46 protein-coding genes and 1 pseudogene (2 of these 47 cut by a window edge) are annotated in these 57,671 nt (G+C 40.2%); 32 read left to right on the top strand and 15 right to left on the bottom strand.

Annotated elements, in window-relative coordinates; genetic code table 11:
• Together FBD94_RS26380 and FBD94_RS22895 are read left to right on the top strand one after the other, a co-directional pair.
• On the top strand, positions 1–1,204 hold the 3' portion of the coding sequence (locus tag FBD94_RS26380) for a DUF1398 domain-containing protein (RefSeq protein ID WP_235884616.1). 44 nt of this gene lie to the left of the window's left edge; 1,204 of the gene's 1,248 nt are visible here — the last part of the coding sequence; its start codon lies beyond the left edge, outside the window; its stop codon occupies positions 1,202–1,204.
• Between the two features lie 333 nt (positions 1,205–1,537).
• Entirely contained in the window at positions 1,538–1,804 is a 267-nt protein-coding gene (locus FBD94_RS22895; RefSeq protein ID WP_136881942.1) for a hypothetical protein, read from the top strand.
• Between the two features lie 74 nt (positions 1,805–1,878).
• Here the strand turns inward: FBD94_RS22895 and FBD94_RS22890 are convergent, their stop codons facing one another.
• The 3 genes and pseudogenes from FBD94_RS22890 to arr form a co-directional block, all read right to left on the bottom strand.
• On the bottom strand, positions 1,879–3,153 hold the full coding sequence (locus tag FBD94_RS22890) for an exo-beta-N-acetylmuramidase NamZ family protein (RefSeq protein ID WP_136881941.1): 1,275 nt from the start codon (positions 3,151–3,153) through the stop codon (positions 1,879–1,881).
• A 52-nt stretch (positions 3,154–3,205) separates the two neighbouring features.
• A complete protein-coding gene (locus tag FBD94_RS22885) occupies positions 3,206–3,415 on the bottom strand; it encodes a prefoldin domain-containing protein (protein WP_136881940.1) in 210 nt (69 codons plus the stop codon).
• Between the two features lie 125 nt (positions 3,416–3,540).
• Positions 3,541–3,921 (bottom strand): annotated as a pseudogene (gene arr, locus FBD94_RS22880) (NAD(+)--rifampin ADP-ribosyltransferase); the annotation flags it as partial.
• A 72-nt stretch (positions 3,922–3,993) separates the two neighbouring features.
• On the opposite strand from arr, the gene FBD94_RS22875 reads away from it, so the two are divergent.
• From FBD94_RS22875 to FBD94_RS22825, 11 genes are all read left to right on the top strand, one after another.
• Positions 3,994–4,212 carry an Arm DNA-binding domain-containing protein gene (locus FBD94_RS22875; RefSeq protein WP_136881938.1) on the top strand — a complete coding sequence of 73 codons (219 nt, stop codon included), beginning with the start codon at positions 3,994–3,996 and terminating at the stop codon, positions 4,210–4,212.
• Between the two features lie 223 nt (positions 4,213–4,435).
• Positions 4,436–6,031, top strand: coding sequence for a thioredoxin domain-containing protein (locus tag FBD94_RS22870; RefSeq protein WP_136881937.1), 1,596 nt, complete (start codon positions 4,436–4,438; stop codon positions 6,029–6,031).
• Positions 6,032–6,239: 208 nt separating this feature from the next.
• Positions 6,240–6,458 carry a hypothetical protein gene (locus FBD94_RS22865; protein WP_136881936.1) on the top strand — a complete coding sequence of 73 codons (219 nt, stop codon included), beginning with the start codon at positions 6,240–6,242 and terminating at the stop codon, positions 6,456–6,458.
• Between the two features lie 52 nt (positions 6,459–6,510).
• On the top strand, positions 6,511–7,896 hold the full coding sequence (locus FBD94_RS22860) for a TlpA family protein disulfide reductase (RefSeq protein WP_136881935.1): 1,386 nt from the start codon (positions 6,511–6,513) through the stop codon (positions 7,894–7,896).
• 83 nt (positions 7,897–7,979) lie between these two features.
• Positions 7,980–8,624, top strand: a complete 645-nt coding sequence (locus FBD94_RS22855) for a glycosyl transferase (protein ID WP_136881934.1) — start codon at positions 7,980–7,982, stop codon at positions 8,622–8,624.
• A 5-nt stretch (positions 8,625–8,629) separates the two neighbouring features.
• The gene (locus FBD94_RS22850) at positions 8,630–9,259 is read left to right on the top strand and encodes a glycosyl transferase (protein WP_136881933.1); all 630 of its coding nucleotides are present in this window, start codon (positions 8,630–8,632) and stop codon (positions 9,257–9,259) included.
• A 48-nt stretch (positions 9,260–9,307) separates the two neighbouring features.
• Complete coding sequence (locus tag FBD94_RS22845) at positions 9,308–11,509, top strand: peptidase domain-containing ABC transporter (protein ID WP_136881932.1); 2,202 nt, start codon at positions 9,308–9,310, stop codon at positions 11,507–11,509.
• A gap of 4 nt (positions 11,510–11,513) precedes the next feature.
• Entirely contained in the window at positions 11,514–12,830 is a 1,317-nt protein-coding gene (locus tag FBD94_RS22840) for an HlyD family efflux transporter periplasmic adaptor subunit (protein ID WP_136881931.1), read from the top strand.
• Between the two features lie 23 nt (positions 12,831–12,853).
• Positions 12,854–14,155 (top strand): hypothetical protein, encoded by a 1,302-nt coding sequence (locus FBD94_RS22835; RefSeq protein ID WP_136881930.1) that lies wholly within the window; start codon positions 12,854–12,856, stop codon positions 14,153–14,155.
• A gap of 3 nt (positions 14,156–14,158) precedes the next feature.
• Entirely contained in the window at positions 14,159–14,935 is a 777-nt protein-coding gene (locus tag FBD94_RS22830) for a glycosyltransferase family 2 protein (RefSeq protein ID WP_136881929.1), read from the top strand.
• A 443-nt stretch (positions 14,936–15,378) separates the two neighbouring features.
• Positions 15,379–16,599 carry an ABC transporter permease gene (locus FBD94_RS22825; protein WP_131609139.1) on the top strand — a complete coding sequence of 407 codons (1,221 nt, stop codon included), beginning with the start codon at positions 15,379–15,381 and terminating at the stop codon, positions 16,597–16,599.
• Positions 16,600–16,603: 4 nt separating this feature from the next.
• Here the strand turns inward: FBD94_RS22825 and FBD94_RS22820 are convergent, their stop codons facing one another.
• The 3 genes from FBD94_RS22820 to FBD94_RS22810 are packed head-to-tail and all read right to left on the bottom strand — an operon-like array spanning position 16,604 to position 21,068.
• A complete protein-coding gene (locus FBD94_RS22820) occupies positions 16,604–19,012 on the bottom strand; it encodes an alpha/beta hydrolase family protein (RefSeq protein ID WP_169472388.1) in 2,409 nt (802 codons plus the stop codon).
• A 45-nt stretch (positions 19,013–19,057) separates the two neighbouring features.
• Positions 19,058–20,149: a winged helix DNA-binding domain-containing protein gene (locus FBD94_RS22815; RefSeq protein ID WP_136881927.1), complete on the bottom strand. Its 1,092-nt coding sequence runs from the start codon at positions 20,147–20,149 to the stop codon at positions 19,058–19,060.
• A 55-nt stretch (positions 20,150–20,204) separates the two neighbouring features.
• Positions 20,205–21,068, bottom strand: a complete 864-nt coding sequence (locus FBD94_RS22810) for a DUF3575 domain-containing protein (RefSeq protein ID WP_136881926.1) — start codon at positions 21,066–21,068, stop codon at positions 20,205–20,207.
• 166 nt (positions 21,069–21,234) lie between these two features.
• Here FBD94_RS22810 and FBD94_RS22805 point away from each other — a divergent pair, with 166 nt between their 5' ends.
• A complete protein-coding gene (locus FBD94_RS22805) occupies positions 21,235–22,026 on the top strand; it encodes a response regulator transcription factor (RefSeq protein WP_131608996.1) in 792 nt (263 codons plus the stop codon).
• A gap of 54 nt (positions 22,027–22,080) precedes the next feature.
• Here the strand turns inward: FBD94_RS22805 and FBD94_RS22800 are convergent, their stop codons facing one another.
• Positions 22,081–22,509 (bottom strand): VOC family protein, encoded by a 429-nt coding sequence (locus FBD94_RS22800; protein WP_136881925.1) that lies wholly within the window; start codon positions 22,507–22,509, stop codon positions 22,081–22,083.
• Between the two features lie 270 nt (positions 22,510–22,779).
• Between FBD94_RS22800 and FBD94_RS22795 the strand changes: the two genes are divergently transcribed.
• The gene (locus FBD94_RS22795; RefSeq protein WP_136881924.1) at positions 22,780–24,069 is read left to right on the top strand and encodes a DEAD/DEAH box helicase; all 1,290 of its coding nucleotides are present in this window, start codon (positions 22,780–22,782) and stop codon (positions 24,067–24,069) included.
• 7 nt (positions 24,070–24,076) lie between these two features.
• Here the strand turns inward: FBD94_RS22795 and FBD94_RS22790 are convergent, their stop codons facing one another.
• A complete protein-coding gene (locus tag FBD94_RS22790) occupies positions 24,077–25,093 on the bottom strand; it encodes a GntR family transcriptional regulator (protein ID WP_136881923.1) in 1,017 nt (338 codons plus the stop codon).
• A 60-nt stretch (positions 25,094–25,153) separates the two neighbouring features.
• A complete protein-coding gene (locus tag FBD94_RS22785) occupies positions 25,154–26,035 on the bottom strand; it encodes a helix-turn-helix transcriptional regulator (protein WP_136881922.1) in 882 nt (293 codons plus the stop codon).
• Positions 26,036–26,195: 160 nt separating this feature from the next.
• Between FBD94_RS22785 and FBD94_RS22780 the strand changes: the two genes are divergently transcribed.
• From FBD94_RS22780 to FBD94_RS22715, 14 genes are all read left to right on the top strand, one after another.
• On the top strand, positions 26,196–26,969 hold the full coding sequence (locus tag FBD94_RS22780; RefSeq protein ID WP_136881921.1) for a phytanoyl-CoA dioxygenase family protein: 774 nt from the start codon (positions 26,196–26,198) through the stop codon (positions 26,967–26,969).
• A 101-nt stretch (positions 26,970–27,070) separates the two neighbouring features.
• On the top strand, positions 27,071–27,964 hold the full coding sequence (locus FBD94_RS22775) for a phytanoyl-CoA dioxygenase family protein (RefSeq protein ID WP_235884613.1): 894 nt from the start codon (positions 27,071–27,073) through the stop codon (positions 27,962–27,964).
• Entirely contained in the window at positions 27,961–28,761 is an 801-nt protein-coding gene (locus FBD94_RS22770; RefSeq protein WP_235884611.1) for a sugar phosphate isomerase/epimerase family protein, read from the top strand. Before FBD94_RS22775 ends, FBD94_RS22770 begins: the two co-directional genes overlap by 4 nt.
• On the top strand, positions 28,758–30,050 hold the full coding sequence (locus FBD94_RS22765; protein ID WP_136881919.1) for an MFS transporter: 1,293 nt from the start codon (positions 28,758–28,760) through the stop codon (positions 30,048–30,050). Before FBD94_RS22770 ends, FBD94_RS22765 begins: the two co-directional genes overlap by 4 nt.
• 35 nt (positions 30,051–30,085) lie before the next feature.
• Positions 30,086–30,901, top strand: coding sequence for an N-acetylmuramic acid 6-phosphate etherase (gene murQ, locus FBD94_RS22760; RefSeq protein WP_136881918.1), 816 nt, complete (start codon positions 30,086–30,088; stop codon positions 30,899–30,901).
• Between the two features lie 3 nt (positions 30,902–30,904).
• Complete coding sequence (locus tag FBD94_RS22755; protein ID WP_136881917.1) at positions 30,905–32,197, top strand: sugar MFS transporter; 1,293 nt, start codon at positions 30,905–30,907, stop codon at positions 32,195–32,197.
• Positions 32,190–33,764 (top strand): glycoside hydrolase family 28 protein, encoded by a 1,575-nt coding sequence (locus tag FBD94_RS22750; RefSeq protein WP_136881916.1) that lies wholly within the window; start codon positions 32,190–32,192, stop codon positions 33,762–33,764. The genes FBD94_RS22755 and FBD94_RS22750 overlap by 8 nt, the downstream gene beginning before the upstream one ends.
• Positions 33,761–36,280, top strand: coding sequence for a beta-N-acetylhexosaminidase (locus FBD94_RS22745; protein ID WP_136881915.1), 2,520 nt, complete (start codon positions 33,761–33,763; stop codon positions 36,278–36,280). The genes FBD94_RS22750 and FBD94_RS22745 overlap by 4 nt, the downstream gene beginning before the upstream one ends.
• Positions 36,267–37,520, top strand: coding sequence for a hypothetical protein (locus tag FBD94_RS22740; RefSeq protein WP_136881982.1), 1,254 nt, complete (start codon positions 36,267–36,269; stop codon positions 37,518–37,520). Before FBD94_RS22745 ends, FBD94_RS22740 begins: the two co-directional genes overlap by 14 nt.
• Before the next feature lie 50 nt (positions 37,521–37,570).
• A complete protein-coding gene (locus tag FBD94_RS22735) occupies positions 37,571–40,402 on the top strand; it encodes a TonB-dependent receptor (protein ID WP_136881914.1) in 2,832 nt (943 codons plus the stop codon).
• Positions 40,403–41,173, top strand: coding sequence for a 6-phosphogluconolactonase (locus tag FBD94_RS22730; RefSeq protein ID WP_317131574.1), 771 nt, complete (start codon positions 40,403–40,405; stop codon positions 41,171–41,173).
• Between the two features lie 11 nt (positions 41,174–41,184).
• Positions 41,185–42,918, top strand: coding sequence for a glycoside hydrolase family 88/105 protein (locus tag FBD94_RS22725; RefSeq protein ID WP_136881913.1), 1,734 nt, complete (start codon positions 41,185–41,187; stop codon positions 42,916–42,918).
• On the top strand, positions 42,915–45,689 hold the full coding sequence (locus FBD94_RS22720; protein ID WP_136881912.1) for a tetratricopeptide repeat protein: 2,775 nt from the start codon (positions 42,915–42,917) through the stop codon (positions 45,687–45,689). The genes FBD94_RS22725 and FBD94_RS22720 overlap by 4 nt, the downstream gene beginning before the upstream one ends.
• Before the next feature lie 11 nt (positions 45,690–45,700).
• A complete protein-coding gene (locus tag FBD94_RS22715) occupies positions 45,701–47,584 on the top strand; it encodes a hypothetical protein (protein ID WP_136881911.1) in 1,884 nt (627 codons plus the stop codon).
• Between the two features lie 77 nt (positions 47,585–47,661).
• Here the strand turns inward: FBD94_RS22715 and mazG are convergent, their stop codons facing one another.
• The 4 genes from mazG to mnmD form a co-directional block, all read right to left on the bottom strand.
• Positions 47,662–48,471, bottom strand: a complete 810-nt coding sequence (gene mazG, locus FBD94_RS22710; protein ID WP_131608962.1) for a nucleoside triphosphate pyrophosphohydrolase — start codon at positions 48,469–48,471, stop codon at positions 47,662–47,664.
• Positions 48,472–48,480: 9 nt separating this feature from the next.
• Complete coding sequence (locus FBD94_RS22705) at positions 48,481–48,777, bottom strand: hypothetical protein (RefSeq protein WP_131608960.1); 297 nt, start codon at positions 48,775–48,777, stop codon at positions 48,481–48,483.
• An 8-nt stretch (positions 48,778–48,785) separates the two neighbouring features.
• Positions 48,786–49,898, bottom strand: coding sequence for an AI-2E family transporter (locus FBD94_RS22700; protein ID WP_136881910.1), 1,113 nt, complete (start codon positions 49,896–49,898; stop codon positions 48,786–48,788).
• An 89-nt stretch (positions 49,899–49,987) separates the two neighbouring features.
• A complete protein-coding gene (mnmD, locus tag FBD94_RS22695) occupies positions 49,988–50,656 on the bottom strand; it encodes a tRNA (5-methylaminomethyl-2-thiouridine)(34)-methyltransferase MnmD (RefSeq protein ID WP_136881909.1) in 669 nt (222 codons plus the stop codon).
• A gap of 53 nt (positions 50,657–50,709) precedes the next feature.
• Between mnmD and FBD94_RS22690 the strand changes: the two genes are divergently transcribed.
• Positions 50,710–51,045 carry an MmcQ/YjbR family DNA-binding protein gene (locus FBD94_RS22690; RefSeq protein WP_136881908.1) on the top strand — a complete coding sequence of 112 codons (336 nt, stop codon included), beginning with the start codon at positions 50,710–50,712 and terminating at the stop codon, positions 51,043–51,045.
• A gap of 152 nt (positions 51,046–51,197) precedes the next feature.
• Here FBD94_RS22690 and FBD94_RS22685 read toward each other — a convergent pair whose 3' ends face one another.
• A complete protein-coding gene (locus FBD94_RS22685; RefSeq protein WP_136881907.1) occupies positions 51,198–52,070 on the bottom strand; it encodes a DMT family transporter in 873 nt (290 codons plus the stop codon).
• A gap of 77 nt (positions 52,071–52,147) precedes the next feature.
• Between FBD94_RS22685 and FBD94_RS22680 the strand changes: the two genes are divergently transcribed.
• The gene (locus tag FBD94_RS22680) at positions 52,148–54,310 is read left to right on the top strand and encodes a S9 family peptidase (RefSeq protein ID WP_136881906.1); all 2,163 of its coding nucleotides are present in this window, start codon (positions 52,148–52,150) and stop codon (positions 54,308–54,310) included.
• A 259-nt stretch (positions 54,311–54,569) separates the two neighbouring features.
• Positions 54,570–57,233 (top strand): valine--tRNA ligase, encoded by a 2,664-nt coding sequence (locus tag FBD94_RS22675; protein WP_136881905.1) that lies wholly within the window; start codon positions 54,570–54,572, stop codon positions 57,231–57,233.
• A gap of 285 nt (positions 57,234–57,518) precedes the next feature.
• On the opposite strand, the gene FBD94_RS22670 is transcribed toward FBD94_RS22675, so the two are convergent.
• Positions 57,519–57,671 carry the final stretch of a GntR family transcriptional regulator gene (locus tag FBD94_RS22670; protein ID WP_131608947.1) on the bottom strand. Its footprint extends 897 nt past the window's final position, so 153 of the gene's 1,050 nt are visible here — the last part of the coding sequence; the start codon falls outside the window, past its right edge — the gene reads right to left on this strand; the stop codon is at positions 57,519–57,521.

Genomic DNA, 57,671 nt, shown 5'->3' with positions numbered 1-57,671 from the left:
TGCTGTTTTTAAGAAGTATCGCAACATGCAATTGGTTACAGGCAAATCCAGGTTGACAAAGGAGAAGCAAACTGAAAACACACACAAAGCAGCAACTCAATTTGGGATCGCCAGTACGCTGGCAGAACAATTCCGGAGCGTTACAACGGAGATCATCACAGATTTTTATGATGGAACCATGGTTTATCGCTTTAGAACAGACGTACAAAAGGCCTTGAAGCAAGCATTCGACGCTCAATCGGAAACCTATCATTTTACAACCAACAGTTTTGATCGGCTCAATGGTTTTGAATTTAATGCGGATTCACCTGTAATGGATAATTTCTTTGTGCAACCTGAGCAGCGCATCGAGGGGAATATCCTGACCATCAAATTGCCGGAAATGCTTGTTTCAAAGGACATGAAATTTCCAGCAAAAGCGACTTCCTGCTTGCTAAACATCGCTGTGGGGATGTACGACCTTACTTATGGAAATAGGACGATGTGCCCGATTCAGTCGATTGAAATTCCAAATGGTTCAAAAGATAACGTTATTCCTGCGCAGGAACTTAGTTTTGAAATAGAACCAGGCTGTTTATGCATTTCTATGTTTTCATTTCAGTTTATACAAAAGACATTTTCGGGTAACCTGATCATCAATAGTAAAACCTTCAATCCTGTTGCTGTATTCAGAGCAGTAATAGCGGATGGAATAGTAGATCAGGAACAGACAGAAAAATGGGATGAGATGTCAGTTGTGAGGGATTCTAAACATTTTAATAAACCTAAAATTGAACTCAAAGCCATATCCGCCGATTTACAGGATGAATCTTTTACAATTGCGCAGATTGAGCAGGAGCAGGAAAAAGTGAAAAGTGGAGCAGATTTCCCTAAGTACGTTCAAGCGATCAAAAAGTTAGGCGTAGCAGAATTTGTGACCTACGTATCCGATAGCCATACCCAGTATTTTGGGCATAATGGCCATCAGCTAAGCTCCAAGGCACAATATGAACCTTTAGTCGTCGCTGCTGTAAGTCATAAGAAAAAGTTTAGGAAGTATTTGAAAATGCATCAGGCAGGGCAAACGGATTACCTCAGTTTTTGCAGACATTGTGCAGAAACAGGAATCGATAGATGGATAGTGAATTTATCATTGATGACCTGCACTTATTATGATCAGAAAGATCAGCTCATCCTGACAGAATCAATCCCTAATTCCGAATAAAATTGATTTTAAAAGATTTTTTTAGTACTTATTCACTTGATGATAGTCTTGAATATCTTTGGATAATGATCCAACAAAGTTTCTATACTAAGAGATCTATATTACCTAACGATGAACGTGCTAATCTGATCGCTCATTACGTCTTCATATCCTGATTTTGGCAGCTAGTGTCATTAATAATGAATTAAAAGGATAAAATTTTGATTTTCCTTCAATATTTTACGGGTTTTTGTTATTTGTGTAACGATTAAGATAGCAAAGGGGAATACTATGGGGAAGATATTGTTGATTTAAAATTAAATTATAAATTGTGGAGTAAATAAACACACACAAATGAAAAAACACACAAGTATTATTGCAATGGCATTAGTCGTTTGCATTTTATCTAGCTGCGCCACCGTATTTGGCGGTAAAGTAACTACTGCACAGCGTACAAAGCCGAAAGAAGGAGAGCCTTCCCGCGCGATTAGACCGGTGGCCTTAATTGCCGATATCCTCTTGTTTTGGCCCGGCCTTATTGTAGATTTTGCAACAGGTGCAATTTATAAACCTGAACAGAAAAATGTTGTAGAAGATAAAAAGACAGTTGAAGCTAAGTAAAGATTGTTTTTAATTAAAAAGGCCCTGCAAATAGTCAATTGCAGGGCCTTTTGCCATTTTATGTGGATAATATTTTAAGGATACAACAAATATTTTTTGCGCATCTTTTTATACTGACTTAGCCCCGGTTCCCAGCTGGCTCTGATTTCTTGCTCTGATTTTCCTGCAATAATTTGCTTCCTGAAATCAGCAACGCCAATGAGTCGCTCAATCGTCCCCATTTCTTTGCTCAACTTAGAGTTAAAAAAGTCTGCTTTGTTTGGTGAGGCTTTATATAATTCTATCATCCAAGCTAAGTTGATCTGCTTTGTTTTTCTGAAGTTATTGGTGTCATAATTTCTAAGGTCTAAACCATAACAAACCTGGTTCATAAACAGCGGGCTTTCAGACATGCCCTTAAGACTTACGGGCGTAAAAGAAAATTCGTATTTACCTTTTAATGCTGGTGCACCTACAATGGTAAATGGGAACTGTGTACCCCGACCATAGTTCAAATACGTTCCTTCAAATAAGCAAGTCGTTGGATACAGTAAAATAGACTGTGGCGTATTTAAGTTTGGTGAAGGATTAACGGGAAGTTCATATGGTGTGTCGTGGGTGTAATTGGCCACTTTAATGATTTTAATTTTGCATTTCAGCTTATTGTCCAACCAGTTCTCACCATTCAACATTTGAGCATATTCACCAACAGTTAGTCCATGTACTGCCGGGATTGGTTTTAAGCCTATGCCCGATTTAAATTGAGGATCTAGTATTGGTCCGTCAATGTAAAAACCATTAGGATTTGGTCTATCCAAGATCAGAACTTCCTTCTTGTTGGCCGCACAAGCTTCCATTACATGTTGCAAAGTATTGATATAGGTATAAAAACGTACACCTACATCCTGGATGTCAAATACCATCACATCCACATCTGCCAGTTCTGCGTTGGTAGGTGTAGAATGTTTTCCATATAATGAAATGGCCTTTATCCCTGTTTTAGTGTCAATTTCGTCATCAACGTGTGTTCCGTTGCTGGCGTTTCCTCTAAAACCGTGCTCAGGTCCAAATATTTTAACAATGTTGACACCGAGTTTCAACAAACTGTCAACAGTTGTTTCCTTACCGATTATAGAGGTTGGATTAACCACCATACCTACACGTTTGCCTTTTAAATAAGGTACGTAGAGCTCTGTTTGTTCGGCCCCGGTAAGTAGCTTTCCATTTTTAGGCTTATCAACATCTTCCGCCTTTACCTTGTAAGGATTAGGAACGGCCGGATTAAAAGCTACGGTCGTTGATGGACTGCAAGCTTGAAGCAGAAAAGAACATAAGACTGCGTTGAGGAGGAGTTTTAAGGATCGTGTCATTTAATAACCTTTTTCGTTGTGTATAAAGATAAAGGTAATAAAAAATGATTAATCAGTTTTTACCACCACCGTTTCCTTTCTTATTGCTACCTAGATCTGGGGCATTGTGTACAGATAGGATTGATTCGATGGTTTCTCTGTTTGTTTCATAATCGCTCGCGACTTTTTGCCAGTGTACCAAATCATTTTGCAGTTTTTTAATCTGATTTTGGATAGATTTTACTTTGGTGTCTATCTTTTTTTCAATAGTTGATTTTGCCATTATCGTTCTGTTTTTACTTATAAACCTTAAATAAGGTCAGATTGTTTGGGTACTAAACAAACAAGCTTTGAGAACTGGGAATACGGGATGCCGACAATTTCAGTGGAATCACAAAAAGCCTCGTTTTAATTAATAATCTCTCCTTTTTTATTCGCTAGTTTTTCCTGCCATTTTTTGAGTTCCTCAGGTGTTATTCGCACCCAATCTGTTAGTTCGCCAATCACTTTAAGAGGCTCTTGGCTGTGATAAGAACGGGTGGGATTCTCTGTGAATTTTTTGTTAGTAACGTTTGGGTCGTTTTCAAAGTTCCCTGTAGGTTCAACGATATAAACATGTTCAGATCCATCACCTTTAGCCAAGGCAGCGGCGAGTCCTGCTCCGTTCACCAAGGCGGTAAAATAAACATGATTCATGATAAGTTCGGTCTTGTAATTAGACTTGCCTCCTGCTATTAGCAAATCGCCAATCTGTAGATCCGCTTTCGTTCCATGATAAAAGGGGCCTTTATCAGATGGCCTGTCTTCGAAAGTCTTTGCTAATTCCTGATCCTTTTTTGCATTATCTCGGTCACCTAACTTGTGAAAACGAATTTCAGTCTGCTTTTCTATCTAAAAAAGTCAAAGAATTACATTAAAGGTGCTGCTTCCATTTATTTGAGGATTACCGTTGAGGGAAAACGCGCGGAACTTGCAACTCGCCGCGAGTGCGAACCGGAACAATGGAACGCTAAGGCGGGGCATACTAAAATCTTTAACGCCTTTCTGGATAAGATGAAGCGGAAGTTTGTGATTAGCTAACTTTATCAAATATATCATTTAACTAGTAATGCTTAATCCTATTTTAAACAAGCAATCAAATGTATTAATTACTATGCCTTATTAAAACTGTCAGGATTGGACTTGTTATTTTACGTAGATTGCCTCTTGCAATCTATCATTATCAATCAGAATTGGATGTTTAAAAGTTTTTTTTTGAAATTTAATTATATTTTCTATAGATTAGACGTACCAAACGTTTCTTATGCTCTCAATCCTCCAACCGAAAAGGGAAAACTCTATTGCAGTGCTTACTGCGCTTATAAAAAAATTAAATATTCCTGTTAGTGCTTTTACGATTAATGACGATTTACATCAACATCCTGATTATCCTAGTTTACTAGCCTTAACTGATTGTTTAACTTCATGGAATATTCCTAATGAGGCTGTTAAAATAAATAAAGAGAACTGTATAACTGAAGACTTACCTACCCCTTTTATTGCCCACCTAAACTTGCGAGAGGGCCGATTTATCCTTGTAAATGAGATTCTACATGGTGTAGTGAAATTTAATGATGGCCAGAAAACCGAAGGGACTTTTGAAGTGACAGAATTTTTAAAGGACTGGGACGGAATAATATTATATGCAGAAAAAGATCTAGAAAGTGGCGAATCAAATTATAAAGAAGCCCTCATAAAAGGACGATTCAATAAATCTCGTTTACCCTTTTTAATGTTAATTGTTCTTATAGCTATACTGAATACCATTAATTATTCAGGCGCTAACTGGGCATACATTACATTGTTAGGTGTAAAGCTTTCAGGAATTATTATATGCACTTTGTTACTCATCTACAGCATAAATTCCAATAGTTCATTTATTCAAGATGTATGTAGTTTGGGAAAAAAGAATGACTGTAACGCTATTCTGAAGTCTGAAGCTGCTCAATTAACTAGTTGGCTAAGTTGGAGTGAAATTGGAATGTTCTATTTCTTTGGTTCTTTTATTTGCTTAGTGTTAAACATATCGGATATTGAATGCTTGAGCTGGTTAAATTTATTGTGCCTTCCTTATACTTTCTATTCTATCGCTTATCAGATCCGAATCAAAAGGTGGTGTCTTCTTTGTAGTTCGGTTCAGGCTTTATTTTGGTTTGAAGCGATTGTATTTTTTATTGGTGGTAACTCTTTCCAAACAGATGCTTTTAATATTAAACCATCAACTCTATTTTCTCTTTTGCTTTGTTTCTTGCTCCCTGCTGCAATTTGGAAATTTATCAAACCCGTATTGTTAAAAGCAATTGAGGTTGAGCCGTTGAAATATCAACTCAAGAAATTTAAGTATAATAAAACTCTATTTAATCAATTACTGTACGCTCAAGATCAACATACGGTACCTGACGATCTAATGCCTATAATATATGGCAATCCCAAGGCGGAGACTGTGATTACTATGATAAGCAATCCATTCTGCAGCCCTTGCGCCTTTGCTCACAAGGTTTTGGATCAATTGGTTGCACTAAATGACGAAATACAATTAAAGATTATTTTCAATACTCCAAATAATCATGATGATAAAAGGGCTAAAGTTGCTAGACATATTTCTGCTTTGAGTTTGTTAAACGATAAAAATATTGCCAAAAGAGCACTAAACGATTGGTATCTACAAGCTAATAAAAGTTACGAAATCTGGAAAAAAAGATATCCGACAATCTTAAGCGTTGAAATGAATACTATTACCGAAAAGCAAAGCACTTGGTGTAATACGGCAAAAGTGACATCAACTCCAACCATTTTGATAAATGGATATAAGCTAATGGAACCATATAAGTTAGAAGATATAAAATACTTGCTAAATTAATATTGGAAAAATTTTGTACAAAAGGAGTTGCCGGTTGCAACGAAACAACTCTAGTAACGAGCATAAAGGTTGTAAAAAAATGCCGCTTGAAGTAATCCTAGCGCAGAAGGGTACAAATAAAATTACAAATTTTAAAACAAAAAGCATGAAAAAATTAAGCTTAAGTACCTTAAATCTATACAAAGGCGAGGTATTATCAAGAGGTCAAATGAAAAAAATTCTGGGTGGAAGCGAAGAGGAAGATGGCAGTAGTGGTACCGGATGTGGTGTAAATATGTATAATACACATGGCGTTAAAATGGATGAAACAAGAGGATTATCCAAGGCCGAGGCAATGGAAAGTGCGGAGAGGTGGAATGCAGAGGAGAAAGCAAATTGCGAGAGCGAATGTGGAGCATACGCAACATGGTGTTGCTCAAGTTGCTAAACTTATTTTGGGACACTAAGTATTTTAGTGTCCCAATAAAAAATATTAATTCATGAAAAATATTCTTAGCCAATTTGTATTTATAAATATACTACTGTGTGTTTTAATGGATGTAAATGTGTTTGGACAAATACGTTATAAAGAAGATGTAATATCTATAGAAAATGTATCGGAAAATAAGCTGTATTTGAATTATACTGATCTGGTTAGTGATTTTATCAGCATTAGCATCCTTCCTAAAGAAACTAAGAAAATTTATTCAAAACTACCTTTGATTTTATATAGTAGCCTTGGTAATAAAGAACCGCTTTTTGTCTATAATCAATGTTCTTTTAAATTATCGACAAATAAAGAGAACAATTTCGTAGTTACGGGAACCTCAATTGAAAGACGGCATGAATTACACTCGTTAAAGAAAATAAATTCATCTAATTTAAACCAGAGCAAAAAAACTCTTGTAAATACTGAAAAAATAGCATCATTAATTAATATTGCAGAGCGTGATTCAGTATTATCGACTATCTATAAAATAGAATCAAAGTATTTTATTGATTACTGTCATAAATATTCACTTTCGGATTCTCTAAGAAATTTTGGCGATAAGTATTTATTCTACAGGTTATTGAAAGAAAAAGCTGGTTTTTTGCTGTCGAAAAGTTTTATGGAGAATAAAATTCCTCTACCCTACAGGGATAGCCTTATTAATTTAAAAAAATATCTAGATTGCGGACAATGTTTAAACATTGAGACATACCGACAATTTGCACTAAATTACTTATTCTATTTAGAGAAAGTCCCACTTGAAGGTGATATTTATGACATTATTAAGAATGAGTTTAAGGGCGAAACTAAAGACTTTTTATTATTTAGCCTATTGAAAGGTTATGCAAATAGAAAATTAGAATCATTTAATTTTAATTATAGAAGTTTTATAGCAGACTGCAGAAATGATGACTACAAGAAATACATTACAAATCTATATGAATTTAATAATCTTAAACAGAATTCGAAAAACGAATTACTAGGTGCCGACGGTTCGGTGCTCTCTTTATCTGACTTATATAAAAAATACCCCAAAAAGATTTTTTATATTGACTTCCTTGCCAGCTGGTGCAATCCATGCATAGACGAAATTCCTTATTCACTGGTATTAGCTAAAAAGTTCGTAAAATCAGATGTTGTATTCTTATATTTTTCACTTGATAAAAATAAAAATGCATGGGAAAATACAGTCTCACGAATGAAGCTAAATCGAGAAAATTGTTATTTGGTAATAAAAGATTTTGACGCAAGCATTTCGAAACAATTTAAGGTTACTGCGATTCCTCATTACATTCTAATCGGTAAAGATGGCAAGCTTATAAATTCAAATGCGCCAAGACCTAGTGAAAAAAAGCTTTCTATTCTACTAAATAAATTAACGCAGCTTGAACAATGAAATTTACACTTTTAAGGTTTTTTGCTAGTCATTTCTAAAAAAAACATGTGTAAAATACAGATTTAAAAAGTACACAATTCAATATGAAGTCTATTAATGTTTATGTAATTAACTTAAAAAGAAGACCTGAGAGAAAATCTCATTCGATAAAAGAATATTTAAGGAAAGATGAATTCAATTTATTTATAGTCGAAGCTAATGAAAATAGAATTGGCGCTGTTGGTTTGTGGAGTACTATAAAGTATATTATTAGTGAGCTTGTTCCGATTGACGACGAATTCATCATTATATCCGAAGATGATCATAAGTTCACTGAATATTATGATAAAAAGATGTTATTTAATTTAATAGATAAAGCTAAAGAACTTGATGCCGATATTTTGTTAGGAGGAGTAAGTTGGTTTAATACCGCTGTGCAAATTTCTCCTCAATTGTTTTGGGCAGATAAATTTAATGGGCTCCAATTTACTGTAGTTTATCGGAAATTTTTTAATACTATTTTGCAAACCATCCTAGAAGTTGATGATCCATGTGATTATTTAATATCGGAACTCACAGAAAATAAATTGATTATTTATCCTTTTGTATCGACACAAAAAGAATTTGGCTATTCTGATGTTACTTCAAAGAATAGTACTAAAGGTTATGTTGAGAAAATATTTAACGCCTCATCTGAGAGGCTAGATTGTCTAGTTAAAATTGGCTCTTTTTATAATATGAAATATTAATCGATATGAGTGAATTTACAACAAATCCATATGACGATATCTTAATTCCCACATATGTTCTCAATTTAAAGAAAACAAATAAGTTAGATCAAATTCTGAATCCATTTAAAATGAATCCAGAATTTGATGTAAAAATAATTACTGAAAATAGTGAGGGTTCTAAAGAGGCCTGCCTTTGGAAAGGAATTGTTACGGCAACAAAAACTGCAATCACAGAGGAAAGTGATATGTTCATAGTTTGTAATAAAGAACATCGTTTTTCAAATAAATATTCTAAAGAATATTTATTTGAAAATATTGTAAAAGCAAATGATCAGGGGGCGACTCTTCTTTTTGGATATATAGATAACTTCGGACATGCCGTTCCTTTAACGGAAAGCAGATTTTGGATAAGCTCGTTTTTATCTACCCAGTTTATTGTTGTATATAAAAAAATATTTATGGATATATTGAATTATAAATTCAATAAACTAGATATAGTTGATGAAGTGTTTTCTAGCTTGACAAGCCATAAAATGGTACTGTATCCCTTTATATCAAGAAAAAAAAACTTAGTAAACTCTGATTATTTATTAACTAAAACCCGGCTTGAAAGTATTAGAAATACTTATTTAAAGTATATAAAAAAAACTTAATCGTTTGATCTCATATTTAAAATTTAATTCCTCTACATATAAACTATTTTGAAATCCTTCCCCCACTATAAACAAGCCGATCAGATGGACTGCGGCCCTACCTGTTTGCGCATCGTTGCCAAACATTACGGCCGCAATTACAGTTTACAGCGCCTGCGCGAAATCTCCGGCATCAACCGCGAAGGGGTTTCCTTATTGGGGATCAGTGAGGCAGCTGAAAAAATCGGTTTTCGCACTTCAGGGGTGAGGTTAAGCCTTGAAAAATTGCTGGAGATAGACCTGCCTTGCATCGTACACTGGCAACAAAAACACTTTGTGGTGCTGTACAAGATCAATTCAAGATCCTCCTCAAAAAGAACCTACCACATTTCCGACCCGGCCCGTGGACTAATCGAGTATAAAGAAAGTGAGTTTTTGAAATGCTGGCTCAGCACGCAGAACAATGGCCATTCCGAAGGGATTGCTTTAATACTATCAGCTGCACCGGAGTTCTATGCTCAGGGCGGAGATCCTTCTAAGGGATTAGACCTCAGCTATATGCTTAGTTATCTTTACAAGTACAAGAAGCTCATTGTACAATTGTTTGTAGGTTTGGGGGTAGGCAGCTTACTGCAGCTGATCCTTCCTTTTTTAACACAATCAGTGGTCGACATCGGGATTAATACCCGCAACCTGAATTTTGTTTACATCATTCTGATTGCCCAGACCATGCTCTTCCTAGGTAGAATGAGTGTAGATTTTATCCGCTCCTGGATACTGTTGCACATCACCACCAGGATTAACATTTCTATTCTGACAGATTTTCTGATTAAGCTGATGAAACTGCCATTGAGTTTCTTTGAAACCAAAATGACAGGCGACATCATGCAGCGGATGAGCGACCAGGGCCGTATCCAAAGCTTTTTAACTGGTTCTTCTTTAGGTGCCATATTTTCCTTATTTAACCTGGTAGCATTTGCTTTTGTACTGGCCTATTACAACATCAATATTTTCATCATTTTCCTGGTTAGCAGTGTACTTTACAGCTTATGGGTAATCTTCTTCCTTAAAAAACGTCGGGAACTGGATTTCAAACGCTTTGACATTTCTTCCGAGAACCAGAGCAACATTGTACAGCTCATCAGTGGCATGCAGGAAATTAAGCTGAACAACTGCGAACAGCAAAAACGCTGGGAATGGGAAAGGATCCAGGCCAGTTTGTTCAAGTTCAGTATGAAAAGCCTGGCCTTGGGCCAATACCAACAGTTTGGTGCCTTTTTCATCAACGAGGGTAAAAACATCCTGATCACCTTTATGGTGGCCAAATCGGTGATAGACGGGCAGCTTACTTTAGGGGCCATGATGGCCATCCAATATATTGTAGGCCAGCTGAACAGCCCAATAGAGCAATTGCTAGGCTTTCTGCAATCTTTCCAGGATGCCAAGATCAGTCTGGAGCGTTTAAACGAGATCCATGAACTGGAAGATGAGGAGCCTGTTGAAAGACAGTTTTTAAGGGAGCTGCCGTTGAGCAAAAACATTAGTCTGCAAAACATAGTCTTTACCTATCCCGGTGCCGGCAATGAGCCCGTGCTGCAAAACATCAGCTTAAATATCCCCGAAGGGAAAACAACTGCCATAGTAGGAATGAGTGGCAGTGGCAAGACTACTATTTTAAAACTGCTGCTGCGCTTTTACGAGCCTGAAAAAGGCGAGATCAAGGTGGGGAGTACCTATTTGCAGCAGATTGGTTACCGCCATTGGCGCGGTAAATGTGGCATTGTAATGCAGGACGGTTTTATCTTTTCAGATACCATTGCCCGCAACATTGCCGTGGGCGATGAATACCCGGATATGCCCAAGCTGCTGCACGCCACAAAAGTGGCCAATATCCGTGAATTTATAGAGGAGCTCCCTTTAGGCCTGAACACCAAGATCGGTGCAGCAGGAAATGGCATTAGTCAGGGGCAACGGCAGCGGATGCTGATTGCCAGGGCCGTGTACAAAGACCCTGAATATATCTTTTTTGATGAAGCCACAAATGCCCTGGATGCCAACAATGAAAAGGTGATTATGGAAAACCTTGAGACTTTTTTTAAAGGCCGTACCGTAGTGGTGGTAGCCCACAGATTAAGTACCGTGAAACATGCCGACAACATCATTGTATTAGAGAAAGGCGTAATTATTGAGCAGGGCACACACCAAGAACTGGTAAATGCCAATGGTGAATATTATCAGCTGGTAAAAAATCAGTTGGAACTGGGGATATAAGCACATGGAGACAGCAATAGAAAATATAAAAGAAACAGACAAAAGGATCAATAGCTTGGAGGTGAACAGCGAGGAAGTGCAGGAGATCATCACTGCTGTGCCTTCCTGGATTCTTCGCAGGGGCATTACTTTGGTCTTCGGAATCTTGCTAGCCATTGTGCTGGTATCGGCATTTATCCAATACCCCGATGTAGTCAAAACCTCGCTAAAAGTGAATTCGCTAAATGCGCCTAAGGCCGTATTTGTAAAGCAAACAGGCAAGCTGCTTAACCTACTTGCTGCCGAAGGTACTACTGTTAAACAGTATGAACCTTTGGCCTTTATGGAAAGTACGGCCAATCACAAGGATGTATTGAAACTACAGGGCATTCTGACGCATATTATCCAGGAGCTAAGTGTAACCAGTGTTGCTCCTAATTTACTGGTCAAGGGCTTAAATCTGGGCGAACTGCAGGGTGCTTACCAGAACTTTTACCAGCAGTACCTTCAATATGTATCAGCACAAAATGGTGGTTATTACCTGAATAGGAAGCAATACCTAGAGCGGGATTTAAAAGATATTGAAAAGCTGAAGGCCCAGATCATTGGCCAGCAGAAGATCCAAGAAATGGAATTTGCCAATATGGAGCACGAATTTGAGGCCTATAAAAAGCTATACCTGAAAAACATGGTCTCTATCAGCGAGTACAAGCAGCAGGAAAACAAATACCTTGCCGGCAAATACCCCTTGCAGCAAAGTATTACTGCTTTACTGAATAACAATACCAGCTATGCAGCCAAGCAAAAGGAAATACTGGAACTGGAGCATACCATACAAGACGAAAGGGCAAAGTTTGTACAATCGCTCAGCAATATGCTCACCGAAACCGATGCCTGGGTTAACCAGTACATTTTAAGGGCACCGGTAGATGGCAAGATTAGCTATGCCGGGATTGTGCAGGAGAACCAGACCTTGAATGTAGGGCAGGAGGTATTTATGGTCAATCCAGCGAATACAGATTTCTTTGGTGAGGTTTACATCCCGCAGTACAATATGGGTAAGGTAAAAACTGGACAGCGTACGCTGGTAAAAATGAGGAGTTTCCCTTTTGAACAATATGGGCTGATCAGGGGCAGAGTCAATTATATTTCTGATGTGGCTTTTAAGGACAGTGTGTTTATTGCCAAGATAAGCTTTGAGCGCTTTGAAAATAAAGACCCTGAGCATGGGATAGTCCTGAAGAACGGCATGCAGGCCGATGCTGAGATCATTACCGAAGAAAGCTCTTTACTGCAAAGATTTATAAGAAATATTACCAAAATGTTGAATAGCACAAATTAGTGTTATTCAAAATAACAGCTCCGATGAAAATACTCGTAACAACAAATCTTCATGAGGTAAAACATCAAATAAGAAGCAAAATGATGCTAATATTGGATGAACTGTCAAAACTATACAAAGATACGTATATCTATGACCCTCTATCTATAGACCAAGTTAGACCTAATGAACGTTATAAATATTTCTCAAAAGAACAGGGCTTAAATGAAGACGATTGGGATATCGTTATTGTTCAAGGCAATCATCATCTTTTATCTGTAGTAAAATATATCAAAAAAAAACCGTTGATTTTCCTATGTAATTCAAGTGATCTCATCGACCAATATATTGACTTCCCAAATCTATATAAAGTTATTATAACAGATGATGCGTTATCAATGAAATTTGATCTGCCTGTTAGCTTGATTTCCAGAATAAACATAAATGGAATTAATTACTGGAACATAAAAACAAGCAAACAGATTGCTGATCGATCTAAGGTATTATATTTTGCTACGGACGAAACAATAGGGCTAAATGTGACAAGAATAATGGTGAAGGTGTTTAATACAAATCCAGACATCGATTTTACAATAGTTGCCAGTTTGAATGTGCTGTCAATCCTTAAATCCTTAGTAAATGGTAATGTTAAATTAACAAAAACACCAATGTCTTTAAAAGGACTTTTCCAGAATCATTATTTAGTAATCTCATCTAAAGAGATTGCTATTTCAGCACTATTGAGCGGTAAAGCTGTAATAGTTGCTGGTATAAATGGGCTCGGAGGACAGGTAAATAAAGATAACTTAAAAGATTTTATAAGGACAGGATTTAAAGGAAGAATTGGGGGAACTATTGGTGAAGAGATTCCAGAACAATTACTTGATTTCGAAATTACCAAAACTCTTAAAACTGTACGAACATATGATCCCTTCAATGTTGACAAATTGGATGATCTGGTCATAAGGCCTCTTAAAGATGCCATTAATAATAAATGGATAGACCAGCTTTGCCTGCAAATGGAGAATTGCATAAACCTTTATAAATACCTTAAAAGTAAAGCAGGCAGACTACTCTTAAAACCTAAAATTGCTTCTAATATACAATTGAACGAAATTAAGGAAAAAGAAGAGATTTATACTGTTTTAGTAAATGAAATCTCTGGAAAAGTTTTAGGAAAATTAGGTAAAGATGAAATTTCAATCCTTCGGCTATGTAATGGAAGATTATGTATCCACGAAATAAGTAAAATTAAAATTGAGTATTCAGAAAAGGATATTGTTGACTTTGTTTTGATGTTATGGAAGAGTAGGATCCTGATTTTTAATTCTATTACTAATATTTAGAACATGCATTTTCCTGATTATCACCCTATTTTAACAAATTTCAATACCAGTATTATATTGCCATTCTATAAAAAGTTAGTAGATTTTAAACGTATACTTCCTTTAAATGCAAAATATTTTCAACGAAATGGCTTAGAGGTGATTATCGTAATGGATGACCCGGAAGGAGAAAGCAATTTAATGCTTCTAATAAAAGAATATCCACTGATTAACTGGTTGATAATAATCAATAGAGAATTACATAGATGGAGAAATCCGGCAAAAGCAATCAATGTGGGTATTAGAGCATCAACAAAAGACTATATTATGGTGTGTAGCCCTGAAAGTATGTTTCATACTGATGCCATTTTCAGATTAAGGTATATAACTGAAAATTATAAACACAGTTTTGCTATAGGAAAAGTAGCTTTTGGATCATATGAGAGTGCTTTTAATGGATCGCTGAACGCATTTCTCTCATATGGCAGTGTAATGGTAAACAAACAATATTTGGAACAGGTTACTGGCTATTCAGAAAATTTTGAAGAATGGGGAGGTGAAGACGATAACCTTAGGGCCAAATTAGAATATATAGGTTTGCAAAAAATATTGGTTAATGATGCAATATTAATTCATTATGAGGATAAAAGTAGCGGATATACCGATCGATCAAAAAAATCGAAAGCATTACCTCTAGGCACAAAGAGAAAAGCTTTTATCCCGGATATGGATGATTTTCAAAATTTAAACTGGGGAACTGATTTTTCAGAAATTATTTATGATTATCGTAAAAATATTTAGGGGGAAAAGCTATGTTGAGATTATTTGGCATAATTTGAGCATTATGAAATATGTAGAGGGGATGCGTTTTAAATCTGTACAAAATGATAGTATTAATCCACATATTCGATATTTGTAACAGCAGTCTCATAAAAGCCCCAACTAAGGGGCTTTTATGAGACTGCTCAGTTAAAACGCCTACCAAAAAACGGCTGTTCAGCTTTTTCTCCTGTCTCTAATACTATTACAAATATGCATAAATATTTATAGTATTACACTTTATGTATAATTATTGTTTAAATTAATTAATTTAAAACGTAATTTTGGCTTATAAATTACTCTGTTGTTAATTTTTCGGCATGTTTGTCTAGGTTTTTAATTGAGCCTTTATTTTTGATTTAGATTTTTTTTAAAATCTTAATTTAAAAAAATGCACTTTTACACCACAATAGCAGGTGAAAAGATTGAATACGGAATATTTCATAGCAGGGCGGATAGCCATAAAATCAGAGCGTACTTTTTCTAAGTTGATTGTTCGTATCGCTATAGCAGGAGTCATGCTAAGTCTGGCGGTGATGATGCTTTCTGTCGCCATTATAAAGGGGTTTAAAACAGAAATACAGGAGAAGGTAAGAGGCTATATTGGAGATGTAAGGATCTTTAAATACAGTTTAAATAATTCGTTTGAACTTTTGCCTTTTGTGCCCCAAAAGAAAACGATAGATCAGCTAAATAACAATCCTGATGTAGAATTTTACCAGCCTTATGCTACAAAACCAGCAATTATTTCGGCCAATGATGAGGTTGAAGGGATCAATTTTAAAGGGATAGATAAGACTTTTAATTGGGATTATATTCGCAAGCATTTGGTTAGTGGTAAAGTGATTGATTTTGCAGATAGCGCTAAAGCTACAAGGCAAATCATGATTTCTCAATTTACAGCCAACAGATTAAGACTTAAAGTTGGCGACGACTTTATCATGTACTTTGTACAGAATCCACCACGTAAGCGCCCCTTTAAAATCGTAGGTATTTATGACATCGGTGTTGAAGAAATTGATAAGGGTTTTGTAATCGGCGATCTAAACATCATCAGAAGGTTGAATAACTGGAAGCCTAATGAGATTGGTGGTATTGAAATCAGAATTAAAGACTTCTCTAAATTAAAATTAGTATCCGATCATATTTACGAGAACATGGAGCTGAATCTAAAATCAGAGTCTGTTTCCGAGTATTTTCCGGCAATTTTTACCTGGCTGTCCTTACTGGATGTCAATACAAAAGTGTTGTTGGTATTGATGATGGTCGTAGGGGTGATCAATATGATTACCGCTTTATTGATCATGATCCTTGAGCGAACCAATATGATAGGCATATTGAAAGCTTTCGGCATGACGGACTATAGCGTAATGAAAATATTTATGTACAATGCCCTTTACCTCGTAGGTTTTGGGCTATTGCTTGGTAATATATTGGGATTGGGCTTAGGGTTTTTACAGCAATACACACACATTTATAAACTAGACCAGACTTCATATTATTTATCGTACGTCCCGATAGAGATTCATTTCGTTGATGTTTTGATCCTAAACCTGGCCACATTTGTGATTTGCCTCGTGGTATTGATATTACCTTCCATGTTGGTTAGCCGAATTAGTCCACTAAAAGCGATTAGGTTTAAGTAAAAATTTACCTGGCGTTCTTTACATATTTGTTAAGCCAGGTGTTCATTTCCCAAAGCATATGAAGCAAGTTTTCTTTACCGCTATAACTATGTGATTCATAAGGTAAAAATATAAAACGACTGGTGCCACCAAAGCCTTTAATGGCGTTAAATAGACGTTCACTATTGATCGGGAAGGTTCCCGGATTGTTATCCGAATCACCATGTATTAATAGTAATGGTGTTTTAATTTTGTTGGCGTAACTAAACGGACTCATCTCATAATACAGTTGTGGAGCCTCCCAATAGGTGCGTTCTTCATTTTGGAAGCCAAATGGAGTTAATGTTCTGTTGTAGGCACCACTGCGTGCAATACCAGCTTTAAACAAGTTGGTATGCGCAAGTAAGTTGGCCGTCATAAAAGCTCCGTAACTGTGACCACCAACGGCCATACGATTCCTATCGCCAACCTTCGCGTCAACCAGTTTGTTAATTGCTGCTTCCGCATTTAGTTTTAGTTGCTCAATAAAAGTATCATTTGGTTTTTTCCCTTCTACTGATACAATTGGCATCTCTGCATTGTCTAGTACGGCATAGCCCTGTGTAACCCAATAAATAGGAGAAGCCCAGCTAATGGTAGTGAAACGATCCTTAGAACCTCTGATTTGTGCAGCATCGGCGGCAGAGTTAAATTCGCGTGGATAAGCCCAGATCAGTACAGGGAGGGGCCCATCTTTGCTTTTGTCATAACCCTTAGGCAGATATAAGTTGCCAGTTAAGTCAATGCCATCAGCCCGTTTGTAGGTGATTTTTTCTTTACTAACACCATCCAGTTGTGGATAAGGGTTGGTAAAGTTGCTGATTTGGCGGTCGGCTATGCGGAGTGTTAAATTTTTGATGAAATAGTTAGGAACCTCTTTTTGCGATTCTTTTCTGGTTAATAAAACAAGCTTGTTTGCATCCAATACATCAACTACAACTTCGTAAGTTCCTTCTGCGCTACGCCAAATGAGCTCATTCTTTTTTGTTCCCAGATCAAACTTAGCGAGAAAGGGTAAGTCTCCCTTGGGCGAAGAACCAACGGTATTGTTCATCAATAGCTGAGTTCCGTTGTTGAGGAGTTGAATAACTTGTCGGCCATATTTATTTTTAGTAATAACAGGTTCTCCAGGGTCATTATAAGCATCGGTTTCGTTGCGCTCGTACAAAGTCTCTAAGCTGCCAGTTGTGGTATTGTAGCGGCTTACCTTAAGTTTTTGCTTGCTTCGTAGTCCTTCTTGTACCAGTGCCAGGGAAGCATCACCCCAGGCAGTTCCTTGATAGCGCATTTGGGTTTTGAAAAGTTCTTTTGCTTCCCCATTAAAAGGGGCAGTTAAGGCATAAACGGCATCATGAAAGTCTACTTGTTTTTTGATTAATCCGCTATCCAAAGGCTGTGCCCAGATGATGGTGGCAGGTTCGTCATCGCGCCAGTCATAGCCTCGAGGCAGGTTTTGTACATTGTCATAACCCGAAGGTCGGCCCTCGCTTGAAGGTAGCTCTGCAAGTGTTTTAACCAGTTTTCCACTTAAATCTGTTATAGTTAGGGTAGAGGGAAAGCCATTTGCAGAAACGAGGTAAGAGAAAGGTTTTTTTATCGTTCTGATCAGCAAATAATTTTTATCAGGAGAGCTGCTTACGCTCGAATAAATTGCAGGTTTAGCAATAGGTGTTTCTACACCATTTTTATTTTTCACCAACTGGGCGGTAGCAAAGAACTCAAACAATTGCTCGTCGTATGGTGATTTAATTAAATCCTGATAGGTCGCACTTGGGGCGGCTTTGCCTAAGTTTTGTTGTACCGTAGGGCCTTTAGGCATTAAAGGTTTTTTAGGTGCTGCACTGGCAGGCCTCGTAGCCACTTTGTACAATAAGGTGGTTGGATTTAGCCAGGTTACACCTGTGCCAAGCACCATATTAAGGAATTGCTTATTGATTTTTGTCGCTTTTTTGGTTGCAATATCAATGAGGTAAAGATTTATCCCTTTTTGAGTGGTATTGGTGAAAGCTATTTTTTTCTCATCAGGGCTCCAGCTTATATTTCCGGCAAATAATGGAGTTGGAAGGCCTGTAATGGTAAAATTTTTATCAGTCTTAATGTCTTTAAGTGTAAAGCTATTGATATAAGTTTGTCTACTTAGCGAGTAATTGTCCGGGTTGATTCGTAACCCTGCAATGCGGTATTCAGGCATGGCCAGTTCCTCTACCGATGGATAGGAGTTGCGACCACTCAAGAGCATCCATTCTGCCTTGCTATCAATGCTAACCGCAGGTGCTGGTTTGGCTAGTAGCAGGTCGGCCATCTCTGTTGGAGGAATTTGATAATCTACGGCATCTTGCGCGTAAAGGTTAATGGAGCCTGCTAGTAGAAATAGATGAAGTATAAGTCTTTTCATAATCGATATTTAACTTTACAAAGTGTAAACTTAAGATTCTTTCGATTAAGATTCCAATTTGTGCCCAGCGAAATTGGCAAACCTTTCGACTGCCTTTGATAGGGCTGAGGATTGTGTTTTATTTAAAATATGGAATGGAAAGGTCTCCACAACAATGGATTTTCCTTTTAGGGTTCGCTGCCATGTGCCTTCAATTATACCATCAATAATGATCATCCTGTTAAATACTGGATTGTTTCTTTTAAAGTCGGGAGTTATTTTAATCGGGTTAAATATGGCACTGCGGTCTATATAGCCCATGCCATATTCATCATAATCGGGCATGAGGAAGCTTTTGGATAAGCTTGTTGCAGCTCGGTTGAAAATACCGGAAGGATTTTCAAAAGGTAAAATATATGTTTTCCCCTCAAAGGTTTCCTCAAAAAAGGCTGAACTGCTCATTGCTGCTGCTCCTTTTTTTGCTTCGGTGAGTGTTAAACCCGACCATACTGAAAAGTCTTTGATTGTCGCCGGCCCTCGACTACTAAAGTATTTATGCGCCAATAAGGCCAATGCTTCCTCACGTGGCATCGGTTTAGCCGCAGGTACACGTTCATCAAATAGGGCATAGGTAAACTGTTTGCCTTGTCTCGCACCACTGCAAACTATACAGTCAAGTTCTGCCTGCATCATTACATGCCCTATTTGACGTCCATTCAAAGGAATGTCCGAGCGCAGTAGCTCCGCAGCAATCGCTGCTCGCGTAAGGTGTTTGCCACCTTCAAGCGCTTTGGTTATTAGATTATTACATTTGTTAAACAGATTTCTCTCAAGTCCCAATTCGCGGTTATAGAAAGCCATAACTGTTTCAACCCTGGGCGCACTGAGTCCAATTAGCCACCTGATATCTGTCGGAGTTACAAAATGCCAGGTTGGCCGTAACAAATGTGTTCTTAAAATTAGTCCTTCATTAAAAGCTTTTTCAACATCCTGTTCCGTTATACCTTTTAAGCGTAGGGCAATTGCCCATTTCGACATTGCATATTCCTGAGCTTGCATGGCCACCATCCAACTCACAATTTCCTGAGGGGTTTTAAATACAGTTTCCGAGATCTGTTGGTTAACAAGTCTATGATTCAGTAACGCTGCTTTTGTCATCCTGCAAATTAAATAAACTAACTTACAGATCAAAAGAGCCTAAAGCAATCCCCGATTAGAATGCAATTCCTAAACTGAATCCACCTCTTAAACCAATCAGCGGACCTTTTACTTTTGCTGTTACACCTGAATTGGTGACTGTTGCATTTACGTATTGTTTATCCCGGATGGTCGTCGTACTCTCGATATCCTCTCTCAAATTCGTTTTGTCCTGTTGCGACATTGTACTTAAATCAACAGGTCCATCAGCATCGCCTTTTATGGTTCCATAATGGCCGCCAACATAAATGTCAAGTGATATGGTCCTGGAAATGATGAATTGACTTCCCAATAGAATACCGCCCGCATAGCCTTTTAAGTTCGATTTTAAAGGAACGTTATAGGTTCTGGTGTTGGCCTGGAATTCATAATCATAATTAATCTTGGTATTCACGTATCGACCATATAGGGCGAGATAAAAACCTCTTGCTCCGGAGAATTGGCCACCATAAAAGCGAAACTCAGCAGTATAGGCTGTATTTGAAACCCTGATTCTGTCCAGATCATCTTTTATCCTGTCATCATCATCAAATATTTTGTCGGATACTCTTTCTGTAATTGGAAGGTCCGACAGTGTATTTTCTGACATCTTATTGTATCCAAATACAAAACTGACTTTTCGGCCTAGTAAATGCTCGTAACTAAAGTTGTAACTTTTTAACATGGTTAATGCAGCGAGGTTGATCTTTATCAGATTTTTTCGATAAGGCCTAGGATCCTTTTCTACTCTAGGAGTGTCAATTGTTGTTTTTGTGCTATCTGTATTTATGCTGTCTGTTTCAGACTGTGCTTTTGCTCCGGTTGCAGATAGTGCTAACAGGAGTAACGTCCCCCAGAGTATTGAAATCCCAGGAGCCCTTAAGGTTAATAAATGTTTCATGGTGCGAAAAATTTAGTTAAATTTAAGCTTAGTTAACTTCTTAGTATATAGCAATTTGTTGTCATTTTATTTCTCACATTCTATAACAAAACTTTTTTGCTTCCTGAGTGTATTGTAGTATACATCATCCCTTAGATTTAGTCATTCAATAAAATAAAAATGTGCTATGAAAACGAAAAGTAGGCCAACATGGTTTGGCTATTTGGAGAACTTAAGGCAGCGTGTTCATGAGTCCAGCCAATTTAGCCTAACTGCATTTGATGATTTCATCAAAGCCAATGGTTTCGCTTACTCATTTTTTAGATACAATGTCCCATTTATTTACTTGCTGGATTATCGGACGGGGATGTATATCAACATGTCTGATAATTTTGCCGGTTACAGTTCCGAATGTTTTTTAAAAGATGGGATTAATCATACGCTTCAGATTTATGATCCTGATCATTTGAATGTTTTTGATAAAGAGATTTTTCCGGATCGACTGGACATTTTAAAAAAAATCAAGCCAGAAGAGCATAAGAACTATGTTTTCTCTTATACGCAGCGGATGAAGAACAGGGAAGGTATTTATGAAGATTTTCTTCAGCGTAATTGTTTTTTATCGGATAAGGAAGGGAATCCGATCTTTAGTATGGGGATGATCATGAACATCAATCATTTTGGTAACCACAATTCTATCGTACAAACGGTTGATAAAGTTGATGGTATTGGAATCGGTGAGCATGAGTCCATCTATAAAAAGGTGTATTACCTAAACGAGGAAGACAAGTTGTTTTCTAAGCGTGAAAAGGAAGTGCTGTTATGGATGGCAGAGGGGTTGAGTAGTAAAATGATTGCCGATAAGTTGTTTATTAGCGAGCATACGATCAATAATCACCGCAGACATATGCATGATAAAACGCATACAGCAAATGCCATTGCTTTGGTAAGTTTTGCAATTAAAAATGGGGTAATATAAAAAGATGATCTGCACAGTCAGCCATCGCATTACTGTGCAGATCAATTAATTGATTTATTTTGCTTGTGGGTAGGTATAAGTAATCATCCATTGCGTGCCGAACTTGTCTTGGACAATGCCAAAATAGTCTCCCCAAAACATTTTTTCCATTGGCATCTCTACTTTTCCGCCGGGAGATAGCTCCTTAAAAATACGGTCTGCTTCGGCTTCACTTTCTACACCAAGAGATAGGTAGAAGTTGTTTCCCAATATTATTTTCTGTCCCATAGATTCCAACGTGTCTGTTGCCATCAGGATGTTGCCATTAGGAAATTTTAGTGAAATGTGACAGATTTTGTCTTTTTCATTTTCAGGTGTTTTATCATCGGGCATATCCCTGAAACGCATGATCATTGTGATCTCGCCACCAATTACAGTCTTATACAAATTAAAAGCTTCTTCGGTTGTCCCCGGAAAGTTCAAATAAGGATTAAGCGTAGTCATAATTTTGAATTTTAAGTGTAAGTTTTATGTTATTTGATAGGTTGTACTGTTAATAACAAACGTTTTTATTGTCTGTTCTTCCAATTCAAAATTAACCTTAATGGCCTGAAATGGATGGGTGGTAATACGCCAATGTTAGGGGCGGTCTGCGGCATAATTGTGATCAGCATTTCTAACGTAAGTAGATTGATTGACATCTTTTACAGATAGAAAGACGGAGTACATGGTAAAATCCGTAAATTTGCGAATTGATTAATTAATAAAGATACTGTGTCGTTAGATAAATTAAAACTAAGCAAGTCGCTTATAGCCGCAATGAATGATGCGGGATACATCTCTGCAAAAGAAATTCAGGCAAAAACAATGTCGCGGATTATTGGTGGGCAGGATATAATTGCTATTGGTCCCGAAGGCTGTGGTAAAACTACCACTTATGTGCTTGGTGTTTTAATGAAGCTAAAATACAGTACTGATGAAGCACCTAAGGTGTTGATTTTGGTGCCTGGTGGAGAACGCGTAGAGGCTGTAATTGAAGAGTTTATGTTGTTAAGCAAAAACAGGAACTTGCGGATTATAGGTTTGTATGGTACAGGTGGTATGGATGACGACATTAATGACCTTTTAGAGGGTATTGATATTGTTGTAGCAACACCAACAAGGGCGCGTGCTGTTTATCTTAAGTTAGGTTTAAACTTAAATAGACTCCAAACTTTTATTGTTGATGATGCAGAAGTAATTGTAAAGCAAGGGATGCAATTGCCTGTGGCCGAGCTGGCCAGAAGCGCTGGTAAAGTACAACATTTGATATTTACTACTGTAATACATGATAAACTGAGCCTGATGATTGATCAGTTTATGAATTTTCCGACCACAATTGAAGTGGAAGATTTGGGTGATAGTGAAGTGGAAACGCATGAGCTTTTACTGTATCAGGTACCTAATGCTAAGACAAAGATTAACCTGTTGAATCTTTTACTAAGGGACGATGAGGTATTTGATAAGGTTGTTGTGTTTGTAAATACTCGTTTAACTGCTCAAAAGTTGGCTAAAAACTTGCATTCGGCGACACCTGGTGCTGTTACGGTATTAAACCCTTTGTTTTTTGATGAGGATGGTTTTGATCATATAGAGGATTTTAAGGATACTCCTGAAGCGAGAGTTTTAATTGTCGCGAATGAAGGTATGTTGGATCTTGATCTTTCAGGTATCAATTTCATGTTCCATTTTGAGATTCCTGAAGAAAAGGAAACTTTTTTAAGAAGGGTGGTTAAAGGGGATGCGAACGAACTGGTTGCAATTACTTTTGCGACTGACCTTGAACTTGCTGAAGTAAGAAAGATTGAACAATCTATGGGTAAAAAAATCGATGTGATGGATTTGCCTGAAGATTTGGTGATTGATAAAGCTGCCAAAGCAGCCTCGATTAAAACCAAAAAAGTAGTTGTTGAAGGACCTATTGGTGGTGGAGCTTTCCATGAGAAAAAGGAAAGTAACTCAAAAACCCATAACTACGGGATAGGGCAGAAGGCTAAAATGACGATGAAGAAGAAGCACGGCTAAGTGCTTCTTAAAAAGATTTCCTATCTATCATCAGAAAAGGATTCTCTATGCGCGCTGGTTTGTTTTTAATGATCATATCGGCCATTGACTTTCCCATCTGTTCAAAATCTGTGGTAATGGTCGTAATGCCATCGGCAATGATGCTTTTAAGTGGTGTTTCGTTGTAAGAAAGAATGCCAATATCAGTGCCGAGTTTCCACTTGTTCTTCCTTGTGACACGCATCATTTTTACCAGGTCAATGTCGTCCATAATAATACAGCAGTCAAACTGCTGCGGTTCATAATCGCTGGTATTCCTGATCACCTCTGCCGGGAAATCTGTTTTTTTGAATACCGCTGTAAAACCATTTACTACACCTTCAGTTTTAATGTTGTCAGGAAACAATAAAATGATCCTTTTGTATTTTTTAAGCTGCTCAAAATGTGCCTTAAGTATTCCCGAAATATCCTTTTCATAATTCTGGCAAACGCAGGGGTAGTCGTTGCCAAATTCATTTAAGCCCGAATCAAGGATGAAAAGCTTTTTAGCATCCAGCTGTTTTAAAATACCATTTGTTTTTTTGTTGATCTCCGGCATAATTACAAAAGTGTTGTAATAGGCTGCATGATTTCGGATCAGTGTGTCAAAAACACTGATATTATGGTGGTGAAAGTAAAGGTCTACCGTTGCCTGATTTTTGATCTGGTCTATAAAGGCATTGTACAATACTTCCCGATAGGGATTGAATGTACTGAGTAACAAAAAAATGTTTTTCTTGACTTGGACATTGGTGCTCGTTACAAAATAGCCTTTCCCGGGTGTAGAATCAATAATTCCGGCAGTCTTTAATTCGTTATACGCCTTAAATATAGAACCCCGTGCCAGTGAATGTGCTGCGGCAATTGAATTTACAGAAGGTAATATGTCGCCATTTTTTAATGTGCCATTGGATATAGCCTCATGAACAGAAGCAACGATCTGTTTATACAATGGCAGTGATAACGCATTGTCAATTTTTATGATCCCAGCATCATTATAGCTCATTTTTCTTGGTCATGTTTAGTCTTCGCAAAAATAGGTCATAATTCTATTAAAATATAGCAATTAAGTTTTTAGGTGGCGCTGTTTAAATTCCGCCGGACTTACTCCTGTATACTTTTTAAATACGGTCGCGAAGTATTGAGAAGAAGAGAAATTGAGCTTAAAAGCAATGGAGGTTACCGATTCAGCATCTGGTAATTGCAATAGTTTTTTCCCTTCCTCAACCCTGGTACGTAAAATATAATCTACCGGGGGCATTCCAAACTCCTTTTTAAACCAGCTTTTAAAATGGGAATCCGACATACAGAGTTCTTTGGCCAGCAGCTCAATAGGTAGACTTTGGTAAATATTGGTATGGATATAGTTTCTGATTTCCGAGATTCTGTCGGACTGCTCCCTGGCTACATTTTTCTGCGAATATTCAATTACCGTTAATAAAAAATTGCTGATCAGGTTTAAGGTCTGCAATTTATGTAGCGGTTGTTGTACAGGTTCTTCGTGCAGGATAAAGAGCTGGTCCAGCATCTTCTTCATACTATCAGTTCCCTTGAAGTGCCTTTGTCCGATCGACATTAGTTCTTTTATAAATACAGCAGATTCTTCATCATCATAATGTAGGAAACGTTCATTTTTGGGAATCTGAACGATCAGCCAGTATAAAGCTCCCTTTTCTTCAGGGTGCCGGGCTGTTCCATGAGGTTCATTGGGGAAGGTAATAAATACATCGCCACCCCTGATTTGGTACTCTTTGCCATTCACCTCGTATACTTGCATACCTTTATCACAATAACAGATCTCCATCATGCCATCATGCGAATGGGTTTCCAGTTCGCCATGTACATGCTTGTAGGAATACCGGCCTAACCTGATCTTCCCATCAAGATTAAACTTTTTAAAATTTATAATGCTCCTTTCTGTGGTGGAGCGGGTATCAAAATCTGACATGTATAAAATTGTATGTTCCTACTAAATTGAAAGTTTTGCTATTGCTCAAAAGTTAAATTTGATAAAATAATTCAGCAAATCAAATATTGAGTCATTCAGCCAAACGCTTGTGATGATTTATAAACATTGCTTGCAGGATTATAAAACCAAATATGTGCGTATGAACAAGAAGTATTTATCTGATGAACAGATCGCTTTTTTTAATGCTAACGGATATCTGACCGTTAAAGATATCATTACTCCAGATGAGATTGAACACTATAAGGACATTTATAACGATTTCCTGTCTAAGAAGATAGATGTAGGCGCTAACCGCTCGGATCTTGGTGATGGATTGGGAAAAAGTAAAACCAAGGAGAGTATTACCCAGATCATGTGGCCAAGTGATTTTGTGAAGGAGCTGATAGATATGCCATTTCATCAGCGGGCATTGGCCATTAGCAGAGAACTGATCGGCGATGATGCTGAGATGGATTTTGACATGCTGATCAATAAAGCCCCGAATACCAATACCATTACACCTTGGCACCAGGACGAAGCTTACTGGCTAAATGTGCCCGATAAGCGTGCCGCAAGTTGTTGGCTGGCCCTGGATGAAGCAACGGTGGATAATGGTTGTATGTGGTTTGTGCCGGGCTCTAATCTAAAAGAGGTAAGACCACATCGTTTTGCCGGAAAAGAAGGGGGTGCACTAACTTGTGATGCAACAGAAAATGAAGGCGTATATATTGAGCTTAAACCGGGTTCCTGTACTTTCCACCAGGGCCGTACCCTGCATTACAGCAGAGGTAATTCAACCCATACCGAGCGGAGGGCTTTTATCTTAAATTTCAGACCGGCCGAAATGATAAAATATGAAAGGGAGCGGGGTTTTGACCATGGAAGAAACAATGCGGGCGACAGAAAATTGAAGAATGACGATTTCAAAGATTAACATCTTTCAAATGTTAAAATAAAGGTTTGGAACTGAAATATATGTTTTTTATATTTATGTACCAGTCTGTACCAGTTTACATTTTTTATAACATGTTTCAAATGGAATATAAAGACTTATCCAAATTTCATACCCAGGTTTCAGGTTTATTTAAGTGGCCTGAAAGCAGTGAGGAATGGGAACAGTATAAGCTTAATGAGGAGCAGGTGGAGTGTTACAGGGAGCACGGATATGTAAGTGGTATTAAATTTTTGGATGAGGCACAGATCTTAATACTACGGGATGAGCTCGATGCGATTATTAATCCGCAACATCCGGGAAGTGCTTTGTTCCACCAGTTTTATTCCAATGAGTCTTCAGATCCTAATGCGGTTCTATTTCACGCATTAGGGGCATGGCGGGTTACACCTGGTTTTCATGATGTACTGTGGAACCCTGCTTTTGTAATGGCTGCAAGTCAGTTGCTCGGGAATAAGGCTGTGCGTTTCTGGCATGATCAGTTGTTTTATAAACCCGCACAGCATGGTGGTGTAGTGGCTTGGCACCAGGATTATTCATATTGGACACGTACGATACCCATGCACCATTTAACCTGTTGGGTTGGCTTGGATGATGCTACTACAGAGAACGGTTGTTTGTATTATGTGCCCGATAGTCATCGCTGGGGACTGCTGGATAAGCCTGAGCTTGCCGGAGAAATGGATGGCCTGCTGGGCCAGCTTACCGAACAGCAAATGGCGGAGTTTAAGCCTGTGCCTATAGAGCTGAAAAAGGGCTATGGTACTTTTCATCATCCGTTGCTGGTCCACGGTTCTTATGAAAACAAGTCGCTGAACAGAAGACGGGCTTATGTATTGAATGTTTTTGCAGATGGAACCTTATCTGATACCGATAAGGAACTGATGCCTGGAGCTATACCTATTCCTAAAGGAACAAAGATGAGAGGCCAGTTTCACCCTTTATTGTTTGATGAACCACTAAAACTACGCTTATGAGGATACTTTACTTTTGTACAACATGGGGACAAAAAATGAATAGCTGGGATGAATTTTTTAGCGGAATCATTTCGCATGGTTACCAGGGCGTAGAAACAGATCTGCCTGCTGAAGGAGAACAGAATGAGTTTATGGAGGGGCTGGATAAATACGGATTGAAGTTTATAGCCCAGCATTGGGAAACAACGGATGTAAACCTGAAGTCGCATCAGCAGGAGTATGAGGAAAGGCTGCATAAGCTGGCCGCATTAAAACCACTGTTCATCAATTCGCATACGGGCAGGGACTTTTTTAGCTGGGAACAGAATTGCAGCCTATTGGATAGCGCACAAAAAATAGAAAAAGAAACGGGAGTCCGGATTGTACATGAAACCCACCGCAGCAGGTTTGCTTATGCCGCACATGTAACCGCTCCATTCCTTAATCAACGGCCGGAATTGCAGCTTACCCTTGATGTTTCGCACTGGTGTGCTGTAGCAGAGAGCCTGTTGCAGGATCAGCCTGAGGCGGTTAACCTGGCTATAAAGCATACCGCACATATCCATGCAAGGGTAGGCTTCGCACAGGGACCACAGGTAGCAGATCCATCGCTTCCCGAATATGCGGAAGCATTGGCTTTTCATTTGAACTGCTGGGATAAAGTGGTCGAAAATTATAAAGGGGACATATTGACCATCACACCGGAGTTTGGCCCTATTCCTTACATGCCACACCATCTGCCACAGGAGAGGCAATGGCAAAACAACCTGTATATAATGAACCTTTTAAAAAACAGATATCAGCTAAACCAATCATGATAAAAGAAACTAAGATCGGAAATTACAGGTGGTTCATTTGCTTTATGCTATTTGCTGCGACAACTATCAATTACCTGGACAGACAGATTCTCGGTCTGCTGAAACCAAGTCTGGAAAAAACATTTAGCTGGACAGAGACTGATTACAGTCATATCGTAATGGCTTTTACAGCGACTTACGCTTTAGGTCAGCTGTTTTATGGAAAACTAATAGATAAAATAGGCACAAAACTGGGCTATACCATTTCTATCACCGTATGGAGCATTGCAGCCATGCTGCATGCAGCCGTAAGAACAACCTTTGGCTTTGGCGCCATGCGTGCCTTACTCGGAATGGGAGAATCCGGTAATTATCCCGCAGGTGTTAAAACTGTTGCCGAATGGTTTCCTAAAAAAGAAAGGGCGCTTGCCGTAGGTATTTTTGATTCAGGATCTAACATCGGCGCATGTGTGGCACCAATCCTGGTGCCTTGGATCCTGTCGGTATACGGCTGGCAAATGGCATTTATTGTAACCGGGGCCCTGGGCTTTGTCTGGCTCGCCGCCTGGATCTCTTTTTATGAGATCCCTGTTAAGCAAAAGAAATTGAAACCGGCAGAACTGGCTTATATCAATAGTGATGAGGATGCACTTCTGGAAGATAACGATACCAGTACGGTTACCTGGAAAAAGCTGTTGAGCCTTAAACAAACCTGGGCATTTATTGCCGGTAAGTTTTTTACTGATCCGATCTGGTACTTTTTCCTGTTCTGGTTGCCTTCTTATTTCGCCACTTATTTTCACCTCGACCTTAAAAAGCCAAGTCTGCCGCTCGTGATCGTTTATACCGGTACCATGATCGGCAGTATCGGAGGGGGCTACCTTTCTTCCTGGCTCATAAAAAAAGGATGGCCGGTATACAAAGCCCGTAAAGCGGCATTAATGGTTGCCGCCATCTGTGTGATCCCGGTAATGGCAACCCGTTATACGACCAATATGTGGTTTGTAATTGCCCTCATAAGTCTGTCGGTAGCCGCAAACCAGGCCTGGAGTGCCAATATCTTTACTATTGTTTCAGACATGTTCCCTAAAAAGGCGGTGAGCTCTGTAGTCGGTTTAGGCGGCATGGCCGGTGCCATTGGTGGTGTGCTCTTTCCCATGTTTATTGGTTTTATCCTTGATTTTTACAAAAGCACAGGAAATATTGTCGCAGGCTATAACATCATTTTCCTAGTCTGTGGCTGTTCATTTCTGGTCGCATGGCTGGTCATACACCTGCTTGCTCCTAAAATGGAAAAGGTTAAACTTTAATAAAAATGAGAATTTAACATAGCTTCTATATAAAAATGAGTTTTATCAGAACAACCGAAATGCCATCAGTCTACCGTCATCTTGAAAAGATGTCGATAGAAGAACTGCTGAACCACATTAACGATGAAGATGCCTCCATTGCAGCTGTGATACGTGGATTGGTGCCCCGCATTGCAGGACTGGTTGATGCGGCTGCATCACACATGGAACAAGGAGGTCGGCTGTTTTACATCGGCGCAGGTACCAGTGGCAGGTTAGGTGTACTGGATGCCAGCGAATGCCCGCCTACTTACGGGGTGCCAGACGATGTGGTGATCGGTATTATGGCCGGTGGCGATGAAGCCTTGCGTTTTGGTATTGAGGATGCGGAAGATAGCCATGAACAAGGCTGGCTGGATCTGGAAAAATACAACATTAGCAATCAGGATATCCTGATCGGCATAGCCGCCAGCGGTACTACACCCTATGTTTTGGGAGCTTTGAAAAAAGCACAGGAGCAAGGTATCCTTACTGCTTGTATCGTATGTAATGCCGATTCACCAATCGCTGAATATGCAGATTTTCCGATTGAAGCGGTGGTAGGTCCGGAGTTTGTTACCGGCAGTACGCGTATGAAAAGCGGGACGGCCCAAAAATTGATTTTAAACATGATTTCTACCACAGTGATGATCAGGCTGGGGAAAGTGCAAGACAATCGTATGGTGAATATGCAGATCAGCAATGAAAAGCTGGTAGAGCGTGGGGTGAAAATGCTGATGGAGAAAACCGGGATAACTGACTATGCGCAGGCTAAGGCAAGCCTGTTAAAATATGGGAATGTGAAGAATGCAATGGAAAAATTAAAAATGTAAATTATGGATGCACTAGTAAACATGGCTAAACCGGCAACAAATGGTACTTACGTCAAACAGGTAATGACCATCGGTTTTTTCTTTTTCATCTTCGGCTTTGTAACCTGGGTAAATGGAACACTGATCCCTTATCTGCGCATTGCCTGCGAGCTACAGGAATGGCAGGCCTATCTGGTTACCTTCGCCTTTTATATCTCGTATACCTTTATGGCGCTGCCATCCAGTCGCATATTGCAGCTTACAGGAATCATCAAAGGAATGCAGGTGGGCTTGCTCATTATGGCTGCAGGCTGTCTGTTGTTTGTTCCCGCGGCCATGATGCGCTATTATCCACTGTTCCTATTGGGTTTGTTTGTGGTAGGCGCAGGCACTACATTATTGCAAACTGCAGTAAATCCGTACATCACCAAGCTGGGCGATCCGGCCAGGGCCGCACAGCGGATCAGCATTATGGGGATTTGTAATAAATTCGCAGGTATCCTTGCGCCAATGATCCTGGGTGCTATTATCCTTAAAAATTCTGATGGTCTGCTGGCCGAATTGGAAAGCCTGGCTCCAATTGCAAAGACCGCACGCCTGGACGAATTGGCCCGGGATGTAATTATGCCCTATATTGTGTTAACCATTATACTCTGCATCATTGCCTTTGGTATAAAGTATGCGCATCTTCCTGAAATTACACCTTCGGAAGAAGAACAGGCCCTGAATGAAAAACAAGAACTGGCCAATACCGGTAAAAGTCATAATACTGCATTTGCGCTAGGTTTTACAGCCATATTTGTAACCGTAGCGGTAGAAGTAATTGCCGGTGATACCATCAGTAATTACGGTATTTATCATGGGGTAAGGCTTGATGTTGCTAAAAGCCTCACCTCTTATACGTTGGCATCTATGCTTACGGGGTATATTCTTGGTGCTTTATTTATCCCTAAACTCATCACCCAGGAAAAGGCGTTTTTGTATTCTTCCCTGCTGGGTATACTGCTTACACTGCTTGCGGTATTCGTACCGGGCCAGACCTCAATCGTATTTATCGCATTACTAGGCTTTGCCAATGCGATGCTTTGGCCGGCAATCTGGCCACTCGCTTTACATGGATTAAGTGGAGCCTTATTAAACCGCGGATCAGCCATATTGATTATGGGTATTGCAGGTGGTGCCATCCTGCCATTGGTTTATAGTTGGCTTTCACATATTTCCAACAACCAGCTCGCTTACCTGCTATTGGTTCCATGCTACCTTTTTAATGTGTATTACCAAATCTCCAGGACTAAAAAACAAACCTATCATGCTTAGCTCAATCTTACATATGCGTAATTTCTTATTTGTGATACTCACAGGTACTTCTATTCTTGTACAGGCAGCCGATGTGGAGGTAACCACTTATGGCGCCAAAGGCGATGGAAGTACCGTAAACACTGTCGCTATTCAAAAAAGTATCGATGCCTGCGCGGGATCGGGTGGGGGGAAAGTGATCTTCTCTGCAGGTAATTTCATGACGGCAACCATAGTCATGAAAAGCAATGTAACCCTTTACCTTACTGATGGTTGCACACTGATCGGCGTTAAAGGTGCCTCAAATTACCCATATCAGCAGGCAGGAATCCCTTTTTATGGAGAAAACTGGGCAAAGCAGGCACTAATCTATGCCAATAAAGCCGAAAATATAGGTATTGAAGGATCAGGAACAATAGATGGTCAGGGAGCGAGCTTCGAGATCAATACCATCAAAAAACCAGATCGTTATATGAACAGGCCGTACCTGATCTGGTTTGTAGGCTGTAAAAAAGTGAGCGTTAAGGAGGTTCATCTGCGTAATTCTGCATTCTGGATGCAGCATTACCTGGGTTGTGAAGACCTAGTCATAGATGGTATTTCTATCTGGAACCATTCGAATAAAAACAACGACATGATTGATATTGACGGCTGTAAAAATGTACTGATCACCAATGTTAAGGGAGATTCCGATGATGATGGTCTGACCCTGAAAAGTACCTCTAAACTCATTTCAGAGAATATTGTCATCAGTAATTGTGTATTCAGTAGTCATTGTAACGGGTTGAAATTCGGTACAGAATCTACCGGTGGTTTCAGGAATGTGACCGTCAGCAATATTGTGATCAAACCATCTGCGCAGCTGACCACCATTTATGGTAAGCCGGCCGGCAATAGCGGTATTTCACTGGAAATGGTAGATGGTGGGATTATGGAAAATATTACCATCAGCAATGTGGTAATTGATGGCCCTCAGGTGCCTTTGTTTATCCGACTGGGCAACAGGGCAAGGAAACATACCGATAACGCTCCGGCGCCAGGTATTGGCATCGCCAGGAATATCCACATTTCAAATGTGACGGCTACAGGTGCAGACATTACTGGCAGTTCGGTAATAGGACTCGAAAATGCTATTATTGAAAATGTCTCTCTAAGTAATATTTCCCTATCTGGTTCAGGTGGTGCTAAAGCTGATGCAATGTTCAGGAAGCTGGAAAGCCTGGCTGATCATTATCCTGAAGCCACTATGTTTGGCCCGCTGCCCGCATATGGCTTATTTATCAAACATGTGAAAGGTATCAGGTTAAACAACATCAGTTGCTCCTTTACGGAGACTGATGAGCGCCCTGCTATCGCACTGGAAAATACCAGCGATTTTGAAATTAAAGGCTTAACAATGAACAGCACTGCAAATACCAATGCACTGATTTATCTGAAGAATACAACAAGGGGGTTCATCACTGCAAATTCAGTGTACAACCCAGCAAAGCATTTCATCTGGAAGGAAGGTACGGTAACGGATGTAGCGGTAAGCAATAACAATCATCCGAAAATTAAATCAACCAGTAATCAAATCATAAAAAAATGATCTGCAAAATAAACATACTCATTTTGCTCTTATTGCTGAACATAAAACTGTTTGCGGCAGAGGTTCCGGTTGTGCCTTATCCTCAACAGGTACAGCAGGGTGTTGCTACCATAAAATTGGGTAAAAGCATAGCTGTTAAAGCGATTGGGATAGATCTGCCTATGTTGAAACGCCTGGCTGACGTCGCTAAATACAGCACCGATACAAGAACTGGTGTCGTCCTGAAGCTAAGCTTAAGTGGCAACAAAACGGTTGATGCATTGATAAAAGCGTATACTATACAGTTAAAGGTCGACTGGAAAACACAGATCGGAAAAGAAGGCTATGTGCTGGTGCTGAACAAAAAGGAACAGCTGCTGGTGGCGAACACAGAAACAGGCCTGTTTTACGGATTGCAGACTTTAAGGCAATTAACTGATGCCGGCTGGAATAAAGAGTTGGTTATTACTGACTGGCCGTCCCTGCCTAACAGGATCATGTTTGACGACATTAGCCGTGGCCCCATTTCAAAGGTCGCCTATATCAAACGGCAGATTGAAAGGATGGCAGCTTTAAAGGTGAATGGCTTGTCGTTTTATATTGAGCATGTGATCCAGACTAATGCATATCCCGATTTTGCCCCTGCGGATGGAAAACTGACTATTGCCGATGTCAAAGCGCTTGATGCTTATGCTGCGAAATACCATATGCAGCTGGTGGGTAGCTTCCAGTCATTCGGACATTTCAATAACATCTTGTCCCTGCCCCAATACCAGTCGATGGGCGAAACTTCTACTATGATCTCACCGCTCGATCCTAAGGCAAAACACTTTCTGGAAAGTGTGATTACTGAAATGTGTGGTGCTTTCAGCTCTCCTTATTTCAATGTCAACTGTGATGAGACTTTTGACTTGGGGAAGGGAAAATCTAAAAAATATACCGATAGTGTCGGTATCGCTAAATTCTATGCCGACCATCTTAAGTTCCTGTATGATGTGGTTAAAAGGAACGGCAAGAAACTGATGATGTGGGGCGACATCGCATTACAGCATGAGGAAATTCTGGACATGCTGCCAAAAGATATTATTTATATGACCTGGGAGTATGGTGATCCGAAATCGTACAGCAAATGGATAGACCCTTTTGTAAAACGTAACCTGCAGTTTATGGTTTGTCCGGGTATTTTAAACACCAACAGGCTCTTCCCTGATCTGGCCATCGCCAAAGCAAATATCAACGGATTTATCAATGAAGGCTATGAAAAAGGTGCTATTGGTGCATGTACGACCATTTGGGACGAAGGTGGTGACCAGCTGTTTTCGGAAGATTGGTACGGTGTTTATATGGCGGCAGAGAAAAGCTGGAATACAAAAGCTGTTTTCAACGATGGGTTTGATAAACGCTATGAAAAAACAGCTTATGGCACCGAAAATGGCGCCTATGTGAAAGCGATTGATAAGTTGATGGAATTGAGAGACCTGCCCCTGACTTACAATATGACTCACGAAATCTGGTGGCAGCAAATTTTGCCCCTAGATGGCGAGACCCTGATCCTGAACAATAAAGACGTACCAGAAGGTTTACGATTGGTGAATGAAGCCGCAGCGTTGCTGCAATTTGCAAAGCCTGCAAAAAATCTTTCCGACCTCGCTACATTAAAATACACTGTAGACCGTTACAACCTGCTTTTTGAGACCAGGACACAGATTGCGGCAATAGCAAAGTGGTACCAGAAAAATGAGGGGAAACAGGCCATAGGTTTAAACGAACAGATAGCCCTGCTGCAATCCTTAAAAAACCGTTATGTGGCTATGGAAGCTGATTTTCAAAACAAATGGAATCAGGAAAACCAGCCTTATACACTGGATTATGCACTAAAACCTTATAGAACACGTATTGCGGCTTTAAGTAGCCTTGAAGATAAACTAAAAACGATAAACAATGCTTCGGGAAATGCCAAATTGCCTGAGGCTGCGACTATAGGATTAAGTGTGCTGGAAAGCGACCGCTACTATTTCAATTACTGGTTGCTCAGTGGCCCTTTTAAAAACAACACATTTCCTGAATTTCTTTATTCTGAAGACCAACAGGCCAATCATCCGCCCAAACCCGGAGATTTTGCGCAGTACAACAGCAAACAATCCCGCTGGATGAAATACAATACCGACAATGGTGGCATCATCGATAAATTTAAAAATCCTGGGGCCGATACTTATGTCTATGCTTTTTGTACGATCACTATTGAAACCGCTAAACCACTATCAGCATGGATTGGAAACAACTCGGCAGTGCAGCTATTCTGTAACGGTAGTCAGGTTGCCGAAGGTGCTGTAGCCCCTGCAGGCAACATCGCCCTGCCAAAAGAGAAATCCTATGACCTGCCTTTAAAAGCAGGTACCAATTATATCGTGTTAAAGGTAAAAAGTAATGCCACAAGTGCAGCTTTCACCTTTCGCTTAGACACCAATGAGCCACTAACCAACCATAAACATAAATACACCATCAATGCTAACCAAGAGAGCCATGAAGCAGATTAAGATCCTGACCAGTTTAATCCTGGTCGCCCTTATTAGCGCCTCAATTCCTGCCTTTTCCCAGGTAAAAAAGGAAGAGATTGTAACCGCAATTGATCAGACGGCCAATTGTATTGTCAATGTGATCCTGGATGAGCAGGGTAAATCACGTTGTGATTACAACCTGACGGAAGGTAAATGGTATCCTTATGAGGTGCCATGGCATACTGGCCAGGCTATCAATGCCCTGCTGGCAGGCTATAAGATCAGGGGCAATGAAAGTTGGTTAAATGCGGCTAAGAAAGCCGGGAACTACTGGGTTGGTCTGCAGATCAAAGACCATCCCAAATTGAAAGGCATGCTTGGTGCTACACATGGTGATTTTATAGGCGATGATGTCATTGTTTTTGCCACCATATCTGATGGTACGCCAGGCATTTATGAGCTGAGCAGGGTAACCAAAGACAAAAAATATGCGAAGACGGCTACAGAGGCAGCTGAATGGATGATGAAAAATATGTACAATGCCGAGAAAGGGGTGTGTTATGACAATGTAGACTTGAAAACTGGTGAGGTACAGAAAGAATTCAGTCCCTTCTGGAAGGATAAAAAGGTTGGTGAACAAACATTATTCGATGTTTCCCGCCCAAATACCGAGGGCTCCTTGTTTAAAGATGCTTATGAGTTTTCGGGTAATGTAGCTTTTAAAGATGCCTTCATCAACTTATGCAATAGCCTGCTGAAGCTACAGGATGAAAACGGGATATGGTCTGACTTTATGCCTAATTTCAAGGACGTACATTCTTTCCACCCCAGGTTTAACCTCTGGTATGCCGAATCGCTGATTGAGGCCTTTAAACTAACCAAAGATAGAAAGTACCTGGAGGCTGCGGCCAGAACAGCACGCACGCATGCCAAAGCCCAGCAAAAAGATGGCACTATGTATTACGACAATTATACAAATGGCAAAGCACCAGACAAAGGATCTGTAACGGGATCAGAAGTTGCCCTTTCGGGCATCGTATGGATGGAACTTTCCAAATTAGGCTATAAGGAATTTGATGCCAATATCGAGAAGTCAGCCTATTGGCTAGTGCACAATCGTTTTGCTGAAGACCACCCCGACAAAAACCTGAGAGGGCAGGTGATAGAGACCCGAATCCGTTCTAAGGGCAAGGTCTGGTTGGTCAACCGCGACATCGGTACCAGCTTCGCACTCCGCTTTTTAAGCGATTACTACAAATTTAAATCATTTCAGAACTAACCGAATATATCAACCAAACAACCAAATGCAAACTCTAAAAAGAACTTGTCATGAAAAAATCTATTTTTAAATCATATCTCATGTGGATATTGGCAGTCATCATTTCCGCCGCAGGGATTAATTTTCCTGCTCAGGCCCAAACCACGGGCAACATCAGGGGTAAAGTGATTGATGAGCAGGGCGGAGCATTGCCAGGGGCCTCTGTAAAAATTAAGGGCAGCAACAAAGGGACTTCTTCCAGTACTACCGGCGACTTTCAACTGAATGACCTGAAACCGGGTAGTTATGTTGTAACTGTATTTTATATGGGCTTCAGTCCTGTTGAAACTAATGTGGAGCTTAAAGCTGGACAAACACTGGTACAAAACATTAGACTGGTTACGAGCAGCGTTGCTTTAAAAGGCGTTACCGTGTCGGGCGTGATGGAAGGTCAGCAAAAGGCCTTGAACCAGCAAAGAAACGCAGATAACATCAAACAGGTGATCTCTGCGGATTTGATGGGCCGTTTTCCTGATCTTAACGTCGCCGAATCACTGCAAAGGCTTCCGGGGGTAACCATCGGTCGTGAGCAGGGTGAGGGCTCAACCGTGCAATTGCGTGGTACACCGGGTGGCTATACCAATATCAATATTAATGGTGAACAGATTATGGGTACCCAGGAACTTGGGCAGCGGAATGCACAGTTGGACCTGATCCCCGCCAATGTGCTGGCTTCTATGGAGGTGGTTAAAACCTTAACCCCTGATCTGGATGGTGATGCGATCTCGGGTGCTATCAACTTAAAAACTCCGACCGCTATCAGTTTAAAGCCGCAATTATCGGTTGACCTTGGCGGCGGGTATAATAAACTGCGCGACAATTCAAATGGCATTGGTAACATCAGCTTTGGCCGTCGTTATGGTGCAACGGAGGATATGCCAAATGGTAAATTGGGTGTTACGGTTTCCGGTAGTTATTACAAAACAAACAATGGCTATGATGAGATCAACGCACAGGCCTGGCAGTTGAAAGATTTTGCTGATGGAAAGGGCGGTATCTATTTCCCAACTGATATCCGCCTCGTTTATCTGGAAAATGAGCGTACCCGCATGGGTGCCACAACTACATTGGACTATAGTTTCAGTCCTACTACTTCAATCGTGGCGAACTTAACTTTCAATAGTCTGGACAATGATGCTACCCGCTACCGTAAACGTACCCGTATGCAGACCGCCAATACCACATTTGCAAACGGTGTTTATACCACTACCCGGGGCCGAGGCTACAATGAGGTACTGGACAGACAGATGCGAAACAATAACATCAATTTCAGTTTGGAAGGTGAGACCATGTTAAGTAAGATTAAGCTGGATGGAGGAATATTTATTACCGGTTCTAATTTTGATCAGCGTGCTGCGGCGTACAACTATATCACGGGTAATGTTCCATTAACGATGACCAGTATATCAGGTGATTATATCCAGGCAACAGGCACGACAGATGCCAAAAATAATGCAGCTTTATACAACTATAATACCATTGAAGCGAATGACTTTAAAACAGAAGGTCGCAATTTTGTGGCTCGTGTAAACCTTACTTACCCCTACAAAATAGGTGATAATGATGCTTATTTTAAGATGGGTGCAAAGGTGAAAAGAATGAGCAACAAGCGTTTCAGACCATTAAGTACATTTGTAGCGAATTATAGTGGGCCTGCCGGTGTAGGTAATCTCAATAATTTTAAAGGAGATTCAGAAGTTTCCGCTGATTTTCTGGACAATAATATCAGTTTCGGTTTAGGCGTGGATAAGGACGCTACAATAGGCTTTTTTGATAGCAACCCTTCTTATTTTACGCAAAATGCGGATCAAAAACAAATATCAATCGATTCGTACTTTTATGATGCAGAAGAGAATGTGGTAGCCGGATATCTGATGAACCGCATTCAGTTCAAGAGATTGATGTTGTTAGGAGGTTTGAGGGTAGAGCGAACAGATGTTGATTACGATGCGAAGCTGGTAAATCAGGATGGTGATGGTAAACTGACTTCATCGGTGCCCGTTAATTCCAAATACAATTACACCAAATTTTTACCAAATCTGCAGGGTAAGTATGATCTGACCAAAAATATGGTAGCACGTGGTGCAGTATCTTTCGGTTATTCAAGACCGAACTTTAACGACCTGGTGCCAAGTCGTGTGGTGAGTATCCTGAACAGGACATTAACAGATGGTAATCCTGATTTAAAACCCGCATTTGCGACAAACTACGATTTCTCCATTGAACAATATTTAAGTAATCTGGGTATCCTTTCTGTTGGCGCATTCTACAAACACATCAATAAGTTTCAATATAACAGTGTGGTTACTTTAGCAGGCACAGAGTTTCCTGATGCTGCTGCTTACAAAGATTATCTGTATTACAAGACTTACAATGGAGATTTGGCCAAGGTAATTGGTGTTGAAGTTAATGCGCAGACCAACCTTACTTTTCTTCCCGGCATCCTGAAAGGAATTTCATTGTATGCCAATTATACTTATACTCATTCAAGGGCTGATGCATTGGGCAGGAAAAAACTCCGTTTACCCGGACAGGCTGATCATACTGCTAACGGTTCTATTTCTTATACTTTAAAAGGCTTTACGCTACAAGGAAACCTGAATTATAATGGGGCCTATACCTCAACATTAGGTACAGACGATGCGACTGATGTGATCAGGGCCGCACGTTACCAAATGGATGTGAACGCTTCTTTCCGGATCACCAAAGGCCTTACTATTTATGCCGAGGGTGTAAACCTGACCAATGAACCGCAGGTAGAATATTTTGGAGAGCGTTCCCGCATTTTTACGAAAACATTTTATGATTATTCGGCCCGTGCCGGATTAAAATACCGCTATTAAATGACGATGATTAAAGAATTTTTAAAAGACCATTTACAGGTTAAAATTTATTCAAATAGGAGGGAAATGGGCATCAGCGCTGCTAAAATGGCAGCGCAATGCCTCAAGGAATTGTTGCGACAGAAAGATGAGGTCAACATCATCTTTGCTGCGGCGGCTTCTCAGCTGGAGTTCCTGGAAGCCATTGTCCTGGAAAAAGATATAGAATGGGCCCGGGTAAATGCGTTTCATATGGATGAATATACGGGCTTGCCAGTAGCTCACCCACAACGTTTCGGAAATTTCCTAAATGAGCGGATCTTTTCGAAGCTGCCGCTGAAAAAAGTTTACTACCTGAATGAAGAAGGCAATGATACCGAAGCTGAAAGTATACGGTATGCTGCATTGCTGCAAAAGATGCCACCGGATATAACGTTTATGGGCATAGGTGAAAATACACATCTTGCGTTTAATGACCCGCATGTAGCCGATTTTAACGACCCTGTGCTGGTGAAGATCATCGACCTGGATGAACCCTGCAAGCTTCAGCAGGTACACGATGGCTGTTTTGCTACAGTTGCTGATGTGCCTTCGTATGCTTACACCTTAACCATCCCGGCCTTATTGCAGTCGGCCTATATTTTTTGCATGGTTCCTGGTAAAAATAAAGCACAGGCAGTGAAGCATACGCTGACTGAGGCCATTAGTGCAAAATATCCATCTACTTCGTTAAGAGATCATGCTGATGCCATCTTGTTTTTAGATCAGGACAGTGCCGCACTCATTCTTTAAAAAATTAGGCCATGAACTTATTCCGCAAGATATTTTTAGGTATAGGAGGTACGGCAGTCTTAATAGGAATGTCATTAAAGGTATTCCCGCAGGAAAATGATGGCTTGTCTGTCGCAAAAAAGGTTGCAGATAAGGTCATTGCCGATACCCATTTTGCTTTTACGTTAGTGCCTCAAAAAGAAGTGCTGGGCTTGCAGGTGGTCGATTTTAGAAGTTTGAGGCCTGTGTCAGGGCAGCAGGTCTATGCCAAGAGCAAGCTTACCGCCATTAGCGATACCGTCCTTAGCTTTGGCCTCAGCTATGCCGGTCAGATCAGCATCTGGATCAACAGCAAGCCAGTGTATGATGGAGAAAATTCTGTTGTTAAAATCCCTAAAGAGATTTCCTATAACCGGTTTACCTTTAACCAGCGGTTTTCTACTGGTTTAAAAAAAGGGGATAATGAAATTGTGATCCGTTATACGGCCGTTGAGGCCGGACTTCCAGTCGTATTTTTAATGCCAGCCACAAAGGAGGGCGACCTGGATACAGCTGCAAAATTCGGCTCCGGAATTAAAGAGGAAAGCCAGAATACTGCCTGGATGCTTTTAGGACCACTTCATAAAACGCAGCAGCTGAGTTTGCATGCCGGACTACCTGATTACCTGATGGAAGGTACAGGGGTATTAAACTGGGCTAAAAGTCCGCAACGTTTTATACCTGAGCTAGAAACACCGGCCAATGCCGCCTATCAGCGTGATCCCTACACCGACTGGCATTATTCGCATGGTGCAATGGTTTGGAGCATTATGGCACTGGATGCAGACGGAAAGTATAGTGCTTTTGCAAAGCAATACATTGATTTTACGCTGCAACAGATACCTTATTTCGGTTATCAGTACAATTCGCTATTCGCCTGGCGTGGAAGTTACCATAGGATTTTCAGACGCACCATGTTGGATGATACGGGGGCACCAATTTTACCTTTTTCGGAATGGTTGTTAAGGGAAAAGAATGCAGCCGTTAAAGAATTGGTGATGCCTATAGCTAACTATGTAGCGAACGAACAACACAGACTAAAGGACGGTACTTTTTGTCGGCCTGAACCTGTGGAGTTTACCGTATGGGCGGATGACTTGTTTATGGGGGTGCCCTTCCTGTTGCAGATGGCAGAAATTACCGGTGATCGCAAATACTATGATGATGCCAGTAACCAGGTTTTAAACTTTAGAAAATACTTGCTTGACCCTGCAACAGGATTATACAAACATGCCTGGTTTAATGACAAACGGCAACAATCTGCGGCCTATTGGGGGCGTGCCAATGGCTGGGTTGCCTGGGCTAATGCGGAACTGCTGGCGAAGCTGCCAAGAACGCATCCCGCCTACAAGCACGTACTCCGGAATTTCCGACAGGAGATGAAAGCATTGATCGCTTATCAGGATAAAAACGGCTTCTGGCACCAGGTATTGGACAGACCTGATTCATACGAAGAAACTTCCTGTACGGCATTGTTTACAATTGCCCTTGCCCGAGGTGTTCGGGAAGGCTGGTTAAATGCGGCTTATAAGAAAAACGCTCTTGCCGGCTGGGAAGCGGTTAAGACAAAAATTGATGAAAATGGTGTGGTACATGGCATTTGTCAGGGTACCGATATCGGTTACGATCAGGAGTTCTATATGAAAAGAAAAACGATAGACAATGATCCCCGTGGCATGGGCGCTGTGATTACTGCAGGCATAGAAATATCAAAACTCCGGAAATGAGCAGACAACGGAAATTAAACCTGGTATTTTTAATGTGGACTGTAATGGGCCTGGTTTCCTGTACTGAAAATGTCGGGCAGAATTTATACCTGTACGATATGGGAACCGAAAACTCGGCTGTTGAAAAAGGGTATATACAGGTTACGCCGGTTAGTACTTATACTGAAAAAGACGGTTACGGTTGGTTAAATAAACCTGCAGGGGCCTTTGATACCCTTGCCGGGAAATGGAACAATGGCCTGAACAGGGATGGGGTATGGGCAAAAGACAGTCTTGTTTTTAAGGCAAACATCCCCAATGGGGTATACCTTTTAACGCTTACCTTGGGCGATAATACTGAAAAACAGTTAAACCAATCTGTTTATTTTAATGGAGCACTTATTGCAGGTTCGGTGATCACACCCTGGTACCGTATTCCCTTTAAAAGTGTAAATAAAAAAGTAACCATCAGCAATGGAGTAGCGGTTGTAAAGATTAGCTCCGCATTGCTGGTGGCAGTTCAAAATATTGAATTTCGGCCTATTAACAGGCAAAAGATCAGCACGCTGACCGGATTTGAACCAGATACGGTTGCCGTAAAACATTTAAGGGGAGATTTTGCCGTTAAGTATTTAAAAGCTAGTTACTATTATGACCTGGGCGCCTGGTCGAAATCAGCCAAAACTTCGGGCATCAACTTTACATTTAGAATGTACCTCGCAGCAGATATGCTGGAGCAGATTGCCGCTTTTGAAAATGATCCTTTATATGATAAAGCCATTTACCTGCTGGCTAAAATCCATTATTGGTTAGACCAGGAAGACAATGATCCTTACCATGAAGCTGAAGCCAGAAAGTATTTTACTATCCTCAAAAAGAAATACCCGGACGCGGAACTGCTTAAGATGTACCTAGGTGAGCAGATCCCCTTTGAGGTGCCGGATCATGTTGATGGAAAAGGTGCACCACAATGGGCGGTTAAGCAGCATGAGGCTATGCAAAGAATGTTGAAAATCATTTACTGGTGGGTAAATGAACGACAGGAGGCGAATGGCGAACTGGGTGGTAAATATGGTGATGATGTGGAAATCCTGCGCTGGTGGCTGCCTGCAATTTTAGGTGCGGACGATGCTACGGCAAAAAGAGGGTACATGCGACTGGCGGATGGGGTTTGGAACAGTGGTATCATGGAACGTGGCTTTGCTAAAAAAATTGACGATGTAGAACATTCTGCAGAACTGTTTCGTGATACACATCCTTCGATGTTTATGATCCGTTATGGAGATCCCGAATACATAGAACGCTGTCTGATCAGTATGCAGAATTTTGAAAAAGTATGGACAGGTATTACGCCTAAGGGGCACCGTCATTTTAAGTCCTGCTACCTTTCTGCAACTGCAGTGCTGGAGCAGGCGCCCATGAATGTGGATGTCCCGCTTAATGCAAGAGCAGTTTTGCCGGGTTTATGGGCCGTCTGGTATAACCGGAACCCTACATTGATTAAGCTATTTAGCGAATGGGGCAATGCCTGGGTAGCAGATGCTGCCCGTACCGATGGAGGAAAGCCTGCGGGTGTATTGCCTGCGGCAATTGCTTTTGCTGATGATGGGATAGGGGCGCATACGGGTAAATGGTATGACCCTGGGCTGGAATACGATTATTATAAATGGGAGAGCTTGGGTCATGTCAATGAAATGCAGGCGCAATTGATTGGCATGTACGGTATTACCCGCAATACGGCTTTTTTAAAGCCTGTGAATTTTTGTTACGACCTGATGATCGGTGCTGCCCAGGAGAAACTACCGGAGAATCCTGAACCAGGTTCATTAAATTGGGTAAAAAAGGTATTGTTCCAGGGTGGGGTAGATAAGGGCGGAGCAGATAATCCGATGACTGATGTTTTTGCTATGGCCGGGCGGATCAGCAACAGTTCTAAGTATGATGAGTTTATTGCGCTTCATGGTAATCCTTATAACAAATATTTGGTTAACAAAGATCCGGAAACCATCAATAAAGGCTTTGAGGAATTGCTAAACTCGCTAAGGTATAATTTTCCGCTTTTAACTACTGAAGTTAAATATACTGACCGTGTTTATGTACGGGGTAGCGAGCTGCTGTTTGGTATGTATACCGGGCATTTTGGTTCGGGATACGAATACCCCTCAACAGTGGCCACCTGGAAAAATACAGGGCCGGATATGGGCGTATTCGTCCGTCATGGTGACGCTACATCGGCAACAGTTTCTCTTTACAATTTTGGGGAAACCAGGACGGTAACCATGCAAACCTGGCTGCTGGAACCCGGCACTTACAAACTGAGTAGCGGCACTGATACCAATGATGATGGAGAAATTGATGCAGATCAATTGGAACGGATCCTTGTGCTGAAGGAAAGGGTAAACCAGGTGCAATTGCAGGTGCCCGCAGGGAAACTCCAGGCGGTGAGGATTGAACAGTTAAAAGCATACCCGAAGATTGAAGCTGCGGCTGATGTGGCACTTTCTGATCAGGATATATCAATTGTTAATGATCAGCTCAGTGTTAAAATCCATAACGTAGGGAATGTGACGGCCAAAAACATCAGGGTTGAACTGTGGGCTGGCTCGAGAAAGATCGGCTTGAGCAAAATAGCAGAGATTCCCGCACCAAATGACTTGGTTCCACGCTGGAAAAAAATCAGCTTTAAAATCAATACTGGCATGGCAATATCAGCGATTTCAGTTAGGGTATTTACAGATCATCCCGAAATTACTACACTTAACAATACCGCATCCTATCGTTTAACCCCGTAAATACATATATTATGGCAGGATATAAGTTAAAAATATTGTTCATCTTATTGCTTATCGGGCTTGCGTCATTATCCGCTAAAACCCAATCTGTTAATCTTAAAAAGGAATATGGGAACACATTGGTTCAGCTAGCTGATGTATTGTTGCAACACCAGTTGAAGGAAAAGGGTATGCCTGGTTTTGGTGCACTTAAGTGCGACTATGACGGAGTGTTACACACCAGGGCCTCAGAGTCGGTATATCCTTTTGCTGTGGCCTATAAAATTACCGGTGAGCGTAAATACCTCGAGGCGGCGATCCGCACCGGCAACTGGCTGATTCAGCAGCAGGAGCAAAACGGAAGCTGGAAAGAAACGCCTGAAGAATGGACGGGTACCACGACCGACCAGGTTTTAATGCTGATGCTGGCCTGGGACAATATTGCTCCTCAGTTCAGCAAAACTGAAAAAGACAGCTGGCGCAACGCGATACATCAAGCGGTTGATTATTTGCATGGGGTAATGACACCCGAGTTTGCCAGTATCAATTATGTGGCAACCACTTGTGCGACCCTGGCGAAGGCGGGCATTTTTTTTAATGACCGCAAATATGCTGACAGGGCGAATGAACTGGCACATCGCACAGTTTCCAAGATGGATGAGGACGGCTTTTTAAATGGAGAAGGCGGGCGTACCCATGCCAACAAACTGGGTGTAGACCTGGGCTACAGCATGGAGATGTCTTTATGGGGCCTGGGCCTTTATGCAAAATTAACTGGCGATACCCTGGTTAATAATGCGGTTAAACATGCGCTGAAAAGCCATCTTTATTTTATTTACCCTGATGGTTCGCTGGACAATTCCTGGGGCATCCGCTCCAATAAGTGGACTACCTATGGGGGAGCCACCTCTGATGGTTGTCAGGTTTTATTTTCGCTATATGCAGATGAAGATCCCAGGTATGGTGCTGCTTCGTTAAAAAACCTGGAATACCTACGCCAAAATATCCTGCCGAACGGACTCATCGGCTATGGGCCGCAACACGAAGAAGTGATGGATCATCCTCCTTGTATTTATCCAACTTTTACCAAGGCCAAGAACCTTGCTATGGCTTATGAACTGGAAACAAAGCTAAGCAGGGTGCTAGCGAAATTGCCAACGGAAGAAAGTGGCTGGGTAAAATACTTTAAAACAATTGATGTTGCTCAGCTGCGTACCGAAAATTTTATGGCTACCATCACTTCTTATGGCTATAAAGATTATAAAGCCGGGGCAAAAAGCAAATACATGTATCGCCCGGCGGGTGGAACGATTTCTGCTTTATGGGTAAAGGATCATGGTTATTTGACTGCATCAAGTGTAACGGAATACTCCAGACCTGAACCGATGAGCTTTCCTGAAGCACCTGGCGTCAGGTCCTTAACTCCAAGAATAGAGTTTACCGATAGTCTGGGTTATTTTACGAATCTGTTTGAGTTCGACAGCAGGATGGAAGCGAAGCAGGCAGGTAGCAACAGATTTGAAGTCAGCGTTTCTGGCGAACTGAAGGATAAGAACTGGCTGGCGGCTGGCGTTGGCTACCATATGAAATATCTCTTTTCTGATAGTGCCGTAGTAAAAACAATCAGACTGATTTATCATGATGCCTGGCCGGTGGTAAAAATCATTGAACCCATTATTCATTATAAAGGGATGGTATTTACGAAAATCGATGCCTATACGGTTTTGATCAGTGCGGGTAAACATAAATTCAGGTTTAAACTGCTTTCTGATAATGCGGTATTAAATATGGGTAAGGGTGCTGAGCATTATTGGGCACCATACCCGGCATTGAAGGCTTTTCCTTTGGAGCTGGAGATTCGGCCTGCAGCGGATGGTTTTAACCAGGAAATAAGTTATGAAATTTTAGTGCTTTAGGAAAAAATTACCTTCTTAGAGGAGGCCTCAGGCGCTGTTGCCCTTCAGCAACAGATGCCAGACTCCGAAAAGAACGGTTATTTTTTTAACTTGGCTTCGTTCCAATAAACATCCATTTCTGCCAAGGTCATATCTTGTAATTCTTTGCCACTTTCTTTGGCTTTGCTCTCTAAATATTGAAAGCGTTTAATGAATTTTTTATTGGTTTTTTCCAATGCATTTTCTGGGTTAATATTGATGAAACGTGCATAGTTTATCAAAGAGAATAACAAATCGCCAAACTCCTCTTCAGCCTTTTCAATATCAATAGCCGAATTATCAACGACATTAAACTCCGCTTTAAACTCTTGCATTTCCTCTTCCACCTTTTCCCAAACCTGAGACTTATCTTCCCAGTCGAATCCAACACCTCTTGCTTTTTCTTGTATGCGGCTTGCTTTTACTAACGATGGCAGACCGGCGGGTACACCTGCTAGTACAGATTTATTACCTTCCTTCAGTTTAATTTTCTCCCAGTTGCGTTTTACATCCTGTTCATCCTGCACTTCTACATCACCATAAATATGCGGGTGACGGTTAATCAGCTTGTCGCACACGCTGTTTAATACATCTACAATAGTAAAGTCATTGGTTTCCGAAGCAATGCGTGCGTAAAACACCAGGTGCATCATTACATCACCAAGCTCTTTTTTTACCTCATCAAGATCGCCTTCTAAAATGGCATCCGACAGTTCGTAGGTCTCTTCGATAGTAAGGTGTCTCAAGGTTTCCATGGTTTGTTTTTTATCCCATGGACATTGTGTGCGTAGGGTATCTAAAACGTTTAATAATCTAAGGAAAGCTGATGATGGATCTATTGCGGTAACTGGAGGTATATTATTGGGCATTGTTAAGAATTATTTTACGATGTTAAAGGTAACCATCATTGTGGTTAAAAAAAGAACCAGCAGGCCAAATAGGAAGATAAAATCGGCCGACCTCTCTAACTTGTTATTTAAGTCTCTTTTTTTTCGCATAGAGAGAAAGGAAAGAATGGAGCTGGTCATGAATAAAATAATGGCCAGCGCTGTGGTTTCATCAATCAAAGTACTATCCTGCATTTTGGATACTTTTATGGAGGTAAGTACAATAAAACACAGTCCAAGTAAGGTGGCGGATGTATTTAGGATATGGGGTGATTTGTTCTCTTCCATAAATTGGACTATTCTTGCTCTTCGAGTTTTATTTTCTTGGTGATACGGTATACCCTTCGTTTCTTTAAAGGTTTTTCTTCGCTCCCCAATAAAACTCCCCATGGTTTTAACTGGTCAACTTTATCAAAAATGATTTTAAGTACGGCAAGGTAGGGGATACACAGAAACATGCCTGATATACCCCACATCATTTCGCCAATCACAATGCCAATAAAGGCAAATAACGCATTGATTTTTACTTTTGAGCCGACCACTAATGGCATTAATACATTTCCATCAAGTGCATGAACAGATACGAAAGCAATTATAATGAGTAAAACTTTGCCAGCTCCGGCGGTAGCAAAAGTGATGAGTATACTGATCAGTAATGCCGTGAAAATACCTAGATAGGGAATGATATTAAAAATCCCTGTAATCAGACCAAGTAGAACGGCATATTTTATATTCAATATCAAGAGTATAATGACCATTAATATGGTAACAATAAACATCTGTAAAAATAGACCGGTAACATATTTTTTTATAATGTATTGTACCTGTCTAACCACTTCACTTACCTTTTGTGCATGTCTTTCTTCGAAAACCGAGGTCAGGAAATTGAAAAGTACGCCACGATAGTTAAGGATAAAAAAGGTAAATAAAAGCAGGAAAAATAGGAATAGGAGCGTAGAGGATAAAGTAAGTAATGTAGCGCCAAGTACAGATGCACTTGTGGACAATGCACTACTAGCGCTATTTTTAAGGTAATCTATCTGTATTTGGGTGTTGACATTGAATGTCTTGGAAATCCAAAGTTGTATGTCGTGAAAGGAAGTTTCAGCCTGGTGTTTCAATAATGGCCAGTCTTTCCAGAGATCGGTAAGCTGATTGGCTAGAAAGTAAAGTATGCCTGTAATGACAACAATCATCAATACTACGGATACAATGGAGGCAATGCTTCTTTTAAAACGCCATTTTCGCTCCATGTAACCGGCAAGGGGTAGTAGCAATAAAGCCAGTAAAAAGGAGGTAAGCAAGGGGGCCAAAAGGGTTTGTCCTAAAATAGCCAGGTAGCCCAAACTAATAATAGAAAATAACACCATTGCTAATTTGGTGTAAAAAGGCAGGGAGATGTTTTTCATTTATAGATGGGTTAATGATTACGTAAATTAACCAAAAACAAATGCCTTGCCAAGATTAAGAAAGAATAATATTTTACTGATGAAGTTATTTATGCTTTTGTAGCCCTTAGCATTTCTCTTTTTCCGGGAGCACCTGGTAATTTCTCTATACTAAAGCCAATGCTTTTTAAGGCGCGCTTTAACTTGCCGGTAATGGCATAGGTTACAAAAATGCCGGATGGTTTAAGGAATTGACAGACATGGGCAATGATTTCATCGGTCCACATTTCGGGTTGGTGCTGTACCGAGAAAGCATCGTAATAGATCAGGTCAAACTGCTGCGCTGTTTCGTACCGATGTAGGTAGGTGTGTACGATTTTTAATTGCTGATCTGGCAGGATGCTTACTGCTTGTTGTAGGGCTTTGCCATAATTGTTGATCACCCCGTCCCATATCGCCTGTGGCACATAGTTATTATATCCTGTTGATTCTAGCTCTTCGATTTGTAGAGGGAAGGCTTCTAATGAGGTATAATTAAGCTTTATTTGATTTTTCTGGCAATAATCAGCACTTAGTAAAAAATTAAGACCTGTACCAAAACCAACTTCAAGAATATTAATCTCCTGACCGGGAAAACTAGTAATGGCATGTTTTAGTCCGGCATCAATAAATACATGTTTGCTTTCTTGTAGGGCGCCATGTTTGGAATGGTAATGTTCGCCAATGCTTTCGTTGTACAGGGTGTTTGAGCCGTCGGCAGTTAAAGTGATCTTATTCATTCCTGCAAACTTAGATAAAATAGTTTTTAACTTAGTGCTTATTAATTACTGTTATGGATATAGAATCATTGAGAGACTATTGTCTCAGCTTGAAGGGGGCTACTGAAGGAATGAAATGGGATCATCTCTGCTTTATGATAGAAGAGAAGATTTTTGTGCTTGCGTCATTAGAGGATGGGCATCTTTGTCTGAAATGTGATCCAGAGGGTTTTGATGAGCTTACAGCTCGACATGGCATTAAGCAAGCACCTCACTTTGCACGTAGACAATGGGTAGTACTAGAAAGTCTGGAGATCATGCCTGATCAGGAACTGCAAAAACGTATTGCCGAATCGCGTGCATTGGTTTTAAGTAAGCTACCTAAAAAAACTCAGGCCAAATATCAATAATTGACTACTTGTTAAACCAGTAATAAATTTTGGTCAGCCCAAGCCGTCTGAGGATGGTGCCAGTAAAGGAAAATACATTTATCGTCTTCATCTCTTCTCGTTTTATATGTATTTAACATATTTTAACAAAAAATATTGTGTGATTGTAAAGTTTATGTTGTAAAATTTTTGCGTTGACCGATGTATAATCCGGTTATTACCAGTAATGTGCCGGCGATGGTGTATAGTGTAATGGGCTCATTTAACAACCACCAGGCGTAGAAAAAGCCAAACAAGGGACAAAGAAATAGCCATAGCGAAGCTTTTACAGTATCTATTTTTAACAGGTAAAACCAACAGATCAATCCAACTACAGAAACGGCCAAGCTAAGCCAAAGCACCGAATAAATTAACCTACTGTCAAATTGTATCGAAGAGAAATCGCTCATAGAAAAGGTAAATGGTAGTAAGAATAGTCCACCAAGCGTTACTTGCCAACCATTAATCAATAGGTTGGGCACTGTCCATGTAACGCGCGCATAATAAACACTGGCAAAGGAAACAGCGACCATGCTTAACATCAATATAGTCACGCCGAAAATAGAGGTGCCGCTATTTTTAAGCAATGGATAAGTGGCAAGTGCGATACCTGCCATACCAATAATGATACTTATGATTTCACTTTTGGCAGGTTTTCGACCCATTAGCCATGAGGAAAGTAAAACGATCAATAGGGGATTGGTAGAAGTGGCCAGACTGCCGATACCGGCAGCCGTATATTTCATGGCAAAGACATACATGCCAAGGTATACTGTAGTATTTAAAAAGCCAAAAATGGCTAGTTGTCGCCATTCTTCTGTATTGGGTAGTCGGTATTGCTTATCTCTGCTAATCAGGTAACAATACCCTAGTAAAACAGCTCCGGCAATAAAGAAGCGAAGGTTTCCGAGTATTAATGGTGGGGCCGATAGGATACCAAATTTGGTGGCTACAGATGCAGAAGCCCATAACATGGCAAATAATAAGCCGGTAAGTATCGTTTTCATTACGACAAAGGTAAGGTAAGAAGTAATGTTATTTGCAGCATTTTATATAAGTTTGTCCAAACTAATTTTTTATACGAATGAAGAAACTGATTCTGCTGATCCACCTGGTATCAATTGCTTTTTGTGGTTTTGCCCAAAATAAACAATTGACCATGCAGGATGCGATGAGCAATGCCCGGACCGTACTTGCGCCCGAAAACTTATCTCAAATTCAATTTATTTACGGAACTGAGGATTATGTATATGCCAAACGTGTTGGTAATACTCCGGTTTGGTTAAGTGGCAATGCTAAAACTAAAGAAGATCAATCATTTTTGACTTTAAGTTTGCTAAACCAAAAACTAAGGGCAGCACAACAAGATACTTTAAAAGTGCTGCCTATGATTCAATTTAATCAGGGTACGAATTGGATTTTAAACCTTAATGGTAGCAAAGTAGCGCTTGATCCGGTTAAAAATACAGTAGAAGCACTTGTTGATAAGTCGTTAATGGGGATGGCTAATGTTGAGGAAAGTAAAGCAGGTTATGTTGCTTACCTTGATAATTTTAATCTGTTTGTAGCTAAAGGTGCAGACAAAAAGCAGGTGACTACGGATGGTAGCAAGGATATTGTATATGCTTCATCTGTACATAGGGAAGAATTTGGTATTAGCAAAGGAATTTTTTGGAGCAATAGCGGTAAGCTACTTGCTTTTTACAGAATGGACCAGAGCATGGTTACGGATTATCCGATTATCGATTGGACTACAAGACCGGCTCAGAATGTGAACATCAAGTATCCTATGGCTGGCGATAAAAGTCACCAGGTAACGCTAGGGGTTTACAACGCTGAAACGAAGAATGTAGTTTACATAAAAACTGGTGAGCCTGTTGAGCAGTATTTAACTAATATTGCCTGGAGTCCAGATGATAAATATGTTTATATAGCAGTATTGAACCGTGGACAAAACCACATGAAGCTAAATCAATATGATGCGGTAACTGGTGATTTTGTGAAGACTTTGTTTGAAGAAAAAGATGAGAAATATGTGGAGCCATTGGTCCCTATGTTATTCTTAAAAAATGATCCTTCGAAATTTATCTGGCAAAGCAATAGAGATGGCTGGAATCATTTGTATTTATATAGTTCGGCAGGAAAGCTGTTAAAACAATTGACTAAAGGACCTTGGGAAGTGTTGGATGTGAAAAATTTTGATGCGAAAGGTGATCAATTGTTTTATGTGTCGACAGAGGAGTCGCCAATCACAAGAAATCTATATGTGTTGAATGTGAAATCTGGTAAAACCAGGAGAATTACACAAGGGTTTGCAGTGCACAATGCACAGGTAAGTGCCTCTGGAAATACCGTAATTGATAGTTATAGCACGCCTAACGATCCAAAGGTGATTCAACTGGTTGAAACGGCTACTTTAAAAACTAAGGAATTGTTAAAAGCTGCTAACCCTTTAGCTGCTTATGCAACGGCAAATGGTTCAATTTTCACCATTAAAAGTAAATCGGGTGATGAGCTGTACATGAATTTGTACAAACCGGTAAATTATGATGCGAATAAAAAGTATCCTGTGGTTGTTTATTGGTATGGCGGCCCGCATGCGCAATTGATTACCAATGGCTGGAACGGCGGTGCTGGCGACTACTGGTCGAGATATATGGCTCAAAATGGTTATGTAGTGCTTACAATTGATGTAAGGGGTAGCGATAACCGAGGTAAGGCTTTTGAACAGTCTATGTTCCGTCGTGCAGGTGATGTACAAATGGAAGATATGATGACTGCTGTTGATTACTTAAAAAGTCAACCTTATGTAGATTCAGCTAATATGGGTTTATTTGGCTGGAGTTTTGGCGGTTTTGCAACCACTGATTTCATGTTAACACATCCGGGAGTTTTTAAAGCTGCAGTAGCAGGTGGTCCAGTGATTAACTGGCAGTTCTATGAAATCATGTATACTGAACGTTATATGGATACGCCACAGGAAAATCCTGAAGGTTACGCGGCTACTTATCTGAGCAACAAAGTTGATCAGCTGAAAGGAAAGTTGATGTTAATCCATGGCCAACAAGATCCTGTAGTTGTACAGCAACATTCAGTTGATTTTGTGAAGCACGCCGTTGATAAAGGTGTGCAGGTTGATTATATGATTTATCCTGGTCATGAGCACAATGTAATGGGCAAGGACCGTGTGCACTTATATCAAAAGGTAACGGATTATTTTGAGGTTTATTTAAAGGGGAAAAAATAACCTATCTCTTCAATCGCTGGAATCTTTTGCCTTGAAGGAAGGCAAAAGTTCCTAGGCTCTTCAGAGAAGGTAATTTTTTATTCACTAGAGGTAAAGGGGGCAGTATAAAAGTACTGCCCCCTTTCTTTTTCTAAAAAAATTCAGTGCTCTGAGCTGACATGCAAAGATTTTGCCCTTCAGCAAAAGATTTGAGGAAGCGAACAGCATCTGTATTTTTTTCCTTAATTTTACGCCTTCAAAATCTGATACTTTCAAAATAATGAGCATTTCTACAAAATACGATCCGGCATCGACAGAAGATAAATGGTATAGTTACTGGCTTTCGAAGAAGTTTTTTCACTCTGAGCCAGATGAGCGTGAGCCTTATACAATTGTAATCCCGCCACCAAATGTCACTGGGGTCTTGCACATGGGCCATATGCTGAACAACACCATTCAGGATGTATTGATCCGTAAAGCTCGTATGCAGGGTAAAAATGCTTGCTGGGTACCGGGTACTGACCACGCTTCTATTGCTACAGAAGCTAAGGTAGTAGCCATGCTTAAAGAAAGAGGAATCAATAAAGCGGATATTAGCCGCGAAGAGTTTTTGAAGTACGCCTGGGAGTGGAAAGAGAAATACGGTGGTATTATCCTGGATCAGTTGAAAAAACTAGGAGCAAGTTGCGACTGGGACCGTACGCGCTTTACCATGGAGGATGATTTGTCTGATGCGGTTATTGACAGCTTTATCCACTTGTATAAAAAAGGCTGGATTTATAGAGGTATCCGTATGGTGAACTGGGATCCGGCAGGTAAAACTTCTGTTTCTGATGAAGAAGTAATCCGTAAGGAAGTAAACCAGAAATTATATTACATCAAATATACTGTTTCAGGAAGTGATGACTTTGTTACTATTGCCACTACACGTCCGGAAACCATCATGGCTGATGCGGCAATTTGTATCAATCCAAATGACGAACGCTATACACACCTGAAAGGTAAAAAGGTATTTGTTCCTTTAATCAATCGTGAAATTCCGATTATTGAGGACGAATATGTAACTATGGATTTTGGTACTGGATGTCTAAAAGTTACACCGGCACATGATCTTAACGATTATGAATTGGGTTTAAAGCATAAACTGCCAGTTATAGATATTTTAAATGACGATGGTACGCTGAATGAGCTTGCCGTTATTTTAGTTGGCGAGGATCGTTTTATCGCTAGAAAAAAGATTGCTAAGCTATTAGACGAAGCAAGTCATTTAGAAAAGGTTGAAGATTATAAATCTCAGGTTGGTTTTTCTGAGCGTACGGATGCGGCTATTGAGCCTAAATTGTCTATGCAATGGTTCTGCAAAATGGACCAGATGGCTAAACCTGCTTTAGAGGATGTTTTAAATGGCGATGTAAAGCTAATCCCTGAAAAGTTTGTAAATACCTACCGTCATTGGATGGAGAATGTTCGTGATTGGAATATCAGTCGCCAACTTTGGTGGGGACAGCAAATTCCAGCTTGGTACGACAATCAAGGTAATTGGGTTGTTGCTAAAACTAAGGACGAAGCTTTGGTTGAGCTCTTGAAGCTTAAAGATCCTGATGGAAACTTTACTGCTGAAGAAGCTGCAGGTTGCAAAAGCCAGCTTGCGCCATTTGTAAAACAGGATCCTGATGTGATGGATACCTGGTTCTCTTCTTGGCTATGGCCAATATCTGTATTTGATGGTTTTAAAAATCCTGATAATCCAGATATCAATTATTATTACCCAACGAATGATTTAGTTACTGCACCAGAGATTTTATTCTTCTGGGTTGCAAGGATGATCATGGCAGGGCATGAGTTTAGAGGTCAGAAGCCATTTACCAATGTATACTTAACTGGTATCGTAAGAGATAAGCTTGGACGTAAGATGTCTAAGTCCTTAGGTAACTCTCCTGATCCAATTGGGTTGATTGAAAAGTATGGTGCTGATGGTGTGAGGGTAGGGATGTTGTTGTGCTCTCCTGCTGGAAACGACTTGATGTTTGATGAAAGCTACTGTGAGCAAGGACGTAATTTCGCCAACAAAATATGGAATGCATTCCGCCTGGTAAAAGGATGGGAAGTAGATGCTAATCTAGAAAATCCAAATAAGCAGGCCATATTGTGGTTTGAGAACCGCTTTAATGAAGCGCTTGCTGAAATAGAAGATAACTTTAAGCAATACCGTTTATCTGAAGCTTTAATGGCGACTTACAAGCTGGTATGGGATGATTTCTGTGCCTGGTACCTGGAAATGGTTAAGCCAGCTTATCAGCAGCCTGTTGATGCGGATACGCTAAAAGCAACTGCAGGCTTCTTCGAAAAGATATTAACCTTATTGCATCCATTTATGCCTTTCCTAACAGAAGAATTGTGGCATGATGAGCTGTTTGGCGAAAGAGGGGAAATGGAATGTTGTATTGTGGCAAACTATCCTGTAGTTGGAAGTGCTGATGCAACTTTACTTAAAGAAGTAGAAGTGATTAAAACTTTAGTAGGGGAGATTAGAAACGTAAGAAATACCCAGCAAATCTCTCCAAAAGAGGCTTTGCCTTTGGCTATTAAAGTAAATTCTACGCTTGACTACGAAAAGTGGTTAAATATCGTTTTCAAATTGGTTAATATCAACCAGGTTGAGTTTGTAAATGATAAAATCCCAGGAGCTGTAAGTTTCATGGTAGGTAATGATGAGTTCTTTATTCATTTGAATGAAGCCATTGATGCTGATGTAGAAATAGCCCGCTTAAACGAGGAGCTTATTTACCTGCAAGGTTTCTTGAAGTCTGTTAACGCTAAGTTGAGTAATGAGCGCTTTGTGCAGAATGCCAAGCCTGAAATTATCCAAAACGAAAGAAACAAACAGGCTGACGCTGAAGGGAAAATCAAAATTATTGAAGAGAGCTTGGCTGCTTTGAGTTAAGTGAAAAATAAAGGTAAAATAAACCATTCTCCTCCAAGTCTGGCATCTCTTCGGCTCCTGAAGGGGAGCAAAGAGCGGCTAGGTCTTGTCTGAGAAGGTATATTTTATTTCAAGCAAAGCAATGAAAATAAAAAAAAGCATGATGTCTATAGGCATCATGCTTTTTTTTATGCAGTATTTTAAAACAAAATATACCTTCTATGAAAAGGCCTCATGCGCTTTTGCCCTTCAGCAAAAGATGCCAGCCTTAGAATAGAACGGTTTATTTTGCCTTTATTTTGAGCGTTACAGAGAATTCCTTAAGATCACTTTTGCGGGATCTCGCATTGCAACCGTGGTTCCTGTCAGAATAGCTTTAGCTGCTTCTTCTCCCATTTTGTTGAAATCTGTACTGATTACAGTAATTCCGTTTTCCAATATTTCTTTTACCGCCGTATC

This window comes from Pedobacter hiemivivus, assembly GCF_005144565.1.
GTDB lineage: Bacteria > Bacteroidota > Bacteroidia > Sphingobacteriales > Sphingobacteriaceae > Pedobacter > Pedobacter hiemivivus.
This window is presented reverse-complemented; position numbering and strand designations above follow the sequence as displayed.

Excerpts from the sequence above, each read along its gene's own strand:
- FBD94_RS22780 (WP_136881921.1), top strand. The coding sequence starts at position 26,196 with ATGAACAAGAAGTATTTATCTGATGAACAGATCGCTTTTTTTAATGCT.
- mazG (WP_131608962.1), bottom strand. The coding sequence starts at position 48,471 with ATGCCCAATAATATACCTCCAGTTACCGCAATAGATCCATCATCAGCT.
- FBD94_RS22715 (WP_136881911.1), top strand. The coding sequence starts at position 45,701 with ATGGCAGGATATAAGTTAAAAATATTGTTCATCTTATTGCTTATCGGG.
- FBD94_RS22690 (WP_136881908.1), top strand. The coding sequence starts at position 50,710 with ATGGATATAGAATCATTGAGAGACTATTGTCTCAGCTTGAAGGGGGCT.
- FBD94_RS22800 (WP_136881925.1), bottom strand. The coding sequence starts at position 22,509 with ATGACTACGCTTAATCCTTATTTGAACTTTCCGGGGACAACCGAAGAA.
- FBD94_RS22745 (WP_136881915.1), top strand. The coding sequence starts at position 33,761 with ATGATCTGCAAAATAAACATACTCATTTTGCTCTTATTGCTGAACATA.
- FBD94_RS22685 (WP_136881907.1), bottom strand. The coding sequence starts at position 52,070 with ATGAAAACGATACTTACCGGCTTATTATTTGCCATGTTATGGGCTTCT.
- FBD94_RS22705 (WP_131608960.1), bottom strand. The coding sequence starts at position 48,777 with ATGGAAGAGAACAAATCACCCCATATCCTAAATACATCCGCCACCTTA.
- FBD94_RS22805 (WP_131608996.1), top strand. The coding sequence starts at position 21,235 with ATGAAAACGAAAAGTAGGCCAACATGGTTTGGCTATTTGGAGAACTTA.
- FBD94_RS22855 (WP_136881934.1), top strand. The coding sequence starts at position 7,980 with ATGAAGTCTATTAATGTTTATGTAATTAACTTAAAAAGAAGACCTGAG.
- FBD94_RS22820 (WP_169472388.1), bottom strand. The coding sequence starts at position 19,012 with ATGAAAAGACTTATACTTCATCTATTTCTACTAGCAGGCTCCATTAAC.
- FBD94_RS22815 (WP_136881927.1), bottom strand. The coding sequence starts at position 20,149 with ATGACAAAAGCAGCGTTACTGAATCATAGACTTGTTAACCAACAGATC.
- murQ (WP_136881918.1), top strand. The coding sequence starts at position 30,086 with ATGAGTTTTATCAGAACAACCGAAATGCCATCAGTCTACCGTCATCTT.
- FBD94_RS22785 (WP_136881922.1), bottom strand. The coding sequence starts at position 26,035 with ATGTCAGATTTTGATACCCGCTCCACCACAGAAAGGAGCATTATAAAT.
- FBD94_RS22830 (WP_136881929.1), top strand. The coding sequence starts at position 14,159 with ATGCATTTTCCTGATTATCACCCTATTTTAACAAATTTCAATACCAGT.
- FBD94_RS22860 (WP_136881935.1), top strand. The coding sequence starts at position 6,511 with ATGAAAAATATTCTTAGCCAATTTGTATTTATAAATATACTACTGTGT.
- FBD94_RS22725 (WP_136881913.1), top strand. The coding sequence starts at position 41,185 with ATGAACTTATTCCGCAAGATATTTTTAGGTATAGGAGGTACGGCAGTC.
- FBD94_RS22810 (WP_136881926.1), bottom strand. The coding sequence starts at position 21,068 with ATGAAACATTTATTAACCTTAAGGGCTCCTGGGATTTCAATACTCTGG.
- FBD94_RS22740 (WP_136881982.1), top strand. The coding sequence starts at position 36,267 with ATGAAGCAGATTAAGATCCTGACCAGTTTAATCCTGGTCGCCCTTATT.
- FBD94_RS22885 (WP_136881940.1), bottom strand. The coding sequence starts at position 3,415 with ATGGCAAAATCAACTATTGAAAAAAAGATAGACACCAAAGTAAAATCT.
- FBD94_RS22890 (WP_136881941.1), bottom strand. The coding sequence starts at position 3,153 with ATGACACGATCCTTAAAACTCCTCCTCAACGCAGTCTTATGTTCTTTT.
- FBD94_RS22720 (WP_136881912.1), top strand. The coding sequence starts at position 42,915 with ATGAGCAGACAACGGAAATTAAACCTGGTATTTTTAATGTGGACTGTA.
- FBD94_RS22730 (WP_317131574.1), top strand. The coding sequence starts at position 40,403 with ATGACGATGATTAAAGAATTTTTAAAAGACCATTTACAGGTTAAAATT.
- FBD94_RS22790 (WP_136881923.1), bottom strand. The coding sequence starts at position 25,093 with ATGAGCTATAATGATGCTGGGATCATAAAAATTGACAATGCGTTATCA.
- FBD94_RS22850 (WP_136881933.1), top strand. The coding sequence starts at position 8,630 with ATGAGTGAATTTACAACAAATCCATATGACGATATCTTAATTCCCACA.
- FBD94_RS22840 (WP_136881931.1), top strand. The coding sequence starts at position 11,514 with ATGGAGACAGCAATAGAAAATATAAAAGAAACAGACAAAAGGATCAAT.
- FBD94_RS22755 (WP_136881917.1), top strand. The coding sequence starts at position 30,905 with ATGGATGCACTAGTAAACATGGCTAAACCGGCAACAAATGGTACTTAC.
- FBD94_RS22765 (WP_136881919.1), top strand. The coding sequence starts at position 28,758 with ATGATAAAAGAAACTAAGATCGGAAATTACAGGTGGTTCATTTGCTTT.
- FBD94_RS22750 (WP_136881916.1), top strand. The coding sequence starts at position 32,190 with ATGCTTAGCTCAATCTTACATATGCGTAATTTCTTATTTGTGATACTC.
- FBD94_RS22865 (WP_136881936.1), top strand. The coding sequence starts at position 6,240 with ATGAAAAAAATTCTGGGTGGAAGCGAAGAGGAAGATGGCAGTAGTGGT.
- FBD94_RS22835 (WP_136881930.1), top strand. The coding sequence starts at position 12,854 with ATGAAAATACTCGTAACAACAAATCTTCATGAGGTAAAACATCAAATA.
- FBD94_RS22895 (WP_136881942.1), top strand. The coding sequence starts at position 1,538 with ATGAAAAAACACACAAGTATTATTGCAATGGCATTAGTCGTTTGCATT.
- mnmD (WP_136881909.1), bottom strand. The coding sequence starts at position 50,656 with ATGAATAAGATCACTTTAACTGCCGACGGCTCAAACACCCTGTACAAC.
- FBD94_RS22775 (WP_235884613.1), top strand. The coding sequence starts at position 27,071 with ATGGAATATAAAGACTTATCCAAATTTCATACCCAGGTTTCAGGTTTA.
- FBD94_RS22700 (WP_136881910.1), bottom strand. The coding sequence starts at position 49,898 with ATGAAAAACATCTCCCTGCCTTTTTACACCAAATTAGCAATGGTGTTA.
- FBD94_RS22675 (WP_136881905.1), top strand. The coding sequence starts at position 54,570 with ATGAGCATTTCTACAAAATACGATCCGGCATCGACAGAAGATAAATGG.
- FBD94_RS22770 (WP_235884611.1), top strand. The coding sequence starts at position 27,961 with ATGAGGATACTTTACTTTTGTACAACATGGGGACAAAAAATGAATAGC.
- FBD94_RS22870 (WP_136881937.1), top strand. The coding sequence starts at position 4,436 with ATGCTCTCAATCCTCCAACCGAAAAGGGAAAACTCTATTGCAGTGCTT.
- FBD94_RS22680 (WP_136881906.1), top strand. The coding sequence starts at position 52,148 with ATGAAGAAACTGATTCTGCTGATCCACCTGGTATCAATTGCTTTTTGT.
- FBD94_RS22735 (WP_136881914.1), top strand. The coding sequence starts at position 37,571 with ATGAAAAAATCTATTTTTAAATCATATCTCATGTGGATATTGGCAGTC.